At 72.7% G+C, this 56992-nt stretch carries 48 protein-coding genes and 1 pseudogene (1 of these 49 running past the window's edge); 33 read left to right on the forward strand and 16 right to left on the reverse strand.

The window, feature by feature from the left end:
- Positions 1-210 precede the first annotated feature (210 nt).
- The 5 genes from ACH5A8_RS26820 to ACH5A8_RS26840 all read right to left on the reverse strand — a co-directional run bounded on the left by ACH5A8_RS26820 (position 211) and on the right by ACH5A8_RS26840 (position 7322).
- Positions 211-663: a DUF2690 domain-containing protein gene (locus ACH5A8_RS26820; RefSeq protein ID WP_399006093.1), complete on the reverse strand. Its 453-nt coding sequence runs from the start codon at positions 661-663 to the stop codon at positions 211-213.
- A gap of 245 nt (positions 664-908) precedes the next feature.
- The gene (locus ACH5A8_RS26825; protein WP_399006095.1) at positions 909-3089 is read right to left on the reverse strand and encodes a SpoIIE family protein phosphatase; all 2181 of its coding nucleotides are present in this window, start codon (positions 3087-3089) and stop codon (positions 909-911) included.
- A 293-nt stretch (positions 3090-3382) separates the two neighbouring features.
- On the reverse strand, positions 3383-4078 hold the full coding sequence (locus ACH5A8_RS26830) for a DUF402 domain-containing protein (protein ID WP_399006096.1): 696 nt from the start codon (positions 4076-4078) through the stop codon (positions 3383-3385).
- 72 nt (positions 4079-4150) lie between these two features.
- Positions 4151-5536 (reverse strand): class II fumarate hydratase, encoded by a 1386-nt coding sequence (locus tag ACH5A8_RS26835; protein WP_399006098.1) that lies wholly within the window; start codon positions 5534-5536, stop codon positions 4151-4153.
- A 115-nt stretch (positions 5537-5651) separates the two neighbouring features.
- Entirely contained in the window at positions 5652-7322 is a 1671-nt protein-coding gene (locus ACH5A8_RS26840; protein WP_399006100.1) for a fumarate hydratase, read from the reverse strand.
- Between the two features lie 192 nt (positions 7323-7514).
- Here ACH5A8_RS26840 and ACH5A8_RS26845 point away from each other — a divergent pair, with 192 nt between their 5' ends.
- A complete protein-coding gene (locus ACH5A8_RS26845) occupies positions 7515-8234 on the forward strand; it encodes a DUF1707 domain-containing protein (protein ID WP_399006102.1) in 720 nt (239 codons plus the stop codon).
- A gap of 131 nt (positions 8235-8365) precedes the next feature.
- Positions 8366-8740, forward strand: coding sequence for a WhiB family transcriptional regulator (locus ACH5A8_RS26850; RefSeq protein WP_399006104.1), 375 nt, complete (start codon positions 8366-8368; stop codon positions 8738-8740).
- Between the two features lie 106 nt (positions 8741-8846).
- On the opposite strand, the gene glpX is transcribed toward ACH5A8_RS26850, so the two are convergent.
- Positions 8847-9881, reverse strand: coding sequence for a class II fructose-bisphosphatase (glpX, locus tag ACH5A8_RS26855; protein ID WP_399006106.1), 1035 nt, complete (start codon positions 9879-9881; stop codon positions 8847-8849).
- A gap of 127 nt (positions 9882-10008) precedes the next feature.
- On the opposite strand from glpX, the gene ACH5A8_RS26860 reads away from it, so the two are divergent.
- The gene (locus ACH5A8_RS26860; RefSeq protein WP_399006108.1) at positions 10009-10542 is read left to right on the forward strand and encodes a DUF4245 domain-containing protein; all 534 of its coding nucleotides are present in this window, start codon (positions 10009-10011) and stop codon (positions 10540-10542) included.
- A 324-nt stretch (positions 10543-10866) separates the two neighbouring features.
- On the opposite strand, the gene ACH5A8_RS26865 is transcribed toward ACH5A8_RS26860, so the two are convergent.
- Together ACH5A8_RS26865 and xseA are read right to left on the reverse strand one after the other, a co-directional pair.
- On the reverse strand, positions 10867-11109 hold the full coding sequence (locus ACH5A8_RS26865; protein WP_399006110.1) for an exodeoxyribonuclease VII small subunit: 243 nt from the start codon (positions 11107-11109) through the stop codon (positions 10867-10869).
- Between the two features lie 9 nt (positions 11110-11118).
- The gene (gene xseA / locus ACH5A8_RS26870; protein WP_399006112.1) at positions 11119-12327 is read right to left on the reverse strand and encodes an exodeoxyribonuclease VII large subunit; all 1209 of its coding nucleotides are present in this window, start codon (positions 12325-12327) and stop codon (positions 11119-11121) included.
- 163 nt (positions 12328-12490) lie between these two features.
- Between xseA and ACH5A8_RS26875 the strand changes: the two genes are divergently transcribed.
- Together ACH5A8_RS26875 and ppgK are read left to right on the forward strand one after the other, a co-directional pair.
- Positions 12491-13507 (forward strand): 4-hydroxy-3-methylbut-2-enyl diphosphate reductase, encoded by a 1017-nt coding sequence (locus ACH5A8_RS26875; protein WP_399006570.1) that lies wholly within the window; start codon positions 12491-12493, stop codon positions 13505-13507.
- A 127-nt stretch (positions 13508-13634) separates the two neighbouring features.
- Complete coding sequence (ppgK, locus tag ACH5A8_RS26880) at positions 13635-14381, forward strand: polyphosphate--glucose phosphotransferase (protein WP_399006114.1); 747 nt, start codon at positions 13635-13637, stop codon at positions 14379-14381.
- 88 nt (positions 14382-14469) lie between these two features.
- On the opposite strand, the gene ACH5A8_RS26885 is transcribed toward ppgK, so the two are convergent.
- Positions 14470-14880 (reverse strand): DUF6542 domain-containing protein, encoded by a 411-nt coding sequence (locus ACH5A8_RS26885; protein WP_399006116.1) that lies wholly within the window; start codon positions 14878-14880, stop codon positions 14470-14472.
- A gap of 383 nt (positions 14881-15263) precedes the next feature.
- Between ACH5A8_RS26885 and ychF the strand changes: the two genes are divergently transcribed.
- On the forward strand, positions 15264-16352 hold the full coding sequence (gene ychF / locus ACH5A8_RS26890) for a redox-regulated ATPase YchF (protein ID WP_399006118.1): 1089 nt from the start codon (positions 15264-15266) through the stop codon (positions 16350-16352).
- Between the two features lie 235 nt (positions 16353-16587).
- On the opposite strand, the gene ACH5A8_RS26895 is transcribed toward ychF, so the two are convergent.
- Positions 16588-16854 carry a hypothetical protein gene (locus tag ACH5A8_RS26895; RefSeq protein ID WP_399006120.1) on the reverse strand — a complete coding sequence of 89 codons (267 nt, stop codon included), beginning with the start codon at positions 16852-16854 and terminating at the stop codon, positions 16588-16590.
- Positions 16855-17067: 213 nt separating this feature from the next.
- Between ACH5A8_RS26895 and ACH5A8_RS26900 the strand changes: the two genes are divergently transcribed.
- Complete coding sequence (locus ACH5A8_RS26900) at positions 17068-19740, forward strand: AfsR/SARP family transcriptional regulator (RefSeq protein WP_399006122.1); 2673 nt, start codon at positions 17068-17070, stop codon at positions 19738-19740.
- A 104-nt stretch (positions 19741-19844) separates the two neighbouring features.
- The gene (locus ACH5A8_RS26905) at positions 19845-20585 is read left to right on the forward strand and encodes a DUF4232 domain-containing protein (RefSeq protein WP_399006124.1); all 741 of its coding nucleotides are present in this window, start codon (positions 19845-19847) and stop codon (positions 20583-20585) included.
- 215 nt (positions 20586-20800) lie between these two features.
- On the opposite strand, the gene ACH5A8_RS26910 is transcribed toward ACH5A8_RS26905, so the two are convergent.
- On the reverse strand, positions 20801-21712 hold the full coding sequence (locus tag ACH5A8_RS26910; RefSeq protein ID WP_399006126.1) for a LysR family transcriptional regulator: 912 nt from the start codon (positions 21710-21712) through the stop codon (positions 20801-20803).
- Between the two features lie 89 nt (positions 21713-21801).
- On the opposite strand from ACH5A8_RS26910, the gene ACH5A8_RS26915 reads away from it, so the two are divergent.
- On the forward strand, positions 21802-22632 hold the full coding sequence (locus tag ACH5A8_RS26915; RefSeq protein WP_399006128.1) for an oxidoreductase: 831 nt from the start codon (positions 21802-21804) through the stop codon (positions 22630-22632).
- 34 nt (positions 22633-22666) lie between these two features.
- Here ACH5A8_RS26915 and ACH5A8_RS26920 read toward each other — a convergent pair whose 3' ends face one another.
- Positions 22667-23773, reverse strand: a complete 1107-nt coding sequence (locus ACH5A8_RS26920) for a pyridoxal-phosphate dependent enzyme (protein ID WP_399006130.1) — start codon at positions 23771-23773, stop codon at positions 22667-22669.
- A 327-nt stretch (positions 23774-24100) separates the two neighbouring features.
- Here ACH5A8_RS26920 and ACH5A8_RS26925 point away from each other — a divergent pair, with 327 nt between their 5' ends.
- The 5 genes from ACH5A8_RS26925 to ACH5A8_RS26945 all read left to right on the forward strand — a co-directional run bounded on the left by ACH5A8_RS26925 (position 24101) and on the right by ACH5A8_RS26945 (position 29955).
- Complete coding sequence (locus ACH5A8_RS26925) at positions 24101-24853, forward strand: GntR family transcriptional regulator (protein ID WP_399006132.1); 753 nt, start codon at positions 24101-24103, stop codon at positions 24851-24853.
- A 421-nt stretch (positions 24854-25274) separates the two neighbouring features.
- Positions 25275-25472, forward strand: a complete 198-nt coding sequence (locus ACH5A8_RS26930; RefSeq protein ID WP_399006134.1) for an SPOR domain-containing protein — start codon at positions 25275-25277, stop codon at positions 25470-25472.
- A 296-nt stretch (positions 25473-25768) separates the two neighbouring features.
- Positions 25769-26188, forward strand: a complete 420-nt coding sequence (locus tag ACH5A8_RS26935) for a (deoxy)nucleoside triphosphate pyrophosphohydrolase (RefSeq protein WP_399006136.1) — start codon at positions 25769-25771, stop codon at positions 26186-26188.
- A gap of 251 nt (positions 26189-26439) precedes the next feature.
- On the forward strand, positions 26440-26886 hold the full coding sequence (locus tag ACH5A8_RS26940; RefSeq protein ID WP_399006572.1) for an ATP-binding protein: 447 nt from the start codon (positions 26440-26442) through the stop codon (positions 26884-26886).
- A 306-nt stretch (positions 26887-27192) separates the two neighbouring features.
- Positions 27193-29955 carry a SpoIIE family protein phosphatase gene (locus tag ACH5A8_RS26945; RefSeq protein WP_399006137.1) on the forward strand — a complete coding sequence of 921 codons (2763 nt, stop codon included), beginning with the start codon at positions 27193-27195 and terminating at the stop codon, positions 29953-29955.
- A gap of 28 nt (positions 29956-29983) precedes the next feature.
- Here ACH5A8_RS26945 and ACH5A8_RS26950 read toward each other — a convergent pair whose 3' ends face one another.
- Positions 29984-31453, reverse strand: coding sequence for a hypothetical protein (locus ACH5A8_RS26950; RefSeq protein WP_399006574.1), 1470 nt, complete (start codon positions 31451-31453; stop codon positions 29984-29986).
- A gap of 362 nt (positions 31454-31815) precedes the next feature.
- Here ACH5A8_RS26950 and ACH5A8_RS26955 point away from each other — a divergent pair, with 362 nt between their 5' ends.
- From ACH5A8_RS26955 to ACH5A8_RS26965, 3 genes are all read left to right on the forward strand, one after another.
- Positions 31816-33156 (forward strand): glycoside hydrolase family 18 protein, encoded by a 1341-nt coding sequence (locus tag ACH5A8_RS26955; protein ID WP_399006576.1) that lies wholly within the window; start codon positions 31816-31818, stop codon positions 33154-33156.
- 33 nt (positions 33157-33189) lie between these two features.
- Positions 33190-33507 (forward strand): hypothetical protein, encoded by a 318-nt coding sequence (locus ACH5A8_RS26960; RefSeq protein WP_399006139.1) that lies wholly within the window; start codon positions 33190-33192, stop codon positions 33505-33507.
- A 482-nt stretch (positions 33508-33989) separates the two neighbouring features.
- The gene (locus tag ACH5A8_RS26965; RefSeq protein ID WP_399006141.1) at positions 33990-36227 is read left to right on the forward strand and encodes an ABC transporter family substrate-binding protein; all 2238 of its coding nucleotides are present in this window, start codon (positions 33990-33992) and stop codon (positions 36225-36227) included.
- Positions 36228-36367: 140 nt separating this feature from the next.
- Here ACH5A8_RS26965 and typA read toward each other — a convergent pair whose 3' ends face one another.
- The gene (gene typA, locus ACH5A8_RS26970) at positions 36368-38275 is read right to left on the reverse strand and encodes a translational GTPase TypA (protein ID WP_399006142.1); all 1908 of its coding nucleotides are present in this window, start codon (positions 38273-38275) and stop codon (positions 36368-36370) included.
- 893 nt (positions 38276-39168) lie between these two features.
- Here typA and ACH5A8_RS26975 point away from each other — a divergent pair.
- From ACH5A8_RS26975 to ACH5A8_RS27025, 11 genes are all read left to right on the forward strand, one after another.
- Complete coding sequence (locus ACH5A8_RS26975; RefSeq protein WP_399006144.1) at positions 39169-40815, forward strand: ABC transporter substrate-binding protein; 1647 nt, start codon at positions 39169-39171, stop codon at positions 40813-40815.
- Positions 40816-41000: 185 nt separating this feature from the next.
- On the forward strand, positions 41001-41927 hold the full coding sequence (locus tag ACH5A8_RS26980; RefSeq protein ID WP_399006146.1) for an ABC transporter permease: 927 nt from the start codon (positions 41001-41003) through the stop codon (positions 41925-41927).
- A gap of 33 nt (positions 41928-41960) precedes the next feature.
- Positions 41961-42884, forward strand: a complete 924-nt coding sequence (locus ACH5A8_RS26985; RefSeq protein WP_399006148.1) for an ABC transporter permease — start codon at positions 41961-41963, stop codon at positions 42882-42884.
- A 51-nt stretch (positions 42885-42935) separates the two neighbouring features.
- Positions 42936-43982, forward strand: coding sequence for an ABC transporter ATP-binding protein (locus tag ACH5A8_RS26990; protein WP_399006150.1), 1047 nt, complete (start codon positions 42936-42938; stop codon positions 43980-43982).
- Positions 43975-45135 carry an ABC transporter ATP-binding protein gene (locus ACH5A8_RS26995; RefSeq protein WP_396318923.1) on the forward strand — a complete coding sequence of 387 codons (1161 nt, stop codon included), beginning with the start codon at positions 43975-43977 and terminating at the stop codon, positions 45133-45135. The genes ACH5A8_RS26990 and ACH5A8_RS26995 overlap by 8 nt, the downstream gene beginning before the upstream one ends.
- An 87-nt stretch (positions 45136-45222) precedes the next feature.
- Complete coding sequence (locus ACH5A8_RS27000) at positions 45223-45636, forward strand: VOC family protein (RefSeq protein ID WP_399006153.1); 414 nt, start codon at positions 45223-45225, stop codon at positions 45634-45636.
- A 115-nt stretch (positions 45637-45751) separates the two neighbouring features.
- Positions 45752-47374, forward strand: coding sequence for an ABC transporter substrate-binding protein (locus ACH5A8_RS27005; protein ID WP_399006155.1), 1623 nt, complete (start codon positions 45752-45754; stop codon positions 47372-47374).
- A gap of 6 nt (positions 47375-47380) precedes the next feature.
- Positions 47381-48304 (forward strand): ABC transporter permease, encoded by a 924-nt coding sequence (locus tag ACH5A8_RS27010; protein WP_399006157.1) that lies wholly within the window; start codon positions 47381-47383, stop codon positions 48302-48304.
- Positions 48297-49283, forward strand: a complete 987-nt coding sequence (locus tag ACH5A8_RS27015; protein WP_399006159.1) for an ABC transporter permease — start codon at positions 48297-48299, stop codon at positions 49281-49283. The genes ACH5A8_RS27010 and ACH5A8_RS27015 overlap by 8 nt, the downstream gene beginning before the upstream one ends.
- 7 nt (positions 49284-49290) lie before the next feature.
- Complete coding sequence (locus ACH5A8_RS27020; RefSeq protein WP_399006161.1) at positions 49291-50265, forward strand: ABC transporter ATP-binding protein; 975 nt, start codon at positions 49291-49293, stop codon at positions 50263-50265.
- Positions 50258-51289 carry an ABC transporter ATP-binding protein gene (locus tag ACH5A8_RS27025; protein ID WP_399006163.1) on the forward strand — a complete coding sequence of 344 codons (1032 nt, stop codon included), beginning with the start codon at positions 50258-50260 and terminating at the stop codon, positions 51287-51289. Before ACH5A8_RS27020 ends, ACH5A8_RS27025 begins: the two co-directional genes overlap by 8 nt.
- A 195-nt stretch (positions 51290-51484) precedes the next feature.
- Here ACH5A8_RS27025 and ACH5A8_RS27030 read toward each other — a convergent pair whose 3' ends face one another.
- Positions 51485-53620: an alpha/beta fold hydrolase gene (locus tag ACH5A8_RS27030; protein WP_399006165.1), complete on the reverse strand. Its 2136-nt coding sequence runs from the start codon at positions 53618-53620 to the stop codon at positions 51485-51487.
- Positions 53621-53814: 194 nt separating this feature from the next.
- Between ACH5A8_RS27030 and ACH5A8_RS27035 the strand changes: the two genes are divergently transcribed.
- Positions 53815-54009: a hypothetical protein gene (locus ACH5A8_RS27035; RefSeq protein WP_009190440.1), complete on the forward strand. Its 195-nt coding sequence runs from the start codon at positions 53815-53817 to the stop codon at positions 54007-54009.
- 152 nt (positions 54010-54161) lie between these two features.
- The gene (locus tag ACH5A8_RS27040; protein WP_399006168.1) at positions 54162-54512 is read left to right on the forward strand and encodes a hypothetical protein; all 351 of its coding nucleotides are present in this window, start codon (positions 54162-54164) and stop codon (positions 54510-54512) included.
- A 28-nt stretch (positions 54513-54540) separates the two neighbouring features.
- Here ACH5A8_RS27040 and ACH5A8_RS27045 read toward each other — a convergent pair whose 3' ends face one another.
- The gene (locus ACH5A8_RS27045; RefSeq protein ID WP_399006170.1) at positions 54541-54933 is read right to left on the reverse strand and encodes a hypothetical protein; all 393 of its coding nucleotides are present in this window, start codon (positions 54931-54933) and stop codon (positions 54541-54543) included.
- A gap of 344 nt (positions 54934-55277) precedes the next feature.
- Here ACH5A8_RS27045 and ACH5A8_RS27050 point away from each other — a divergent pair.
- The 3 genes and pseudogenes from ACH5A8_RS27050 to ACH5A8_RS27060 form a co-directional block, all read left to right on the forward strand.
- A pseudogene (locus tag ACH5A8_RS27050) lies at positions 55278-55550 on the forward strand (helix-turn-helix domain-containing protein); the annotation flags it as partial.
- Between the two features lie 163 nt (positions 55551-55713).
- Entirely contained in the window at positions 55714-56604 is an 891-nt protein-coding gene (mshB, locus tag ACH5A8_RS27055; protein ID WP_399006172.1) for an N-acetyl-1-D-myo-inositol-2-amino-2-deoxy-alpha-D-glucopyranoside deacetylase, read from the forward strand.
- Positions 56601-56992, forward strand: the 5' portion of a protein-coding gene (locus tag ACH5A8_RS27060) for a DUF6113 family protein (RefSeq protein ID WP_399006173.1). It continues 4 nt past the right edge of the window; only the first 392 of its 396 coding nucleotides appear in the window; its start codon is at positions 56601-56603; the stop codon falls past the right edge of the window. Before mshB ends, ACH5A8_RS27060 begins: the two co-directional genes overlap by 4 nt.

Genomic DNA, 56992 nt, shown 5'->3' on the forward strand with positions numbered 1-56992 from the left:
CGGGGGGGGGGGGGGGGCTGGCGGCGGGGGGGGGGGCCCCCCCCCCGCCCCCCGCCCGGGGGGGGGGGGGCCGGGGCCCGGGGGGGGGGCGGGGCCCGCCCCCCCCCCCCCCCCCCCGTGCTGTGCGCGCGCCGGAAAGGGCCCGCGCCGCGTCTGAATTCCCCTCGCGTGAATTCAGACACCGCGCTCAGGCCGTTCAGCGGTGCGTTCCTACCACTTCGCGCTGCACTCCAGCGGGTAGAGGTCGCTGTCGAAACGGATGCAGACGCGGTACTTGTACTCGCCGCCGCCGAGCATGTTCGACCAGTCGCTCTGGTTGTAGCCGACGGGGGTCCGGACGGCCAGCGACTTCAGGAGCTTGCCGTCGAGGTTGTACTTCTCGATCGTCGCGGTCGAGTCGTAGATCGCCGGATCGGCCTTGTTGGTGATCCGTACCCAGCCCGCCAGGCAGTTGGCGGACCAGCGCAGCTCCGCCACCCGCCCGTTGCTGTTGAGCGTCTTCTTCGTCGAGGCCTCGGAGTCGCAGCCATAGGTGACGGGACCCTTGTTGTCGCAGCCGGCCGCGGTACAGCCCGCCGCGTACGAGGTCCCGGCGAGCGGGATCATCGTCGCGGCCGTCGCCGCAGCGGAAACGAGAGCCAGTCTCGCCCAGTTCTTCCCCATGACATGACCTACCTGTCTTTTCGAAGTGCTCCGGTTCGGCCGAAGCCGACCACGGAGCGTGACAAGCCTTCACCTGTCGACGCGAGACAGCTTGATCGATTGCGGTCACGTGAAGCAACCGGATATCGGCCGGATAATGTCCGAAAACAATCCTGGCCGTAACCCGTGAATTCATGGCGAAGAACCCAGATTCCGGGCGTCTCACCCGCTGTCCGTAGCTCCGCCGCCAGAGGTGCTTTCCGCCGTCAGCCGCGGTGCAGTTCGAACCAGACAACCTTCCCGGTGCTCAGCCGGGTCGCGCCCCAGCGACGGGCCAGCCTGTTGACCAGGTACAGGCCCCGGCCGCCCTCGTCGGTGGCGCGGGCCTGGCGCAGGCGCGGCAGCTGCGGGACGTCGTCGCCGACCTCGCAGCGCAGCACGTCCGTGCGCAGCAGCCGCAACGTCACCGGCCGGGAGGCGTAGCGCACGGCATTGGTGACGACCTCGCTGACCAGCAGCTCCACCGAGTCGGACAGCTCCTCCAGGCCCCAGCGGGCCAGGGCACGGCGGGCCAGCCGGCGCGCCTGGCCGGGAGCGGTCTCCTCCGGGTCCAGGACCCAGTACGCCACGTCGCTCGGCGCGATCCCGTCGAAGCGGGCCGCCAGCAGCGCGATGTCGTCGTCGCGGTCGCCCGGGCCGAGCATGTCGAGGACCTCGTCGCACAGCGCTTCCAGCGGCGGCGGATGGTCCGGCCCGGTGAGCTGCGCGGTGGCCGCCAGCTTCTCGCGCAACTGCTCGATCCCGGTCCACACGTCGCGCAGGCGCGACTCGACCAGACCGTCGGTGTAGAGCAGCAGCGTGCCGCCGGCCGGCGCCTCCAGCTCCACCGCCTCGAAGTCCACCCCGCCGACGCCGATCGGCGCGCCCGGCGGCACCCGCAGCACCTCGGCCCGGCCGCCCAGGTGCAGCAGCACCGGCGGCGGGTGGCCGGCGTTGGCGATGGTGATGCGGTGCGAGACCGGGTCGTAGACGGCGTACAGGCAGGTCGCCATGCGGTCGGTGCCCAGGCGCTGCGCCTGCTCGTCGAGGTGGTGCAGCACCTCCTGCGGCGGCAGGTCCAGCCCGGCGAGGGTCTGCGCGGTGGTGCGCAGCTGGCCCATGATCGCCGCCGAGGTCATGGAGTGGCCCATCACGTCGCCGACGACGAGGGCGACCCGGCTGCCGGGCAGCGGGATCGCGTCGTACCAGTCGCCGCCCACCCGTGCCGTCTCGGCGGCGGGCAGGTAGCGGGAGGCCAGCCGCACCCCGGTGGGGCGGGGCAGCGTCTCGGGCAGCATGGTGCGCTGCAACTCGTCGGCGATGTACGCCTCACGGCCGTACAGCATCGCCTTGTCGATGCCGAGCGCGCTGTGCGTGGCGAGCTGGGCGGCGACCAGCAGGTCGTCGTTCTCGAACGCCGGCCGCTCGGGACGGCGCAGGAAGAGCGCGGCGCCGATCACCCGGCGCCGCCCGCGCAGCGGGGCGAGGACGGCCCGCTGCCCGCTCGGCACCGCCGACTCGGACTCCTCGCCGAGCAGTTCGCCGAGCGCGGCCCGCGCGGAGGGGGCGTCGGTGAACACCGGCCGGACGCCGCGCAGCACCTCGCCGAGCGCGCTGCCGGGGCGCACCTCGCACAGCTCGCTGGTGACCACGGACAGCTCCGACGGCTGCTCGGGCGCCGGCGCCGGCATGAAACCGACCTCCGCGTCGCGCTCGGCCGGTATCCGGTCGGTGCGGCGCAGCCGCAGCACGAGCGGGCCCACGGGCCGCTCGTCGCCAACCGGCAGCGGCTCGCGCAGATACACGAGGATGGCGTCGGAGAAGGTCGGCACGGTCGCCCGGCACAGCCCCATGACGATCTCGTCGAGGTCCATGCCGCGGGCGATGCGCCGCGTCGCCGCGCCCACGAACCGCAGCCGGTCCCCGTCGCGCCGCATGGGCAGCGGGCGCCCGGGCGTCGGCGTCTGACCGCTGCGCCGCTCCTGCCCGCCGGGTCCGCGCCGCTCCGTGCCGCCGCCGGCGACCGGCCCGGCCGCCGCGGACGGCGTGGCGGGAGCGCTCCCCGCGCTCGCCGAACGGCCCTGCGCGTCCGGCTGGGCCGGGATGCCCTCGGGAACGGGCCGCGGACGGTGCGGGTCGGGCTCGGCGGCCACCGGCTGGGTGTGCTCGCACCCGGCCGGCGGGCCGGCCTCACCCACGCGCGCCCCGTCCGTCCCGGCCGCACGCCCCGGTTCGCCCGCGGCGCCCTGGGCGGCGGCCCGGGGCGCGCCGTCCGGGCGGGGCTGCAGCGGTAACGCCTGCGGCGGCTCGGGGGTACGCAGAAGTGCCCCGCGGGCGTCCGCGGGGTCGGCGCCCGGCTGGGGGCGTTCGAAGGAGGTCGGCTGCTCCGTCACGCGTGTCGAATCCATCCGTCCGGGGCTGCGCGCCGGGCGCGCAGTTGGTCCCGCCGAAGACCCGATACCCGGAATACCTGCCCCAGGAACGGATTTCCGGCGTGGTCAGAGGCTGTTCCTGTGCCACCGGCGAGCCGATCACGGCCCGCACGGGTCATGCCCTCGTACCCCTCGCTCACGTCCTGCCGCCCCTCGGTGACGTACGGTCAGACTCGGCGTGCGCGCCGGGAGTTGCCCCTGCCGCGCGCCTCCCTGCGCCCTTGCGGAGGACGATCCTACGTTTCCTGCCCGGGGGCGCATCAAGGGTCTCATGAGGACACATGCGCGGGCGTACGGTCCCAGTCCTCCGGGAGCGACGGTACAGCCCAGGACGGGTCGGGGCGCCAGTGCTGCCAGTTCTCGCTGAACGGCGGCCCCCACGCGCGGATCGTCTCCACCGCGCGGTGGCCCGCCGCCCGCACCCGCTCGGCCAGCGCCGCGTCCACCAGCCCGTCCTGCTGTGCCTGGGCGAACTCGTCCTCGTCGCGCCAGTCCCAACCGCGGTCCGGCTGCACGGTGATGTCCAGGAAGTGGTCCACCGAGTCCACCCCGCCCGCCCAGCGGGCCAGCGGCTCCTCCAGGTTCACGTACCAGTTCTTGAACCGCCAGCCCGGCTCCCAGAACAGCCACACCGACCACGGCTCGCCCGGCCGGGCCAGCTTCAGCACGCCCGTGCCGAACCAGCGGTCGCGCTGCACGGCGCGCGGCTTGGTGTAGCGCGAGGCGAGCGGTTCGAGGTGGACGGGCGTGCCGTCGGCGAGCACGGGCTTCACGCACTCCGTGCCGGGCGCCATCCACGCGGCGAGCACCTCCGCGTCGTCGCGCACGACGGTCATGGGACGGGCGATGTGGAAGCCGGCGCCGCCGTTCTCCCGGTACCGCCACAGGATCTGGGTCCCGGGGGCCCAGTGGGCCGTCGTCGCACCGCCCGCCGTCACGCGTCTCACCGCTCCGTCGTCTGCCATGCACAGATATTAGGTGTCATGGCCATACGACGCTGCGGTGAACGTCATGGTTCGCGCCGGGGCGCACACGCCTCAGGGGTGCGTCATCCGCAGCACGTCCAGGGCCTCGTCCAGTTGGGCGGCCGTCAGGTCGCCCCGCTCCACGTACCCGCTCTCCTCAACGACCTGACGGATCGTCTTCTGCTCGGCGAGCGCCTTCTTGGCGACCTTCGCGGCCTCCTCGTACCCGATGTACTTGTTGAGCGGGGTGACGACGGAGGGCGAGGACTCGGCGTACTCGCGCGCCCGCTCGCGGTGGGCGACGATCCCGTCGACGGTCCGGTCGGCCAGCAGCCGGGAGACGTTGGCGAGCAGCCGGACCGACTCCAGGACGTTCTTGGCGATGACCGGCAGCATGACGTTCAGTTCGAAGTTGCCGGCCGCGCCGGCGGTGGCGACCGTGGCGTCGTTGCCGATCACCTGGGCGGCGACCATCAGGACCGCCTCGGGGATCACCGGGTTGACCTTGCCCGGCATGATCGAGGACCCGGGCTGGAGGTCGGGCAGGGAGATCTCGGCGAGTCCGGTCCGCGGCCCGGACGACATCCACCGCAGATCGTTGGCGATCTTCGTCAGCCCGACGGCGATGGTCCGCAGCTGGCCGCTGGTCTCCACGACGCCGTCCCGGGCGCCCTGTGCCTCGAAGTGGTCGCGCGCCTCGGTGAGCGGCAGCCCGGTGGTGCGGGCGACCTCCTCGATGACGGCGGCGGAGAAGCCGGGCGGGGTGTTGATGCCGGTGCCCACCGCGGTGCCGCCCAGCGGCAGTTCGGCGAGCCTCGGCAGCGAGGCGTTCAGCCGCTCGACGCCGTACCGCACCTGCGCCGCGTACCCGCCGAACTCCTGGCCCAGGGTGACGGGCGTGGCGTCCATCAGGTGCGTCCGCCCGGACTTCACCACGTCCTTGAACTCCTCGGCCTTGCGGGCGAGGGCGGCGGCCAGGTGGTCCAGGGCGGGGATCAGGTCGCGCGTGACGGCGGCGGTGGCGGCGATGTGGAGGGAGGACGGGAAGACGTCGTTGGAGGACTGGGAGGCGTTGACGTGGTCGTTGGGGTGCACGGCGCGCCCGAGCCGCTCGCCGGCGAGGGTGGCGATGACCTCGTTGGCGTTCATGTTCGACGACGTGCCGGAGCCGGTCTGGAACACGTCGACGGGGAAGTGCTCGTCCCACGCGCCCTCGGCGACCTCGTCCGCCGCCGCCCGGATCGCCTCGGCGACGTCCTCGTCGAGCACGCCGAGCTTCGCGTTGACCTTCGCGGCGGCGCCCTTGATGCGGGCCAGCGCCTCGATGTGGGCGCGCTCGATGCGCTGCCCGGAGACGGGGAAGTTCTCCACGGCACGCTGGGTCTGCGCCCGCCACTTGGCGCCGGCGGGGACCTTCACCTCGCCCATGGAGTCGTGCTCGATGCGGTATTCGGTCATACCCGGTACAGCGTGCGGGAGGGTGCCGTTGTTCCGGGACTGCGCCGAACGAGTGATCTTCCGGCACACGCCGGACGGCGCGGCGGGGGCGAGGGACCCCGCCGCGCCCGGAGGGCTACGCCAGCCCCGGACCGCGCACCGGGATGCTGGTGAACGTCGGCGCGGGAGCGGGGTCCTGGAAGAAGTCGTTGCCCTTGTCGTCGACGACGATGAAGGCCGGGAAGTCCTCCACCTCGATCTTCCAGACGGCCTCCATGCCCAGCTCCTCGTACTCCAGGACCTCGACCTTCTTGATGCAGTCCTGGGCGAGGCGGGCCGCCGGGCCGCCGATGGAACCGAGGTAGAAGCCGCCGTGCGCGTCGCACGCGTCCGTCACCTGCTTGCTGCGGTTGCCCTTGGCCAGCATCACCTTGGAGCCGCCCGCCGCCTGGAACTGCGCCACGTAGGAGTCCATGCGGCCGGCCGTGGTCGGGCCGAAGGAGCCGGAGGCGTAGCCCTCGGGGGTCTTGGCCGGGCCGGCGTAGTAGACCGGGTGGTCCTTCAGGTACTGGGGCATGCCCTCGCCCGCGTCCAGCCGCTCCTTGATCTTGGCGTGGGCGATGTCGCGGGCCACGACCAGCGGGCCGGTCAGCGAGAGCCGGGTCTTGACCGGGTACTTGGTCAGCTCGGCGAGGATGTCGTCCATCGGCTGGTTGAGATCGATCTCGACGACGTCGCCGGACTCGTCCAGGTGCTCGTCGGTCGTCTCCGGCAGGAAGCGCGCCGGGTCGGTCTCCAGCTGCTCCAGGAACACGCCCTCCGCCGTGATCTTGGCGACCGCCTGGCGGTCCGCCGAGCAGGAGACGGCGATCGCGACCGGGCAGGACGCGCCGTGCCGGGGCAGCCGGACCACGCGCACGTCGTGGCAGAAGTACTTGCCGCCGAACTGCGCGCCGATGCCGATCTTCTGGGTCAGCTCGAAGACCTTCTCCTCCAGCTCCTTGTCCCGGAAGCCGTGGCCGAGCGGCGAGCCCTCGGCCGGGATCTCGTCCAGGTAGTGCGCCGAGGCGTACTTCGCGGTCTTCAGCGCGAACTCGGCGGAGGTGCCGCCCACCACGATGGCCAGGTGGTACGGCGGGCAGGCGGCGGTGCCCAGCGAACGGATCTTCTCCTCCAGGAACTTCATCATGGAGGACTCGTTCAGGACGGCCTTCGTCTCCTGGTAGAGGAACGACTTGTTGGCGCTGCCGCCGCCCTTGGCCATGAAGAGGAACTTGTACGCGCCGCCGTCGGTGGCGTACAGCTCGATCTGCGCGGGGAGGTTGGAGCCGGTGTTCTTCTCCTCCCACATGGTCAGCGGGGCCATCTGCGAGTAGCGCAGGTTCAGCTTGGTGTACGCGTCGAAGACGCCGTGCGAGAGGGCCTTCTCGTCCTCGCCCTCGGTCAGCACGTTCTGCCCGCGCTTGCCCATGACGATCGCCGTGCCGGTGTCCTGGCACATGGGCAGCACGCCGGCCGCGGCGATGTTGGCGTTCTTCAGCAGGTCCAGGGCGACGAACTTGTCGTTCGAGCTCGCCTCCGGGTCGTCGATGATGCGGCGGAGCTGGGCCAGGTGGGCCGGGCGCAGGTAGTGCTGGATGTCGTGGACGGCCTCCTCGGCCAGCTTGCGCAGCGCCTCCGGCTCGACCTTGAGGAACGTACGCCCGTCGGGCCCCTCGACGGTGGAGACGCCCTCGGACGTCACCAGCCGGTACGGGGTGTGGTCCTCACCCATGGGGAGCAGATCGGTGTACGCGAACTCAGGCATCGCAGCCCATTCCTCACTCGGCAGACAACTGCCCGTCGACGTCGGCGGGCACCGACCAGCGTAGAACCTGCCGCCGGCGGCGGGCTTGTGAGGTAGGGCTCAGTTGCCGGGGCGCCGGTGACCGCGGCGGTTCTCCACAGGGTCGCGCCCGGGGGGTAGTCGCGATCTATCGCGTTTCGGTACGCTGCTGCCGTGGACCTTCAGAAGCAGCAGAGCGAACCGCGCCGGCAGACCGCACCGCGTACGGCGGCCACCGCCCGTGGCGCCGAGCTGCGCGCCTCGGACGCCGACCGTGACCGCATCGCCGACATCCTGCGCGACGCCCTCGCCGAGGGCCGGCTGACCGCCGACGAGCACGCCGAGCGCGTCGAGGGGGTGCTCAGCGCCAAGACGGTCGGCGAGCTGGAGGTCTTCATCCAGGACCTGCCCGCCGCCCACGAGGGCCGCACCGGCCCGGCCTACGCCTCGGCGCCGCACCGCCCGGCCGACGGCGAGATACCCCCGCAGGCCGACGACAACGTGGTGGCGGTGTTCAGCTCCGCGGTGCGCAAGGGCCGCTGGCGCGCCGGGCGCCGGCTGCACGCGTACTCGGTCTTCGGCAGCGTCGAGATCGACCTCAGCGAGGCGATGTTCGAGTACCAGCAGGTCGTCATCAAGGCCGTCTCCGTCTTCGGCGACATCCAGATCCGCGTCCCGGAGAACGTGTCGCTGCGTGGCACCGGCGGCGGAGTCCTCGGCAACTTCGAGGTGGCGGCGCTGGATTCGCCCGACTCCCAGGCGCCCGTGGTCTACGTCGACGGCTGGGCGGTCCTGGGCAACGTCGAGGCGCGCCCCAAGCGGGGCAAGCTCGTCGCGGACATCCTCGACCGCGTGCAGCGCAAGGTGGACAGGCAGTTGCGCAAGCACCTCTGACCGACGGCACGGTTCACAACTGAGTGCATAGGCGCGCGTACAGCGGGTAGGCCTTGCTGCATCGTCTCTCGGAGGGTCCCGTGGGACTCACGGCACCCTCGAGCTCGCGAAGCCGTCGTCAGGAGAAGACCGTGCTGCAACCGCCGCATTCGTCCCTGCAGGTCGCTGCCGTCCCGGCCCAGCGGGTGCCAGTGCGGGACAGGGACCAAGACGCACCCTGGCACACCGAGGCGGTGTGCCGGCGTGACGAGGCCGGCCTGTTCTTCGCACCCTCGAAGGAGCCCACCGCCGCCCGGCTCTCGCGCGAGGAGGCGGCCAAGCGGGTCTGCGCGCGGTGCCCGGTGATGGTCGAGTGCCGTGAGCACGCACTGCTGCAGCCCGAGCCCTACGGCGTCTGGGGCGGCCTCACCGCCGCCGAGCGCCGCGTCGTCCTGGCCCGGCGCCGCCGCCGCGAGATGGAGCTGAAGAAGACGGCCCGCACCGACCGCATAGCCGCGGCCGGCTGACCGGCCCCCCGCCGGTCCGGTCCGCTCCGGGCAGAGCGGTGGGGCGCTCCTCCGCACCGGAGCGCCCCACCGTCGTCCGGGTCCGGTCCGGGGACCGGACGTCCGGCTACTTCGCCCGGTCGAAGTCGATCGCGCTGTACGCGCGCAGCTTGCTCAGCCGGTGCTCGGAGTCGATCCGCCGGACCGTTCCGGACTTGGAGCGCATGACGATCGAGTCGGTGATCGCCGTCTCCGAGCGGTAGCGCACCCCGCGCAGCAGCTCGCCGTCGGTGATGCCGGTGGCGACGAAGAAGACGTTCTCGCCGGAGACCAGGTCGTTCGTGGTCAGCACGCGGTCGAGGTCGTGCCCGGCGTCGATCGCCCGCTGCCGCTCCTCGTCGTCCTTGGGCCACAGCTTGCCCTGGATGGTGCCGCCCAGGCACTTCACGGCACAGGCCGAGATGATGCCCTCGGGGGTGCCGCCGATGCCCAGCAGCATGTCGACGCCCGTGCCGTCGCGCAGCGCCAGGATGGAGCCGGCCACGTCGCCGTCGGAGATCAGCTTGATGCGCGCGCCGGTCTCCCGGATCTCCTGGATGACGCCGTCGTGCCGGGGCCGGTCCAGGATGACGACGGTGACGTCCTCGGGGGTGGCCCGCTTGGCCTTGGCGACCCGCCGGATGTTCACGGACACCGGCGCGTCGATGTCGACGAAGTCCGCCGCGTCGGGGCCGGTGACCAGCTTGTCCATGTAGAACACGGCGGACGGGTCGAACATGGCGCCGCGCTCGGCGGCGGCCAGCACCGCGATCGCGTTCGGCATGCCCTTGGCGGTCAGGGTGGTGCCGTCGATGGGGTCGACGGCGATGTCGACCTCCGGCCCGGTCCCGTCGCCCACGCGCTCTCCGTTGAAGAGCATCGGGGCTTCGTCCTTCTCGCCCTCGCCGATGACGACGACGCCGTTCATCGAGACGGTGGACACGAGGGTCCGCATGGCGCGGACCGCGGCGCCGTCGGCGCCGTTCTTGTCACCTCGGCCGACCCAGCGGCCCGCGGCCATCGCCGCGGCCTCGGTCACCCGGACGAGTTCCAGGGCGATATTGCGGTCGGGGGCCTCTTCGGGGACTTCGAGTTCGGACGGCAAGTGATGATGCTCGGTCATCGGAGCGCACCTTTCTGATACGACGACGGCCGGATGAGGGTTCTGGCCTCGACTCTATCGCCGGGCGGACAGAATGAGCAGGGGACCCCACGGATGAGCGGCCCGGGCACCTGCGACCATAGGGGGCGTGGCAGGTTCCAACCGCAAGCAGAAGACAGTCCGGGGCACCATCGCCTCCCTGGGCGTGACCGTGTTGGCGGCGGGGGTCGTCTACCTCTTCGTCCCGCACGACGATCACGCTCCTGACATCAAGCCGGTCGACTACCGCGTCGAGCTGCTCACGGCACGCCGCGCCGCCTCCTACCCGGTGGCCGCGCCCGAGGGGCTCCCCGCGGGCTGGAAGGCCACCTCGGTCCGCTACAACGCCGTCCAGGGCGATCGGTGGCACCTGGGTTTCCAGGACCCCGACGGTCAGTACGTGCAGGTCGAGCAGTCCACCCAGAAGCGCGCGGACTTCATCGACGACGCCAGCCAGGGCGGCCATGCCACCAAGGTGACCCAGGAGATCGGGGGCCGCACCTGGACGCGGTACACCGGCGGCCGCTACGACGCCCTCGTGTACGAGGACGCCAAGGGCTCCACGACGGTGGTCGCGGGAACGGCCGGCTTCGACCCCCTCACGTCGATGGCGCGGGCGCTGGAGCTGAAGAAGACCTCCTGACGCGACCGGGCCGCCCGCGCGTCCGGCCCGATCCGCTCCGAGCGGTTCCGGTCGCGGCCCGGCCGCCCGGGGCGCCGCTGTCCCGGCCCGGTCGCCGCGAGCCGCCGCTGTCCTGGGCCGGACACTGAGAGTCGTCCTGGGTCCTTGGACACCGCGAGCCGCCGCTGTCCTGGGCCGGACACCGCGAGTCGTCCCGAGCTCTCGGCCGGCGTGAGTGGTTCCGCCGTGGGCCGGTCACCGTGAGCCGTGTCCTGCCGCGGGCCGGTCCACGTGAGTCGTCCTGCCGCAGGCGGGTCACCGCGGGTCGCTCCCGGCCCGGCCCGGTCACTCCGAGTCGTCCCCGTCCTGGGCCGCCTCCTCGGCCAGCGCCGCGTCCAGCCGGGCGCGGGCGCCCTCCAGCCACCGCCGGCACACCCGGGCGAGCTCCTCGCCCCGCTCCCACAGTGCCAGGGACTCCTCCAGGCTGGTGCCGCCCGCCTCCAGCCGCCGTACGACCTCGATCAGCTCGTCGCGCGCCTGCTCGTAACCGAGTGTCTCCCGCGCCGCCGGTTCCGCCTTGCTCGTCATCCGTCCACCCTATGTGTCGACTCGAACCGTGAACTCGCCCTCGGCGACCCGCGCCCGCAGCGCCTCGTCCGCCGCCACCTCGGCCGGATCGCGGACCACATGGCCGTCCCCCCGCTGGAGCACGGCGTAGCCGCGCCGCAGGGTCGCGGCGGGGGAGAGGGCCACCACGCGCGCGTGTGTGTGCGCCAGCTCGGAGTCGGCGCGGTCCAGCAGGTGCCGCAGCGTGCGCCGGCTCCGGTCGAGCAGCGCGGCGACATGGTCCGCCCGCTCGTCGATCATGCGGTGCGGATCCTCCATGCAGGGCCGCGAGAGCGCGTGGGCGAGCCCGCGCTCCTCCCGCTCCACGTGCGCCCGCGCGCATCTGCGGGCGCGGTCGCGCAGCTGCCGTACCCGCTCGAACTCCTCGCCCACGTCCGGCACGACCCTCTTGGCGGCGTCGGTGGGGGTGGAGGCGCGCAGGTCGGCGACGTAGTCCAGCAGCGGGGTGTCCGGCTCGTGCCCGATCGCCGAGACCACGGGCGTACGGCAGGCGGCGACCGCGCGGACCAGCTGTTCGTCGGAGAACGGCAGCAGGTCCTCCACGCTGCCGCCGCCGCGCGCCACCACGATCACGTCCACGTCGGCGATCTCGTCGAGCTCCTTGACCGCCTGCACGACCTGCGGGACGGCGTGGACGCCCTGCACGGCGACGTTGCGCACCTCGAAGCGGACGGCGGGCCAGCGGTGCCGGGCGTTCTCCAGGACGTCCCGCTCCGCCGCGGAGGCGCGTCCGCACACCAGGCCGATGAGCTGCGGCAGGAAGGGCAGCGCCTTCTTCCGCTCGGATGCGAACAGACCCTCGGCGGCCAGGTTCTTCTTCAGCTGCTCCAGCCGGGCCAGCAGTTCGCCGACGCCCACCGGCCTTATCTCGGCGGCCCGCAGCGAGAGCTGCCCGCGCGGGGCGTACCACTCCGGCTTGGCGTGCACCACGACGCGGGCGCCCTCGCCGACGACGTCGGCCACGGCGTCGAACACCTCGCGGTAGCAGGTCACGCCGACCGAGATGTTGTGCGAGGGGTCCCTGAGCGTCAGGAACACCACGCCCGCGCCCGGCCGCCTCGACAACTGCGTGATCTGGCCCTCGACCCAGACCGCGCCGAGCCGGTCGATCCAGCCGCCGATGAGCCGCGAGACCTCGCCGACGGGCAGGGGAGCTTCGGGGGACGTGGAGATGGCCATGCCCGCGAGCGTAACCGCCGCCACCGACAACGCGGCCGCCACCGACAAGGCGGCCGGCACCGACAGGGGCCGCGCCGCCGGGCGGACCGGAGCACCCCGCACCCGTGCGCCGTGCGGACCGCGCGATCTCCGGGGCGCCCGGCGCGTCCGGGGCACCCTTACGATGGGTGCCATGACCGCTACGTCTGGCCGCCGTGTCCTGCTCGCCGCCCCCCGGGGCTACTGCGCGGGTGTGGACCGCGCCGTGATCGCCGTCGAGAAAGCCCTGGAGCAGTACGGGGCTCCGGTGTACGTCCGGCACGAGATCGTCCATAACAAGTACGTCGTCCAGACCCTGGAGAAGAAGGGCGCCGTCTTCGTCGAGCGGACGGAGGAGGTGCCGCCGGGCAACATCGTGATGTTCTCGGCGCACGGCGTGGCGCCCGTGGTGCACGAGGAGGCCGCGCGCGGCCGGCTCGCCACCATCGACGCCACCTGCCCGCTGGTCACCAAGGTCCACAAGGAGGCCGTCCGCTTCGCCGACGAGGACTACGACATCCTCCTGATCGGGCACGAGGGCCACGAGGAGGTCATCGGCACCTCCGGCGAGGCCCCCGACCACATCCAGCTCGTCGACGGACCCGAGGACGTGGCGAAGGTCGAGGTGCGCGACCCGTCGAAGGTCGTGTGGCTCTCGCAGACCACGCTCTCGGTCGACGAGACCATGGAGACGGTCGACGCGCTGAAGGACAAGTTCCCGCAGCTCATCTCGCCGCCCAGCGACGACATCTGCTACGCCACGCAGAACCGCCAGCTCGCCGTCAAGCAGATGGGCGCCGACGCGGACCTGGTCATCGTGGTCGGCTCCCGCAACTCCTCGAACTCCAAGCGGCTGGTGGAGGTCGCCAAGCTCGCGGGCGCGGCCCAGGCCTACCTGGTCGACTTCGCCGACGAGATCGACGAGGCCTGGCTGGAGGGCGTCACCACGGTCGGCGTGACCTCGGGCGCCTCGGTGCCGGAGGTCCTGGTCGAGCAGGTGCTCGAATGGCTCGCGGGGCGAGGCTTCGAGGACGTGGAGATCGTCAAGGCGGCCGAGGAGTCCATCACCTTCTCCCTGCCGAAGGAGCTCCGCCGCGACCTGCGCGACGAGGCGGCGGCGCTGGTCGCCGAGCGCGGCGGTTCGGGCACGGCGGAAGCCTGACCGCCTCCGCCCGAGGCCTCCGAGGCCGCTCCGAGCCGCTACGACCGTCCGGCCCCGTCCACGGACAGGGCCGACCACCGCCCCCGTCCCGGACGTGACTGTCGGTGGTACGCCGTAACGTGGAGCCATGCAGATCTTCGGTGTGGACATCGGCGGTTCGGGGATCAAGGGCGCCCCTGTGGACCTGGAGCGGGGTGACCTGGCCCAGGAGCGGTGCAAGGTGCTCACCCCGCACCCGGCGACGCCCGACGGGGTCGCCGACGGCGTCCGGCAGGTCGTGGACCACTTCGGCTGGACGGGACCGGTCGGGCTGACGTTCCCCGGCGTGGTCACCGGCGGCGCCACGGTCCGCACCGCGGCCAATGTCGACAAGAGCTGGATCGACACCGACGCCCGCGCCCTGTTCGGCGAGCGGCTGGGCGGCCTGCCGGTGACCGTGGTGAACGACGCGGACGCGGCGGGCGTCGCCGAGATGCACTTCGGCGCCGGCCGGGACCGCGGGGGCACGGTGATCCTGCTGACCTTCGGCACCGGCATCGGCAGCGCCGTCTTCATCGACGGCGCGCTCGTGCCCAACACCGAGCTGGGCCACCTGGAACTCGACGGCCACGAGGCGGAGAAGCGCGCCTCCAGCAAGGTCAAGGACGACCGGGACCTGTCCTGGGAGCAGTGGGCGCGCCGCGTCCAGAAGTACCTCGCCCACGTCGAGATGCTCTTCTCGCCCGAACTGTTCATCATCGGCGGTGGCGTCAGCCGCAAGTCCCACAAGTTCCTGCCCCTGATCGAGGGCGTCCGGGCGGAGGTCGTCCCCGCCCAGCTCCAGAACAACGCGGGGATCGTGGGCGCGGCGATGCGGGCGGCTCAGGGCGCCTGACCGGCCGCGGGACGCGTCCGCACCCCCGGGGCGAGAACCTCCGGGGCAACGACCCCCGGGGCGACGACCTCCGGGCGAGGACGCGCCCTCACCCGGGCCGGCGGTCGCGTGCCGTCGGCCGGGCGGTGGCCAGGGCGGCTCGCCGCATCAGCGCCGTCACCCCCGCGACCAGCGTCCCGGCGTACAGCCACACCGCCTGGGTGGCGAGGGCGGTCACCAGGCCCATCAGGGTGCCGAGGACGCCGTCTCCGTCGGCCACGGGCAGCAGCCCCACCGTGAAGCCGATGGGCACCACGACGGGCGCGGTCAGCAGGTCGCCCTTGCGCACCCACACCGCGGTCAGCGCGCACACCGGCAGGAACAGCACGCCGTACGGGGCCTGCGCGCCACCGAGGAGCAGCGCGTCGAGACAGCCCAGCGCGAACATCAGCGCGCCGCAGAACAGTCCGCCCCCGAGCCCGGTCAGCCGCGGGTTGGGCAGCCGCCGCAGCCGCCGCACGACGGCGGCCGGAGCGGAGACGGGCGCCGCGGCCCCCGCCCGTCGCGCCGCGGGCCCCTCGCGCCCGGCGCCCCGCCCTCTCCCGGCGGCCGGCTGGGGACGGGCCCGCGCCGGCCGCCCCGTATCCCGCCGTACTTGCTGCTGCACCCCCTGCGGAGGCACCGGAGGCCCGCCGCGTCGCGGTCCGTGCTGCTGAGGTCGCGTCCTGTGTTGCTCCACCGGACCAACCTAGGTCTGTTTATGTGCTGAATAGGCCGTTTGACACGCCGCGCGGCGTGGCGCGGCCAAGCGTTCGAACCGTCGCCGTACCGGGGCGGCGCACGCCGTAGACTGGTGGATCGGCCGCCTGGCCGCCAGTCTCCTCACGTACGGGAAGTCGCAACGTGTCGCTCACGATCGGAATCGTCGGTCTGCCGAACGTCGGCAAGTCGACCCTGTTCAACGCCCTGACCAAGAACGACGTGCTCGCGGCCAACTACCCGTTCGCCACGATCGAGCCCAACGTCGGTGTCGTGGGCGTCCCGGACGGTCGCCTCGCCCAGCTCGCCTCGATCTTCAAGTCGGAGCGGATCCTCCCGGCCACCGTCGACTTCGTCGACATCGCCGGCATCGTGCGCGGCGCCAGCGAGGGCGAGGGCCTGGGCAACAAGTTCCTCGCGAACATCCGCGAGTCGGACGCGATCTGCCAGGTCATCCGCGCCTTCAAGGACGAGAACGTCGTCCACGTCGACGGCAAGGTCTCGCCCAAGGACGACATCGAGACGATCAACACCGAGCTGATCCTCGCCGACCTCCAGACCATCGAGAAGGTCCTGCCCCGGCTCCAGAAGGAGTCCCGGATCAAGAAGGACGTGGCTCCCAAGGTCAAGGCCGTCGAGGAGGCCAAGGAGATCCTGGAGAAGGGCGACACGCTCTTCGCGCACGGCATCGTCCAGGGCACCGAGCGCAACGAGCTCCTGCACGACCTGCACCTGCTCACCACCAAGCCCTTCCTCTACGTCTTCAACGTCGACGAGGACGAACTGGTCGACGAGGACTTCAAGAACGAGCAGCGAGCCCTGGTCGCCCCCGCCGAGGCGATCTTCCTCAACGCCAAGCTGGAGGCGGACCTCGCCGAGCTCGACGAGGAGGACGCCCTGGAACTGCTGGAGTCGGTGGGCGCCGACGAGCCGGGCCTGGCCACCCTCGCCCGCGTCGGCTTCGACACCCTGGGCCTGCAGACCTATCTGACGGCCGGCCCCAAGGAGTCCCGCGCCTGGACCATCAAGAAGGGCGCCACCGCCCCCGAGGCGGCCGGTGTGATCCACACCGACTTCCAGAAGGGCTTCATCAAGGCCGAGGTCATCTCCTTCGCCGACCTGGTCGAGACCGGCTCGGTCGCCGAGGCCCGCGCCAAGGGCAAGGCCCGTATGGAGGGCAAGGACTACGTCATGCAGGACGGCGACGTGGTGGAGTTCCGCTTCAACGTCTAGTACGTCCGGCCAAAGGCCGTCTGACCTGCGGCGGAGCGGGTCGGGCGGCCTTTGCGGTCCGCCCGGAGTCGGCAGCGTGCCGGAAGCGGTCCGCCAGGCTGCCATGCTGGTGACCGCCCCTCCAGAGCTTCTCCACGATGCGGCCCTCGGTGCGGCGTTCTTGGTGGTGTGGCCCAGTCGAGTTGCCCGTCCAGGCCGGTGCCGGAGATGTCGTACGCGCGGCCGGCGTCCCCCGTCAGAACTGGGAGCGGAGGATCACCTGGGCGTGGTCGGCGAGATCGGTGATGATCTCGGTGAAGCGGGCCGAGGGCCGGCCGGGGGCGTCGTCCGCCGCGATGGCGCGTAGGCCCGTCGTGAGGGGCGGGACGACCGGGACGCGGACGCCGAGGTCCGTCAAGACCCAGCGGGTGCCGCCCGGCTCGGTCCGGTCGGGCGGAGGCGCCCGTTCCCGGTAGGCGCGGCGCAGGGGTGCGATCGCGCCGTCGGTCTCCAGTCTCGCCATGGCGATGGCTGCCCGTTCGCGGACGGTCGGGTTGTCGTGCCGATCGGCCCCGGCGCGGCGGATCCTGCGGAAAGCGAGGACCGGGCCGCTTCCCGCGGTGGGTCTGTCGGCGGGGTGTCCACCGGCTGGTTCCGGGCGGTGGGTGGGGCGGCGGGGTGATTACTCCGCGTATCCTCTGGTCGGGACTGGGACGCTCATCGGGGGAGGCAGGACGTGGAGTTCCGGTTGCTCGGATCCGTCGCCATGGTCACGGAGAGCGGCGATGTGGCGCTCGGGCCCGCCAAACGGACGAGTCTGCTGGCCATGCTGCTGCTGCGGCCCAACAGCCCGGTCAGCGTCGACCGTCTGACCGAGGCGCTGTGGGAGAACGAGCCGCCTCTCCACTTCAAGACGGTCGTGCAGGGCCACGTCTCCCGGCTGCGCGCCCTGCTCGCCGGGCACGGTGCGGACGAGTACGGCGTCGAGCTGGCCACCCACGGGTCGGCGTACGAGCTGCAGATGCCCGAGTCCCTGGTGGACGCGCACCGGTTCGAGGAGCTGGTCGGGCTCGCCCGGGTGCAGCGGCAGCCCGCCGACACCGTGCGGATGCTGCGCGAGGCGCTGGCCTGCTGGCAGGGGCCCGCCCTCACCGGGACCGTGCGCAGCGGGCCGCTGGAGGCGGCGGCGGCCGGCCTGGAGGACCTGCGGCTCTCCACGGTGGAGGCGCTCGCCGAGGCGTACGGGCAACTCGGCGAGCACGGCCGGGCGGCCGCCGTGCTGCGCACCGAGGCCGTCGCGCACCCCCTGCGCGAGTCGCTGGCCGCCGCGCTGATGCTGGCACTGGGCCGCTCCGGGCGGCAGTCGGACGCCATCAACTGGTACCACCGCACCCGCCGGCTGCTCACCGAAGAACTCGGCGTCGACCCCGGCGACACCCTGACCGACGCCTACGCCACGCTGCTGAGAGCCGCCGAGCCCGCCCCGGCTCCCGCCCCGCAGGCGCCGTCGCCCGCCGCGCAGCCCCTGCCGCACGCCGAGGCGTCCGTCCCCGAACTGCTGCCCCGCCCGCCGCGCGGCTTCACCGGGCGGCAGGCCGAACTCGCCGCGCTCAGCGCCGCCGTGGACGCCGCCGACGCGCCCGTCTGTCTGGTCACCGGGCCGGCCGGCGTCGGCAAGACCGCGTTCGCCCTGCACTGGGCCTACCAGCGGCGCGCCGACTTCCCCGACGGCTGGCTCTTCGCCGACCTGCGCGGCTTCAGCGACACCCCGGCGCCCGACGCCGGAGCCGTGCTGCGGGAGTTCCTGCTCGCCCTCGGCACCCCGGCGCAGCGGGTCCCGGAGACCGCCGCCGCGCGCGGGGCGCTGTTCCGGTCGCTGACCGAGGGGCGACGGCTGCTCGTCGTCCTCGACAACGCCCGCTCCTCCGAGCAGGTCCGGCCCCTGCTGCCCGGCGGCGACCACTGCGCCACGCTGGTCACCAGCCGGGACCGGCTCGGCGGGCTCGTCGCCTCCGACGCCGCCCGGCCGGTGCCCCTCGGGCACCTCCCGGCCGCCGACTCGGCGGTACTGCTCGCCAGCGTGCTGGGCGAGGACCGTGTCGCCGCCGAACCGGAGGCCGCCGAGCGGCTGGCCGGGCTGTGCGACGGGCTGCCGCTCGCGCTGCGGGTGAGTGCCGCCCGCCTCGCCGGGCGCCCGCAGTGGACCCTGGACGCGATGGTCCACGAACTCGCCGACGAGCACGGCCGGCTGGCGCTGCTGAACGTCGAGGACACCGGCGTCTCCGCCGCCCTCCATCTCACCGTGCAGCAACTGCCCGAGCCCGCCGCCCGGATGTTCCGCGCGCTCGGTCTGCACACCGGCTCCGACCTGGACCGGTTCACGGCGAGCGCGCTCGCCGGCACCACGCCCGCGCAGGCCTCCGCCGACCTGGACCGGCTGGCCGCCGCCCATCTGCTCACCGAGTCCGTGCCCGGCCGCTGGACGCCGCACGACCTGGTCCGCCTCTACGCCCGTCACCTCGCCCCGCAGGCGGACCCCGAGGGCCTGCGCAGGCTCCTCGACCACTACCTCTACACCGGGCTCGCCGCCGACGCGGCGGCCGAACCCGGCTCCCAGCCCTGCTACTCGCTGCCCGTCGACGCCCACCGCCCCGCGTCGACGAGGGAGTTCGAGGACCGGACCGCCGCGCTCGCCTGGTACGAGGCGGAGCGGCCCGCACTGGAGGGCGCGGTCGCCGCCGCCGCGGCCCTGGGCCTGCACGACCGGGCCTGGCGGCTCGCCCTGGTGCTGTGGCCGCTGATGCTCCGGCGGATCACCGACGGCTGGGCCCCGCTCCTGGAGGCCGGACTCGCCTCGGCCGAACACGAGGGCGATCTCGACGCGCAGTCGCGCACCCGGGCGCTGCTCGGCTGGATCCTGCACGAGCAGGGCCGCGACACCGAGGCCCTGATCCACCTGGAGCTGGCGCCCGAGCTGGCGGCCGCCGCCGGCGACACGATCAGCGAGGCGATCGCCTACGTCAATCTCGGCGCCGTTCTCCATGGGGTGGGGCGGAGCGGGCGGGCCGGGGAGCTGATGTCCCGGGCGGTCGAGCTGGCCGACCGGACCGGTCACCCCGCCACCCAGGTGCTGACCCTCGGGCACCTGGCCCGGCACTGCCTGACCACCGGCCGGTACGCGGCGGCGCTCGCCCACACCGTGCGCGCCACCGGGCTGGTCTCGCCGTACGCCGCGATCGGCCGGGCCGAGTTGCAGATCGTCCGCGGTGAGGCGCTGGCCGGACTCGGCCGGGTCGCGGAGGCGGCCGACCAGTTCCGGTCGGCGACGCGCGCCGCCGACGCGGCCGGTTTCAGGGAGGGCTCGGAGCGGGCGGCGGAGCTGCTGTCGAGGCTGGCGGCGGGGCGTTAGCGGTACGTGAGCGGAACGGCAGCGCGGCCCCGGAAGCTGATGTCAGGCACCGGGTCCCGGTGCCGGACATGACCGCTTCACCACTGTCACGGGGGAGAACCACCATGCGCATCTACCGCGAGAAGACCGTCCTGGCCGCCGTCGTGGGCATCGCCGCCCTCTCGCTGAGCCTGACCGCCTGCGGCGGCGACGGCACCGGCGCCAAGGACGAGGGCGCCGCCCCGTCGCCGCGGGCCACCGTGGCGAAGGCCGACGTCACGTCGAAGGCCGACGCCTCCGGTCCGGACGCCTCCGGCTCCGGTGCGGGGAAGACCGGGACGGGCGCTCAGGCCGCGGCCAGGACCGGCTCGGCGTCCGGCGGCAGCGGCTCGGCCGCGGGCGGTTCGGCGGGCTCCGGCAAGTCCTCCGCGAGCGCCCCCGCCTGCACCAGCGCCGACGTGCGCGTCACGGTGGGGAAGGCCGACGAGACGCCCACCGAGCACATCGTGCTGACCGCCAAGAACATCTCCGGCCACTCCTGCAGCCTGCTCCAGTACCCGTTGATCGCCTTCGGCCCCATCCAGACCGCCAAGGACATCCCGGCGGTCGCCAAGAGCAAGCCCGGGGTCCCGGTCGTCCTGGCGGCCGGCGCCCCGGCGTACGCCAACGTCCGGATCGCGAACGGCGGCGCGCACGAGGACGACAAGGTCGTCACCTCGTTCACCGTCAACCTCTTCGCCGCCGACGGCCCGGCCGAGGGCAGCGTCGACGTGAAGGCCCCGGCGGGCGGCCTCGCGGTCGACGAGGCCGTCGCCAGGACCGGCTACTGGACGAACGAACTGCGCAACGGCGCCGACGAGTTCTGACCACCCCGCGCGTACGGGGCCGGTTCCCCCGACCGGTCCTCGGCGCGAGGCGGAGGGGAGGGTCCCGTCGGTCCCCGGCGGGGCCCTCCGTGTTCTCCGGGTACTTCCTCGTGCACTTCTTCGCGTGCATCTCCGAGGCTCTTGGGGCCCGCCGGGCGGGGAAGGGCGCGAGGAGGCGGGCGGCCGTCCGGTCCTCACGGCCCGGCCGGTCCCCGTCACCGGCCGTCCGCGACCTGCCGGCAGGCCTCCGCGTACGCCCGCACCAGCGGCCGCCCCGCGTCCTCGCGGCGCCAGGCCAGCGCGTACCGGCTCGGCCCGATGCCGCGCACCGGACGGGCGGTCACTCCGCCCAGGCTGACCAGGGGGACGTTGCCGGCCGCGACCAGGCACACGCCGAGGCCCGCGACCAGCGCCTCGTACGTCTCCTCGGTGCTCGCCACCTCGGCGCCGACCACGGGTTCGGCGCCGCCGCGCGCGTCCAGGGCGAGCCAGTGGTCGCGCAGCGGGCCGGCGGCCCGGGGCAGCGCGAGGAACGGCTCGCCGGCCAGGTCGGCGAAGTCGATCTCCGCCCGGCAGGCGAGCGGATGGGTCTCGGGCAGCGCCACCAGCCGCGGCTCCTCGGCGACCACCGTCCAGCCGTAGTCCCCGGCGCCGGGCAGCGGCAGCCACACGAACGCGACGTCCACCGTGCCGTCCGCCAGGCCCGCCGTCGGATCGTCCCAGCCGGCCTGACGCAACCGCACGGCCGCCCGCGGCTCGGCGGCCGTGAACCGGGACCGGATCGCGGGCAGCAGTCCGCCGCGTCCCGGACTGGTGCTCATGCCCACCACCAGGGTCGCGCGCCGCGCGGCCCGCACCTCGGCGACCGCCGCCGCGCCCCGGTCCCAGTCGGCCAGCACCCTCCGCGCGTGCGGCACCAGCTCCCCGCCCGCCTCGGTGAGCACCGTCCCCTGGGGAGTCCTCCGGAACAGCTCCACGCCCAACTGCCGTTCCAGCGCGCGGATCTGCTTGCTCAACGCGGGCTGGGACACGTACAGCCGTTCGGCCGCGCGCGTGAAGTGCAGTTCCTCGGCGACCGTCACGAAGTAGCGCAGATCCCGTACGTGCACGTCCGTCGTCATAGCCATCAGTTATCACGGCGGGTCTTGGACGGACCACCCTCTTCGGCCGCAGTCTTGAGTCCTGCGAGGAACTCACGGCGAACCCTGGAGGGGTCATGAACAAGGTGTGGCTGGTGACCGGCGCGAGCAGCGGTTTCGGACGGGCGATCACGGAGGCGGCGCTCGCCGCGGGCGACGTGGTCGTGGGCACCGCCCGGCGTACCGAGGCCCTGGACGACCTGGTGGCCGCCCGCCCCGACCAGCTGGAGGCGCTGCGCCTGGACGTGACCGACACGGCCGCCGCCGAAGCCGCCGTACGGGACGTGGTGGCCCGGTACGGACGGATCGACGTCCTGGTCAACAACGCCGGCCGGACCCATGTCGGGGCCTTCGAGGAGACGACCGACCAGGAGCTGCGCGACCTGTTCGACGTGCACGTGTTCGGTCCCGCGGCGCTGACCCGCGCGGTGCTGCCGCACATGCGCGCGCGGCGCTCGGGCGCGATCGTGCAGATGAGCAGCATGGGCGGCCAGATGTCGTTCGCCGGCTTCGCGGCCTACAGCGCGACGAAGTTCGCCCTGGAGGGCCTGTCAGAGGCGCTCGCGGACGAGGCCGCCGAGTACGGCGTCAAGGTGCTGATCGTCGAGCCGGGGGCCTTCCGCACCTCCCTCTTCGGCGCGGGCCGGGCCGGGGTCAGCGCGGACAGCGGCGTGTACGCGAAGGTGGCCGATACCCGCGCCCTGATCGAGGGCGGCGACGGCGCCCAGCCCGGCGACCCCGCGAAGGCGGCGGCGGTCGTCCTCGCCGCCCTCGACGCCGAGGACACCCCGCTGCGGCTCCCGCTGGGCGACGACGCGGTCACCGCCGTCCTCGGCCATCTCGACCAGGTGCGCGACGACGTCACCGGCTGGGAGAAGCGCAGCCGCGCCACCGCCTTCGACGACTGAGCCGGACCGGGCGCGATCCGCGGGGCGACGGGCCCTACGGCCGGGCGAGTCCCGACTTCAGTCCCGCCCCGCACAGCGGCACCACCGCCGACTTCCCGGCCGGCGTGCCCTCCCGTACGGCGGCCCAGCAGGCCACGCCGGTCGACTCGACGAACAGTCCCCGGGAGGCGAGGTCCAGCTGGGCGTGGCGGATCTGGTCCTCGGTGACGGTCAGGAAGGTGCCGCCCGAGTCCCGTACCGCGCGCAGGATCTGACGGGCGCGGGGCGGGCGGGGGATGGCGATGCCCTCGGCGAGGGTGGGGGCGATCGTGGTCGTCCCGGTGAGTTCGTCGGCGCCCCGGGCGAAGGCCTCGGCCAGCGGCGCCACCGCCGCCGCCTGCACCGCCCACAGCGCCGGGCGCCGGTCCAGCAGCCCGGCCCCGTACAGTTCGGCGACCGCGAGTGCCGCGCCGAGCAGCAGGGTGCCGTTGCCCACCGGCAGGACCAGCACGTCGGGCAGGCGACCGCCGAGGTCCTCCCACAGTTCGTGCACGTAGGTCTTGGTGCCGTGCAGGAAGTACGGGTTGTAGACGTGCGAGGCGTAGAAGGTGTCCGGCTCGTCGGCCGCCCGGCGGGCCGCGGCGCCCGCCGCCTCCCGGCCGCCGTCGACCACCTCCACCCGCGCGCCGTGCGCCTCGATCTGCTCCAGCTTCTTCGCGGAGGTGCCCAGCGGGACGTACACCGTGCAGGGCAGCCGGGCGCGGGCGCAGTACGCGGCCACCGCCGTGCCCGCGTTACCGCTGCTGTCGGCGACCACCCGGCGCGGCTCGGCGCGCAGCGCCAGTTCGGCCAGCATCACCGCGCCCCGGTCCTTGAACGACAGCGTCGGCATCAGGTAGTCCAGCTTCGCCGAGACCTCGTCCGTCAGCGTCACCAAAGGGGTGCGGCCCTCGCCCAGCGAGACCGTGGGCGCCGCCAGCGGCAGCGTCTCGGCGTACCGCCACAGGGAGTTGACACGCCCGGTGAGGGACTTCAGCGGCGCGGGGGTGGGCGCGAAGTCGAGGTCCAGGGGGCCGTGGCAGGACGGGCAGCACCAGGCGAGGGAGGCGCCGGGGATGCGGACGCCGTCGGTGGGGCAGTAGCGGTCCGGCAGTGGTGTCATGATCGCAGGTTAAGCCCCTGGGCGGCGTCCGGCCCGGGGTAACGGGGCCGTGGTGCGGGCCGGTCCGGCCGCGCCGGTCACGGGACGAGCGGCTCTGGGGCCGGAAGGCGCGCCGGCGGTCACGGGCGACGGCGGGGGCGTGCGGAGGGCCTGGAAGGCGGCGGCCGAACCCAGGTGTGACGGTCGTCATAGCGGGGAGAAACCGCCTGGGTAAAGCCCTCCGGCGGCGGACGTCATCACATCGAGTGATTCTCTGGCCTTTGCTTGCAAGTTACAACCTACGGTTGTCAGGCTGTTGCTGTCTGTAGAACCTGATGGGAGTGGCCAGTGACTTTCGGTGAGCAGCCGGCGTATCTGCGTGTCGCGGGCGACCTCCGCAAGAAGATCGTCGACGGTCTGCTGCCGCCGCACACCCGGCTGCCCTCCCAGGCGAGGATCCGCGAGGAGTACGGCGTCTCGGACACCGTCGCCCTGGAGGCGCGCAAGGTGCTGATGGCGGAGGGGCTGGTCGAGGGCCGCTCCGGCTCGGGGACGTATGTGCGCGAGCGGCCCGTGCCGCGCCGGGTGGCCCGCTCCGGCTTCCGGCCGGCCGGCGGTGCCACGCCGTTCCGGCAGGAGCAGGCGTCGGCCGAGGCGCGCGGCACCTGGGAGTCCCGCAGCGCGCAGACCGAGGCGAGCGGCGCCATCGCCGAGCGGCTCGGTGTCAAGCCGGGCGACCGCGTGATGTGCACCAAGTACGTCTACCGGGACGCCGGCGAGGCGATGATGCTCTCCACCTCCTGGGAGCCGCTCGCCCTCACCGGACGCACCCCGGTGATGCTCCCCGAGGAGGGGCCGTTGGGCGGGATGGGCGTCGTGGAGCGCATGCGCGCCATCGACGTCATCGTGGACAACGTCACCGAGGAGGTCGGCGCCCGCCCCGGCCTCGCCGAGGAGCTGCACACCCTCGGCGGCGTCCCCGGCCATGTCGTCCTGGTCGTCCAGCGCACCTTCTACGCCTCCGGCCGGCCTGTGGAGACGGCCGACGTGGTGATCCCCGCCGACCGCTACCGGGTCGCGTACCACCTGCCCGTGAAGTAGCCGCGACCCGCGCGCGGAGCGGTCCACGGCGGGCGCGGATCATCACCGTCGGCACGGTCCGCGCGCTGGTGCGCGCCCTCGGGCGCCGGCGCCCGCGCGCCGCCGCCCGAGGCCGTGTCCCCGGGCCGCTGGATTCCGGCCGTTCTCGCAGGTCGCCCCTGTCCTCGGTGGTCCGCGTCCGATGGCGCACCCCCACGCCAGGGGCGGCGCGTTCGCCTGCGCGCGCCCCCGCGTGCTGGCCGGTTGCCTACCTCTTTGTGAAAAGCCGTATTCGCTGCGTAAAGGTTGGGCGTAGGCTCGGGCATATGCGGACTGCGGTTTCCTCGGCGTACGGGGCGCGACAGAGGGGGCGGACGCCGGTCGCGGGCGCTGGCTCCGGCGCGAAAAGGCGCGCGGGGGCGGGAAGGAGCAGTGGGGCGGGATGAACGACAGCACGATCACTCTTCCCTGGCTCGTCGTCCGGGAGGACGACAACGGCAATCGCTACCGCGTGGGCAGGTACGCCACCCGTGCCGAGGCCGAGAAGATCGCCGACAGCCTGGACAGCCGCGGCCACAAACAGCTGTATTGGGTCGAGCGCGTCGGGCGGAACGCCGGCGAGGCGGGCGACACCGGCTGACGCGCGGCCGGTCGGCCGACCGCCCGGCCGCGGCCCCGCGGCGACCGGCGCCCGCCCGTCGCTGTGACCGGCGCCCGCCCGCCGCGGTGACCGGCGCCCGCCCGCCGCGGTGACCGGCGCCCGCCCGCCGCGGTGACCGGCGCCCGCCCCCCGCGGCGACCGGCCTCTGCCCGGCCGCGGTGACCGGCGCCCGCCCGCCGCGGTGACCGGCGCCCGCCCCCCGCGGCGACCGGCCTCTGCCCGGCCGCGGTGACCGGCTTCGCCGATGCCCGGCGGGCTGCCGTAGGCTCCGGCGCATGACCGAACGGACCGTGGTGGTGGGCGCCGCCCTGATCGACGACGGCCGCCTGCTCGCCGCGCGCCGCAGCGCGCCCCCGGAGCTGGCCGGCCGCTGGGAGCTGCCCGGCGGCAAGGTCGAGCCCGGCGAGCGGCCCGAGGCCGCGCTCGTCCGCGAACTGCGCGAGGAACTCGGCGTCGACGCCGAGGCCGCCGAGCCGGTCCCGGGCAGCTGGCCGCTGCGACCGCCCTACGAACTCCGGGTGTGGACCGCGCGTCTGCGCCCGGGCTCCGCCGCCCCGAAGCCGCTCCAGGACCACGACGAGCTGCGCTGGCTGACGCCGGCCGAGATCTGGACCGTCCCCTGGCTGGACCAGGACGTCCCCGCGGTGCGGGCCGCCCTCGCCCACCTGCCCGCGGCCGCGGCCGACGAGGCCTGAGCCCTCCTCACCGACACGACGCCAACGGGCCCCGCCACGTCGCCGAGGGCTCCGCCGTACCGCGCCGTACCCGCGGCGGCCCCGCGCTCCCCGTGCCAGGCCGGCGCTTCCCCTGCCGCGCCCGTGGTCGCCGCACCGCTGTGCGCCGTTCGCAGCACACCGGGACAGTCGCAGGCGGGAGAGACGGCGGGGGACGGTACTACGAGGTGAATATCGGGTATGGGCCCATTAATCGTATGAAACAGGACGTGATGGGCTCGTTGGCCTGGGAAGTGATCGGCGTGATCGACACCGAAGGCGACTGCGCCGAGTGGACCTTTCCCGCGGATCCCGGCGCGGTGCGCACGGCGCGTGCCGCCGTCCGCGGCCAGTTGCGCACCTGGGAGCTGGACAGCGTCGGCGACACCGCCGCCCTGCTGGTGAGCGAACTGGTCACCAACTCCCTGCGGCACGCCACCGGCCCCATCGGCCTTCGCCTGGTCCGGCCCGCGGGCCTGCCGGACGTGCTCCTGGTCGAGGTCTCCGACCCGCTCCCGGATCCGCCCCGCGAACGCGCCGCCCACCCCGACGACGAGAGCGGACGCGGTCTGCAGCTGGTCGCGTCCTCCTCCCGCCGCTGGGGCACCCGGCCGGCCGCGGCCGGCAAGACGGTCTGGTTCGAACTGGCGGTGCCCGCCGTACGCGGCGGCCGTACGTGACGGTCCGTGGTGACCGTTGCCGCCCGCGCCGTGGTCGTCCGCGACCGGTCGGTGGCCGACCTTGCCCGTGACGGCCTTCCGTGACCGCCGTCGGTGACGGTCGGCGACGACGGTTGGCCGTCGAGGGATTCGACGGGGTGTCGCCTGGTTAGAAGACTGGTGTGTTGTCGCAGGCCGGACCGAAACACATCGGGATGGTCCTGTGATCGTGAACACCGTGTCGCGCGGCGCCGTAGTGCTGGATACTGCGGGCAGCCGCCCCCGGTGACCGGTGCCGGATGCGGTGAGCTGGAGGGGACGGTTCGCGTGAGCGAGATACCAGCGAAGGCCACGGAGTCCGAGGACCCGTCGGACGGCGCGAGGACGGGGTCCACGGGCGGCGGTGTCGCCGACGGGGCGCCGCCCGTGGACGCGATGTGGCAGAGCAATCCGCCCGGCTCCATCTACGACTACATCAAGGTCGCGTCCTTCTCCATCGGGCCCGACGGCCTCGTCGACCAGTGGAGCCTGCGCGCCGAGCAGTTGTTCGGCATCTCCGCCGAGCGTGCCGTCGGCATGGATCCCATCGAGGCGTTCATCGACTCCGACCTGCGGGCGCAGGGTCAGCGCAAGATGGCCGAGATCCTCGACGGCCGGGAGTGGACCGGCGTGGTCCCCTTCCGCCTGCCGGCCCCGGAGGACCGCGAACACGGCGACGGCGCACCGGACCACGGCCGCGCCGGAGCCGGCCACGACCGCACCAAAACGGCCCTCGACGCCGCCGGAACCGGCCTCGACCGCGCTACGACGGGCCTCGACCGCACCGGAACGGGCCGTGACCGCGTGGGCCCCGGCCCGCGCGTCGTGCGCGGACTCGCCGAGGTGTACGTCATGCCGACCCGCACCGTCGAGGGCGACAAGGCCGCCGTCTGCATCGTCGTCGACGTCCGCACCCTGCGCAGCATCGAGACCGACCTCGCCGCCTCGCAGGCGATTTTCGGCCAATCCCCTTTCGGTTTCCTGCTCCTGGACCCCGACCTCAGGATCCGCCGCGCCAACCAGCGGTTCGCCTCCATCTTCGGCGGCGCCCCCGACGACCACCGCGGCAAGAGCGTGCACGACTACCTGCCCCGTGCCGAGGCCGAACGGGTCACGGCCATCCTGCGCCGGGTCCTGCGCAACGGCGAGTCCATCACGGACATGCACGTCACCGGCTTCGTGCCCGGCTCCGACGAACGCCGCCACTGGTCCATCAACCTCTACCGCGTGCACAGCGGCAGCGGCCGGCCCATCGGCATCGCCTGGCTCGGCACCGACGTCACCGCCCGCCGCGCGGCCGCCCGCGAGGCCGCTGCCGCCCGCCGCAACCTCGCCCTGCTCAACGAGGCCGGCGCCCGCATCGGCAACTCCCTGGACCTGGAGACCACCGCCCGCGAACTGCTCGACGTCGTGGTCCCCGGCTTCTGCGACCTCGCCACCGTCGACCTCTACCAGGGCCTGCTGGCCGGCGACGAGCCCCCGCCCGGACTCGCCGACGGCAGCGCCGAACTGCGCCGCGTCGCCTTCGCCAGCGCCGTCTCCGGAGCGCCCTTCCCCGGCTCCGGCGCGCACGTCGAGGTCGGCGCCGTCCACCATTTCGCCTTCAACTCCCGCTGCGCCGACGCCCTGCGCACCGCCCGCCCGCAGCTCGTGCCCGGCGAGGAGGGCGGCCTCGTGCAGTCCACGCTGGCCGTGCCGATGGTCGCCCACGACACCGTCGTAGGACTGGCGCAGTTCGCGCGGGCCAAGGGCAGCGAACCGTTCGGCGACCGCGACCGCGACCTCGCCGTGGAACTCGCCGCACGCGCGGCCGTCTGCATCGACAACGCCCGCCTCTACCGGCGCGAGCACGAACGGGCGTTGATACTGCAACGGTCCCTGCTGCCGCCCGGCGACCCGGAGGCCTCCGGACTCGACATCGCCTGCCGCTACCTGCCCGGCAACGCGGCCACCGGCCGGCCCAGCGAGGTCGGCGGCGACTGGTTCGACGTCATCGAACTGCCCGGCCACCGCACCGCGCTGGTCGTCGGCGACGTCATGGGCCGCGGTCTGCGCGCCGCCGTGGCCATGGGTGAACTGCGCACCGCCGTGCGCACGCTGGCCCTGCTCGACCTCGAACCGGCCGAAGTGCTGTCCCAGTTGGACGAGATCGCCCGCGGCCTCGGCGCGCCCGGGGGTGTCCAGCAGGCCACCCGGGCGGCCCGTCGCCCCCGCGAGGCCGACCTCTCCGAGGTCTACCTCGCCACCTGCATCTACGCCGTCTACGACTCCGTCACCCGCAGGTGTACGTTCGCCAACGCCGGCCACCTCCCGCCGGTGCTGGTGGAACCCGGCGAGTCCGCGCTCATGCTGGACGTGCCGCCCGGCATGCCGCTCGGCGTCGGCGGCGAGCCCTTCGAGGAGGTGGAGGTCGAACTCCCCGAGGGAGCGCTGCTCGCCCTCTACACCGACGGCCTGGTCGAGTCCCGCGACCACCCCCTGGACGAGGGGCTGCAGGCGTTCGTCGGGGCGCTCGCCGACCAGAACCGGCCCCTGGAGGACGTGTGCGACCACGTCCTCAACACCCTCGGCAGCCACCACGGCGAGGACGACATCGCGCTGCTGATGGCCCGGGTGCAGGGGCTGCCCGCCGAGTCCGTCGGCGACTGGACGCTGCCGCGTGAGCCGCGCAGTGTCGGCCGCGCCCGCGAGTACGCCCGCTCCCAGCTGCTCGCCTGGGACCTGGAACCGCTGGTCGACACCACCGAACTGCTCGTCAGCGAACTCGTCACTAACGCCCTGCGCTACGGCGAGGGCGAGATCAGGCTCCGGCTGCTGCTCGACCGCACCCTGGTCTGCGAGGTGTGGGACTCCGGCCTGGTGCAGCCGCGCCGCCGCCGCGCCCGCGACACCGACGAAGGCGGCCGGGGCCTCCAGCTCGTCGGCCTGCTCAGCGCCGCCTGGGGCTCCCGCCGCACCCCGCGCGGCAAGACCGTCTGGTTCGAACTGCCGCTGCCCGACGGCGGGAGCGGCCTGATGGACCCGGCGGAGGCGCTGCTGAGCCTGTTCTGACCCGGCGGCTGCCACGCCCGGGGCGGCCTCAGGGGGCGGGGGCGGCGCGACGTGCCCGGGTGCGGGGTCCGCCGAAGCCCACCGGGACGCCGGCGGGCAGGCCGACGGGGAGCAGGACGCCGCCGAGCACGGCCCCGGCGGTACCGCTCACCAGGGCGTCGGCCTCGGCGTACGGGTTCCCGCGGGCGCGGACGTCCTGCTCGGCGAGTTCCCGGGCCTCCCGGGCGAGGGAATCGGCGTGCAGGTGGTCGGTGGGGGAGGCAGAGGCGAGGAGGCGCTCCGCCTCGGCGAGCAGGGTGCGGGCCGCGGCGCCCACCGCGCCCCGGTGCGTGGTGACGAAGCCGGCCGCGGCGGTAACGGTGCCGCGGGCGACGAGCAGGGCGGCGGCGGACAGCACACCGGTGCGTCCCGCGGCGAGCGGCGCCGCCGCCCGGACGACGCGGCGCAGGGCGTCCACCGGGTCGTGGGGTCGCCGTGCGGTCAGCTCCCCGCGCACGGAGGCCAGTACCGCGTCGGCGTGCAGGAGCCGTGCGCGCACCTCGCCGGCCGGCGCGTCCAAGACCTGGTCCCGCGCCCCTCCCCGCTCCGTCTCCGCCCCGGTGAGCGCGGCGGGCAATAGCGCGGCGGCCTCGTCCAGCCCGGCGGCGAGCCGCTCGACGCCGTCGAGGAACACGGCCGCCTGCGCCACCGCGCCCTCGGCGGCGCGCAGATGGAGTGCGGCGGCGGGCGTCCCGCCCGAGTCGGCCGACTGGCGTGCCTGGTTCAGGCGGACCGTGGCGAACACCAGCCGGTCCTTGGCCTGTTCCGCGTGGCCGGTGGCGTGCTCCGAGGCGGAGGGGGCGTACCGCCGGGCGAGGCCGCTCAGCAGCGTCTCGGCCGCCGTCGTCCGGCCGGCCAGCTCGCGAAAACGCGCCTCCGCCACCTCCAGCGCCTCACGCACGTCCCGGTCCAGGCCGCGCAGCGTGTCGAACCCGCCGGCCGCCGCGTCCAGCAGCCGACCCGTCTCCTCGCACCGCCCGGTCATGCCGGCCAGCGCCTGCCGCCGGGCCGCCGGGTCTCCGGGGAGACCGTGGTCGTAGCGGCGGCGCAGGGCGAAGGCCGCGGCCAGCTCCGCCTCCGCCTGCCGCAGGACCCGCGCGTACGGGGCCGCGGCCGTGGCGCCGAGACCGGCCTCGACGAAGCCGAGTTCCTCGCGGGAGGCGCGTACGCAGTCGTCGGCCAGGACGAGCGAGGCCCGTGCCCGCTCGTCGAGCGCGGTGTCCGGAGCGGGCTCGGGCGGCGGGGCCGGCCCGCCGCCCGGGGTGGTACGGGTCCTCGCCCGGCGGGTGCGGCGCACGTACCCGTAACCGGCGAGCACGCCCGCCGCGCCCACCGCGACGAGCGGCAGGACGAGGTCGGCGCCCGACGTCTCGTCCTGCGGCGGTGCGGCGGCCCTGGTGGCCGGGCCGGCCCGGGGGACGGCGGCGGCTGCAACCGCGGTGCCGTCGGTGATCGTCATCAACGGGAGCGTCGGCCACACGAACCCCGCCGTGCCGCCCAGCACGGCGCACGTCACCCGCACGGACCAGTGCGGGACCGCGCGCCGCTGCCGGGCCGTCCGGGGCGGGGATGACGTCACATTCGGGAGCGTATGACCGCCCGGTCGGGCACGCGACCGGTGCTGCGTCAGTGGTGGGGCGGGCGGGACACGGCAACGCGGAAGGGAACACCGGGATGGAACGCAGGACACACGGAGGACCGACCCCGCCTGAACGGACCCCGGGGCCCGGCTCCGGTCCGCCTCCGGGGCCCGGTTCCGGCCCGGCCCCGGAGCCCGGTCCCGGTCCGGCCGCGGAACCCGATTCGGCCTCGGAAGCCGGTCTGGACCCGGAACCTGATCCGGCCTCGGATCCCGGTCCGGCCTCGGATCCCGGTCCGGCTTCGGGCGGACGACCGGCCGCCGCCCCTGATGCGGAGCCGGCCCCTGCCGCCGGGCCCGCCCCCGCTCCCGGCCCGACGCCGGTCCCCGACGCGGAACCGGCCCCGGCCCCGGAGCCGGCCACCGATAGGGAGACGGGGTCGGCCCGAGATCCGGATTCGGCCCCGAAGTCCGCCCGGGACGGGGAACCGGCGCGGGAGTCGGCCCCGGACGCGGAACCGGCTCCGGAGGCGGAGGCGGAACCGGCCGGTCCGGCGGATCCCGCGCCCCGGAGGCGGCGGTTTCGGTGGTTGCGGTGGGGGATTCTGGCGGTCGTCCTCGTGCTGGTGCTCCCCCTGCTCGCCGCCGAGACCGCGCTCCGCGTCAACTACGCGGGCGACCCGGCCGACGGGACGTACACGAGGGGACAGGACGCGATCTGGCTGGGGCACGCCTGGGTGGACGGGCGGAAGAAGGACGCCGACATGACCGCCCTGGCCGAGCGGCTGCGCGGGACCGGCATCCGGGACCTGTATGTGCACTCGGGCCCGCTGGAGCACGACGGTACGCTTCCGAAGTCGGACTACAGCAAGGCGAGTTGGCTGATACCCGCCGTGCACCGGGCGCTGCCCGGGGTGCGGGTGCAGGCCTGGCTGGGTGACACGCTCGCCACCGAGAGCCCGGACGGGCTCCACCTGGAGCGGGCGCGGACGCGGGCGGCCGTGGTGGACTCCGCCCGCGACGTGCTGGCCGCCGGCTTCGACGGCGTCCACTTCGACCTGGAGCCGCTGCACTCCGGCGACCAGGACTACCTCGCCCTCCTCGACGACCTGCGCACCGTCACCCGCGGGCAGGGCGCCCTCCTGTCCGTCGCCGCGCACCAGATCGACCCGCTGCCGGGGTTCCACTCCCTGTGGGGCACGCTCACCAACCACCCCAAGTGGTGGTCGCAGGCGTACTTCGGCCAGGTCGCCCGCCGCGTCGACCAGATCGCCGTGATGTCCTACGACACCATGCAGCCGCTGCAGAGCCTGTACGGCGGTTACGTCGCCCAGCAGACCTCGCTCGCCCTGGAGGTCACCCCGCCCGGCACCCACTTGCTGATGGGCCTGCCCTTCTACCACGAGAACCGGTTCGGCCACTGGGCGCACGCCGAGACCGTCCCGGCCGCCGTCCGGGGCGTCCGCCTCGGCCTGTCCCGCACCGACGCCCGGCGTGCCCGGTTCGGGGTCGCCCTGTACGTCGACTTCGCGGCCACCGAGGACGACTGGAGCGCGTACCGAGACGACTGGGTGCACCGGTAGGCCCCTGGAAGCCGATCTGGCATCCTGCTCGTCATGCACATGTTCCTGGTGGCCCTGGCCGTGTCGGCTGTGGCCCTGATGGCGGTGTCCGGCGTCCTCGGGGTCACGACCGGCTGGGTGCCGCGGCCGGCCCGACGGCGCATCGCCCGGCCGAGGCTGTGGGGGTACGGCCAGCTGATCGGCGCGGCCGGCGCCGCCCTGTGGCTGTTCCTCGGGGTGCTCCCCGCGAGGTTCGACGTGCTGCCGCTCGTGGGCTGGTGCGTGTTCATGGCGAGCCTGGGCGTCCAGACACTGGCCCGGCGCCCCGCCGCCCGCATCCACCGGCCGGCCCCCGCCGACTCCGCCTCCTGATCCACGGGGCTCCCCGCGAACTCCGCGAACTCCGCGAACTCCGCGAACTCCGCGAACTCCGCGAACTCCGCGAACTCCGTGGTCCCCGCGGTCCTCGTGATCCGCGCGCGACCCGCGATCTGTGTGACGGGCCGTCCGGTGCGCGCCGGGCGAATCCGAGCTCGCCCCGCACGGGCCGTCCGGTGCGCGCCGGGCGGGTCCGAGCCCGCCCCGCCCGCCCTGCCCGGCCCCCGCACCCCGCCGCCCCCGAGGGCCGAGGCGGCGCGCGCGTTCTTCCCGCGCGCCCCTCCCGTGCGCCCCGCATTGCTCCGCACGGGTGACCTTGCGGCTCCCCGCCGCCGTGTCGCCCCCGGGCGGCGAACCCTTTCCTCTTCAGTGGGCCGTGAACTGCGTAGATCTGATCAGCAGCAAAATACCGCCAAACGTGAACGAAACCCACCCAAGTCCACCGGCGGGGGAGCGGGTCCTCGGAGGTAGCACGGATGTCGTACGACGGTGTCGGACCACGGGCGGTCATCCGCTCGGTCGCCTTCCTGACCGCGGGCGCCCTCGCCGTGCCCCTGCTGGCCGGCTGCGGCTCCGACGACGAGGGCAGCAAGCCGCTCGCCGCGCAGGACATCGCGTCCGCCAAGCGGGAACAGATCGGCGACGGAGGCACGCTGCGCTGGGCCGTGGACGCGATGCCGCAGACGCTGAACACCTTCCAGGCGGACGCCGACGCCGGCACCACCCGTATCGCCCAGGCCGTCCTGCCCGCCATGTTCCGCATCGACGCCGAGGGCCGGCCGCAGCGCGACGCCGACTACCTCGACTCCGCCCGGGTGGTGGAGACCGAGCCCAAGCAGGTCGTCGTCTACCGGCTCAACCAGCAGGCCGTCTGGAGCGACGGCCGCGAGATCGGCGCGGCCGACTTCGCCGCCCAGTGGCGGGCCCTGTCCGGCAAGGACTCCGCGTACTGGACCGCGCGCAACGCCGGCTACGACCGCATCGAGAAGGTCGAGCGCGGCGCGAACGACCTGGAGGTGCGCGTCACCTTCGCCCGCCCCTACGCCGACTGGAAGTCGCTGTTCTCCCCGCTGTACCCCAAGGACGTCACCGGCACCGCGAACTCCTTCAACGACGGCGCCCGCAAGAAGCTCAAGGTCAGCGCCGGCCCGTTCACCGTGCAGAAGATCGACACCGAGGAGAAGGACGTCGTCCTCGCCCGCAACCCGCGCTGGTGGGGCCACCCGGCCAAGCTGTCCGAGATCGTGCTGCACGAGGTGCCGCGCGACAAGCGGGCCGCCGCCCTCGCCGACGGCACCGTGGACGTGGCCGACGTCGACCCGGGCGACGCCGACCGGATCACCCAGGCCGCCGGAGCCCAGGGCAGCTCCCCGTTCAAGGGACCGGCCGGCGGGCGCACCGCCGCCAAGGCGCTGCGTTCGTGGGCACTGGTCCACGGCTCCGACGAGAAGGCCGCCGACCGGGAGCGCCGTGCGCTGGAGGCGGGACACGGCACGCTCACCACCTATCTCGATCAGCAGGACGGACTGCGCGGGATCCAGGTCCGCAAGTCGCTGGAGCCCGTCTACACCCAGCTCGCCCTGAACGGCGCCGGCGGCCCCCTCGCCGACGAGCGCGTCCGGCACGCCGTGGCGCACGCCTTGAACCGCCAGGAACTCGCCGACCTCGTCCTGAAGCCGCTCGGTCTGCCCGCCGTCCCGGTCGGCAGCCACCTCGCCCTGTCCGGCCAGGACGCCTACGCCGACAACAGCGACGCGCTCGGCGGCCAGGACGCCGCCCAGGCCCAGGCGCTGCTCACGGACGCCGGCTGGGTGCGCGGACCGGTCAAGGACCAGAAGAAGGGCGACAAGGCGGCGGGCGCCGAACGCGACAAGGGCGAGGACGGGCCGGACAGCGCGGCCGGCGACGGCACCTACATCGTCGGCGTCGACGACGACGTGGAGCACAACGGGGACGGCAAGGGGCACGCCGAGAGCAGCGACCGGGACAAGCCGGGCGGACGGGAGAGCGCCCACGACCACGCGGGGGACGGCAGCGGAGCCCAGCGGTTCGCCCAGGACGGCAAGCAGTACGCGCGCGAGCACCTCACCCAGGGCGGCGCTCCCGGCGCGTACGCCCCCAAGGGCACCGCCGCGCCGGCCGGCACCATGACCGGGCCGCTGGCCAAGGACGGCAAGCCGCTCACGCTCCGCTTCGTCCTGCCCTCGGGCCCGGGCTCGGACATGCTGCGCAAGGTCGCCGACCGGGTCACGGCCATGCTGGCGAAGGTCGGCATCACCACGGAGATCACCAAGGTCTCGGAGGACAGCTACTTCCGCGACCACATCGCCTCCGGGCAGTACGACCTCGCCCTGTACTCCTGGCCCTCCTCCGCCTATCCGGCCACCGACGCCCGCCCCGTCTACGCCAAGCCCGTCCCGGCCGCCGACGGCTCCCTCAACGTCCAGCAGAACTACACGCGGGTCGGCACCGACCGGATCGACCAGCTCTTCGACCAGGCCGTCGCCACCCTGGACGAGGACGAGGAGCGCGACCTGATCCGCAAGGCCGACGCCCGGATCTGGGCCACGGCCGGCTCCATCCCCCTGTACCAGCGCCCCCAGCTCGTCGCCACCCGCGCGGGCCTGGCCAACGTGGGCGCCTTCGGCTTCCAGACACCGGTCTACGAGGACATGGGCTTCCTGAAGAAGGGCGCGAAGCCGGCACCGAGGTAGAACCGTCGCCGAAGCGGGCGCCCCCGCGGGGGACGCGGACGCGAGAACGCCGCCCGTGAGGACTAGGAAGTCCTCACGGGCGGCGTTCTCGTCACAGCGGCGGCTGCGTGTCAGCGCACGGCGTCCGCCGTGCCCCGGCCTCAGCCGTGCTTGGCGCGGCTCGCGGCGCGGGCGCGCTCGCGGGCGTCCAGGTTCACCTTGCGGATGCGGACCGCCTCCGGGGTCACCTCGACGCACTCGTCGTCGCGGCAGAACTCCAGGGACTGCTCCAGGGAGAGCTTGCGCGGCGGGACGATCGACTCGGCCACGTCGGCGGTCGAGGACCGCATGTTGGTGAGCTTCTTCTCCTTGGTGATGTTGACGTCCATGTCGTCGGCGCGGGAGTTCTCGCCGACGATCATGCCCTCGTACACCTCGGTGCCCGGCTCCACGAAGAGCACGCCGCGCTCCTGGAGGTTGGTCATCGCGAAGGCGGTGACCGTGCCGGCGCGGTCGGCGACCAGGGAGCCGTTGTTACGGGTCTGCAGGGTGCCGAACCAAGGCTCGTGGCCCTCGTGGATGGAGTGGCCGATGCCGGTGCCGCGGGTCTGGGTCAGGAACTCGGTGCGGAAGCCGATCAGACCGCGGGAGGGCACGACGAACTCCATGCGGACCCAGCCCGAGCCGTGGTTGGACATGTTGTCCATCCGGCCCTTGCGCACGCCCATGAGCTGCGTGACCGCGCCCATGTGCTCCTCGGGCACGTCGACCGTCATGCGCTCGACCGGCTCGTGGACCTTGCCGTCGATCTCCTTGGTGACCACCTGCGGCTTGCCGACGGTCAGCTCGTAGCCCTCCCGGCGCATGGTCTCGACCAGGATGGCCAGCGCCAGCTCACCGCGGCCCTGGACCTCCCAGGCGTCGGGACGCTCGGTCTCCAGCACGCGCAGCGAGACGTTGCCGATCAGCTCGCGGTCCAGACGGTCCTTGACCTGGCGGGCGGTGACCTTGCGGTCCTTGACCGCCGCCTTGGCGTCGGCGCCCTTGCCGGAGCCGCCGCGGCCGACCAGCGGAGAGGTGTTGGTGCCGATGACCATGGAGATCGCGGGCTCGTCCACCGTGATCAGCGGCAGCGGGACCGGGTTCTCCGGGTCGGCCAGCGTCTCGCCGATCATGATGTCCGGGATGCCGGCGACGGCGCAGATGTCACCGGGGCCGGCCTTCTCGGCGGGCTTGCGGGTGAGCGCCTCGGTCATCATCAGCTCGGAGATGCGCACGTTCTGCACGGAGCCGTCGCGCTTGATCCACGCGACGGTCTGGCCCTTGCGCAGCTCGCCCTGCTCCACGCGCAGCAGCGCGATACGGCCGAGGAAGTTGTCCGCGTCGAGGTTGGTGACGTGGGCCTGGAGCGGCAGCTCCTCGTCGTAGGTGGGGGCCGGGATGTGCTCCAGGATCGTGGAGAAGAACGGCTCCAGGCTGTCGGAGTCGGCCGGCACCGTGCCGTTGTCCGGCTTGGTGAGGGAGGCCACACCGTCACGGCCGCAGGCGTAGACGATCGGGAACTCGATCTGCTCCTCGTCGGCGTCCAGGTCGAGGAAGAGGTCGTACGTCTCGTTGACGACCTCGTCGATCCGGGCGTCGGGACGGTCCGTCTTGTTGATGCAGAGGATGACGGGGAGGCGGGCCTGGAGGGCCTTGCGCAGCACGAAGCGGGTCTGCGGCAGCGGGCCCTCGGAGGCGTCGACGAGCAGCACGACACCGTCGACCATCGACAGACCGCGCTCGACCTCGCCGCCGAAGTCGGCGTGGCCGGGGGTGTCGATGATGTTGATCGTGATCGGGTCCCCGCCGTCCTTGGGGTGGTACTTCACCGCCGTGTTCTTGGCGAGGATCGTGATGCCCTTCTCACGCTCCAGATCGTTCGAGTCCATCATGCGGTCGTCGACCGAGTCGAGCTGGTGCGCGGCGAAGGCGCCGGCCTGCTTCAGCATCCCGTCGACGATGGTCGTCTTGCCGTGGTCGACGTGGGCGACGATGGCTACGTTTCGAATGTCGTGGCGCGTGGCCATAATGAGGCGTACTCCCGGAGTGTGCGGACGGCTGCGCGTACGTCCTCGGTACACGCGCCCTGCCGGGCTGAACACGCCACGGCCTCACCCCATGGTACGGGGTGGCCTCACGGTGCCGTCCGCGCGCGCCCCGACCAGGCCTTCCGCCCCCGGCGCGGGCCCCCGCCCCGATCTTCCGGCCCTCTCCGGCGGCACCGGCGCACCCCTCTCGCCCCCCGCCCCCGCCGGCGGACGCGGAGCGTCTCTTTCACGCCGTGCTTTCCCGTCCCCTTTTACGGGCCGTGCCCGTCCGCTCCTTTCCCGCGCTCCTCCCGTCCCCCGCGCTCCCTGCGCGCGGGCAGCCTTCCGTGCTCGCGCGGGTGTGTCCGCGGCGATCACGGGCGTGGGGGAGACAGGGGCATAGAGGGTTTTCCCTAGGGAACGGGTGTGAGCCCCACGTATGAGCGCGCACGCCACCGCGCGGCGGTACGGTTGGCCGGATATGGGCGCCCTCCGGGCGGAGTGTGCCCCGGTTTGCCTGCTCACCACGTCGAGGATGCACTCTCCGTCGCCGAGCGCAACTGATATCTCGTCAGTCTGTCCGCTATCCGGACACCGGACTCCGATACTTGTGTAACAAGTCCGTTTCGCAGGCATCTTTCGCGAAACCGTTTGTCCGGATTTTGGAAGAAGTAGACGACAGGTGTGATCGAAACGAGACCAAATGACTGTGGTCTGTCAGTGAGGCGATGGCAGATAGTTAGGCGCGTAGAGCTCGGGTCGACGAGTCACGCGCTGCAGGAGGCGCCGACTCACGAGCGTTGCGGGTGCACTTGACCTTCCCCGTTCTTCATGTCCGCGGGATGTCGCGTGTTCCCTCTTGTGGTGAACATAAGGACTCAGAGGAGGAACCCATGCGTGGTGCCAGCAGCGCCAAGTGGGTCGCGGGTGCGATCGTCATAGCCCTGGCGGCGACCGCCTGCGGAGGCGGCGACGACGATGGCGGCAGCAAGGGATCCGGCAAGGCCGGTGGCACCTTCCGGATGGGCATCACGGAGCCGGTTGCCATCGACCCCTACAACGCCCAGGAGTCCGAGGGCACCCTGGTCACGGACAACCTCTTCACGGGGCTGTACGAGCCGACCGCCGACGGCAAGGTCAACCCGGCGCTGGCCACGTCGAAGAAGGTCAGCAAGGACGGCAAGACCTGGACCTTCACCATCAAGAAGGGCACCAAGTTCTCCAACGGCGAGGCCGTTGACGCCGAGTCCTTCATCCGCGGCTGGAACCGTGTGGTGCAGAAGTCGGCCGCGTCCGACGTCGCCTACCACATGGCCGGCATCGAGGGCTTCGCCGACGCCCAGTCCGGCAAGGCGAAGACCATGACCGGTCTGAGCGCCCCGGACCCGTACACCCTCCAGGTGAAGCTGTCCGCCCCGGACTTCGAGTTCTACATCAAGACCACGCACACGGTCTTCAGCCCCGTCCCGAAGGTCGCGGGCGACGCCAAGAACAAGGCGTACAACGAAGCCCCCATCGGCAACGGCCCGTTCAAGATGCAGGGCAAGTGGGAGCACAACAAGTCGATCACGCTCGTCCGCAACGACGACTACGGCCTGACCAAGGCCCACCTGGACAAGGTGCAGATCGACATCCTGAACTCCGCCAACGGCGTCACGCTGGAGTACCAGGGCTTCGAGTCGGGCCAGTACGACTGGGCCCGCATGCCCACCCCGCAGCTGCCGGCCGCCAAGGCCAAGTACGAGCCGCAGGGTGAGTGGATCGACGAGGACACCAACGGTATGAACTACCTCCTCCCGATCACCGACAACGGTCCGCTGAAGAACGCCAAGGCCCGCGAGGCGGTGTCCTACGCGATCGACCGCGACGCCATCATCAAGGGCGTCTTCCAGAACATGCAGACCAAGTCGACCACGATCCTTCCGCCCGTCTTCACCGACGTGTACCAGAAGGACCTGTGCGCCTCCTGCGTCAAGCAGGACAAGGCCAAGGCCAAGCAGCTCGCCGAGGAAGGCGGCCTGAAGCCGGGCACCACGATCGAGCTCGGCTACAACACCGGCGCCGGCCACGAGGAGTGGATCCAGGCCGTCAAGCAGCAGCTCGAGAGCGTCCTCGGCGTGAAGGTCAAGGCGACCGGCAAGCCGTTCGCCGAGCTGCTGTCCGACCAGCAGAAGCCGAACGCCACGGGCGCGTACCGCTTCGCCTGGGGCGCCGACTACCCGACGCCGGACAACTTCCTGTACCCGCTGCTGGACACCGCGTCCATCAACAAGGACTCCTCCGGCAAGGTCACCGGCGACAACCGCGGCCGCTACAGCAACAAGAAGTTCGACGACCTGCTCTCCCAGGCCCGCGCCACGGAGGACCAGGCCGGCCGCAACGCGATCTACAAGCAGGCCGAGAAGGTCGCCCTGGACGACATGGCCCTGATCCCGCTGTGGAACCGCACCCAGCTGCGTCTCGCCAACACCAAGAAGTTCGCCGACATGAAGATGGACTTCCACGAGGACCCGAACCTCGCTGAGATCCGCCTGAAGTAACAGGTCGCCGCGCCAGGCGCGGAACCAGGCAACCGGGGGTCGTGGTGTCCGAGCAGTCGCTCGGAGGCCACGACCCTCGACGACCGTCGGGAGCGGTGTGATCCACGGCTCCCGCCCCCACCCCACCCCCACAGATCGGGGCGAGGGAGCTGCTGTGGAAGAGGCAGCGAGGCAGAGAGGCAGTCATGGGAAGGTATGTGGTCCGCAGGCTGGGCCAGTTGGTCGTCGTCGTGCTCGGCGCGACGATGATTCTGTTCGCCTGCCTGTTCGTGCTCCCCGGCGACCCGGTGGGCCAGATCGCCGGTAGCGACAAGGCGCGCGACCCGGCGGTCATCGAACAGCTGCACAAGCAGTACGGGCTCGACAAGCCGCTGGTCGTCCAGTACGGCAACTACGTCGGCAAGCTGGTCACCGGTGACCTCGGCACGGACTACACGCAGAGCCGGCCGGTCACCGAGATCCTCGGCCCGAAACTGGAGAACACCGCCAAGCTGGCGGTCGCGGCGATCGTCATCGACATCGTCATCGGCATCTCGGTCGGTGTCCTCGCCGCCATGCGCAGATATTCGATCTGGGACGTGTCGGCGACCTTCATCACGACCCTGGCCATCGGTGTTCCCTCGATCGTGCTCGGCATGATCATGCAGCGTGTGTTCGTCATCGAGCTGGACTGGTTCCCGCTCATCGCGGGCGACAGTCTCGAGGGCATCGTCCTGCCGGCCTTCACCCTCGCCATCATCGACGCGGCGCTCGTCGCCCAGCTCGCCCGCAGCACGATGCTGGAGGTGCTGCGCGCCGACTACGTCAAGACGGCGGTCGCCAAGGGCCTCCCGCGCCGTACGGTCCTGACCCGGCACATCCTGCGGAACTCGGTCATCCCGGTGATCACCTACCTGGGCATCTCCTTCGGCAGCCTGCTCGGCGGCGCGATCATCACAGAGACGATCTTCAACTGGAACGGCATCGGTCTCGCGCTCATCCAGGCGATCCAGCAGAACAACAACCCCATCATCGTGGGTGTGGTGACGATCGGCGTGGCGGTCTTCGTCGTGCTGAACCTCATCGTCGACCTGCTGTACGCCGCCCTCGACCCGCGTATCCGCCTTGCCTGACCCGCAGGGTCGTTCCCCTCTAGGAGTCACACAATGACCGAACTCGTCTCGGGCACGGGCGAGCCGACGGCGGCCGGTCCCGTCCCGGCGGCCCCGGGCGCTGAACCCAGCGTCGCCAGGGTGAGCCAGTGGACCGACATCCGGCACCGCTTCTTCGCCAACAAGCTGGCCGTGGTGGGCCTGGTGATCATCACCGTGCTCATCCTGGTGGCGATCTTCGCCCCGCTTCTCGCGCCGCACGACCCGCTCAAGCAGGACCTCACCCAGACCCTGCAGTCCCCGGGCGGCGCGCACTGGCTGGGCACGGACGCACTCGGCCGTGACCAGCTCTCCCGCCTCATCTACGGCAGCCGCATCGCGGTGATCGTGGGTATGGCCTCGATCCTGGTCGCCCTGGTCATCGGTGTCACGCTGGGCGCCCTGGCCGGTTACTACGGCCGCTGGGTCGACACGGTGATCATGCGTATCGCCGACGTCTTCTTCGCCTTCCCGCTGCTGATCGGCGCCATCGTCATCATCCTGCTGATGGGCCGCGGCGTGCTGCCCGTCGTGCTCTCGCTGGGCATCTTCACCTGGGCGACCTTCGCCCGACTGCTGCGCAGCCAGGTCCTGTCGGTGCGTGAGATGGACTACGTCCACGCCGCCAAGGCGCTCGGCGCCGGCCAGGGCCGGATCATCCGCAAGCACATCCTGCCCAACTCGCTGACCTCGGTGCTGGTGTACGGCACCAGCAACGTCGGCATCGCGATCGTGGCCGAGGCCTCGCTGTCGTACCTGGGCGTCGGTGTCGACCCGGAGGTCGCCGAGTGGGGGAACATGATCTCCGCGGGCCGCAACTTCATGGGCGTCAAGGACTTCATGTGGACCTACCCGAGCCTCGCGATCGTCATCACCGCGCTCGGCTTCATCCTGCTGGGCAACGGCCTGCGCGACGCGCTCGACCCGAAGATGCGGTGAGGCGCCGCCATGAGTCGAACCCCAGTGACCAAGCACGATGAAGGTGACGGCATGACCAGCCTGGAGACGGCACCCACCAACGCCGGGGCGGACGGGGCCGCGCCGCTCCTCGAAGTCCGCGACCTGCACGTGGAGTTCGCGGTCCGCGACTCCGTGACCAAGGCGGTCAACGGCGTCAACTACAGCGTCAACGCGGGCGAGACGCTCGCCGTGCTCGGTGAGTCGGGCTCCGGCAAGTCCGTCACCGCGCAGGCGATCATGGGCATCCTCGACAGCCCGCCCGGACGCATCTCCAAGGGCGAGATCCTCTTCCAGGGCCAGGACATCCTGCGCCTGTCGGAGGGCGAGCGGCGCAAGCTGCGCGGCGCCAAGATGGCGATGATCTTCCAGGACGCGCTGTCCTCGCTCAACCCGGTGCTCTCCGTGGGCTTCCAGCTCGGCGAGATGTTCCGCGTGCACCAGGGCATGTCCCGCAAGGACGCCAAGGCCAAGGCGATCGAGCTGATGGACCGGGTGCGCATCCCGGCCGCGGCCCAGCGTGTGGGCGACTACCCGCACCAGTTCTCCGGCGGCATGCGCCAGCGCATCATGATCGCCATGGCGCTGGCCCTGGAGCCGGACCTGATCATCGCCGACGAGCCGACCACGGCCCTCGACGTGACGGTGCAGGCGCAGGTCATGGACCTGCTCGCGGAACTCCAGCGCGAGTACAACATGGGCCTGATCCTGATCACCCACGACCTCGGCGTCGTCGCCGACGTGGCCGACAAGATCGCGGTCATGTACGCCGGCCGGATCGTCGAGACGGCGCCCGTGCACGAGCTGTACAAGCGTCCCGCGCACCCCTACACCAAGGGCCTGCTGGACTCGATCCCGCGCCTGGACCACAAGGGCCAGGAGCTGTACGCGATCAAGGGTCTGCCGCCCAACCTGCAGGCGATCCCGCCGGGCTGCGCGTTCAACCCCCGCTGCGGCATGGCGCAGGACATCTGCCGCACCGACGTACCGCCGCTGGTGCCGGTGACCGAGCGCGACGGCACGGAGCTGGCCGGCCGCCACTCCGCATGCCACTTCTGGAAGGAGACGATCCATGGCTGAGCCCACGAAGCTCGCGAAGGACGACGAGCCCAAGGACGACGCCACGCCGAACGTCTCCAAGGTAAAAACCGTCGACGCGGCCTCCGAGACGGAGGCGGTCAAGGCGATCGACGCCCCGGCCGAGCGCGGCGAGCCGATCCTTCAGGTGCGCAACCTGGTGAAGCACTTCCCGCTCACCCAGGGCATCCTGTTCAAGAAGCAGATCGGCGCGGTCAAGGCCGTCGACGGCATCTCCTTCGACCTGTACCAGGGCGAGACCCTGGGCATCGTGGGCGAGTCCGGCTGCGGCAAGTCCACGGTGGCCAAGCTCCTGATGAACCTGGAGCAGGCGACCGCCGGCGAGATCTTCTACAAGGGCCAGGACATCACCAAGCTGTCCGGACGCGCCCTGAAGGCCGTGCGCCGCAACATCCAGATGGTGTTCCAGGACCCGTACACCTCGCTGAACCCGCGCATGACGGTGGGCGACATCATCGGCGAGCCCTTCGACATCCACCCCGAGGTGGCCCCGAAGGGCGACCGGCGCCGCAAGGTGCAGGAGCTGCTGGACGTCGTCGGCCTCAACCCGGAGTACATCAACCGCTACCCGCACCAGTTCTCCGGCGGTCAGCGCCAGCGCATCGGCATCGCCCGCGGCCTCGCGCTCAACCCCGAGATCATCATCTGCGACGAGCCCGTCTCCGCGCTGGACGTGTCGGTCCAGGCCCAGGTCATCAACCTGATGGAGCGGCTGCAGGACGAGTTCAACCTGTCCTACCTCTTCATCGCGCACGACCTGTCGATCGTCCGGCACATCTCCGACCGGGTCGGCGTGATGTACCTCGGCAAGATGGCCGAGATCGGCACGGACCAGCAGATCTACGACCACCCGACGCACCCCTACACCCAGGCGCTGCTGTCGGCGGTCCCGGTGCCGGACCCGGACGCCCGCGAGCACCGCGAGCGGATCATCCTCACCGGCGACGTGCCCTCCCCGGCCAACCCGCCCTCGGGCTGCCGCTTCCGCACCCGCTGCTGGAAGGCCCAGGACAAGTGCGCCAAGGAGATCCCCCTCCTCGCGGTGCCCGAGCGCTTCCAGGGCTCGGACACCCCGGCGGCCCACGAGTCGGCCTGCCACTTCGCCGAGGAGAAGGACGTCGTCGGCGCGGCGTGAGCTTTCCGGTTCCCCGTTCCGGTCCCGGCGTCTTCACGAAGGCGCCGGGAACCGGCGTTTCTGGGCGGTCGCGAGAAGGGCGGGCGGATGCTGCACCACGTCGAACTCTGGGTCCCCGACCTGCCCCGGGCGGTCCGCTCCTGGGGATGGCTGCTCGGCCGCCTGGGCTGCCTGCCGTACCAGGAGTGGGAGCACGGCCGCAGCTGGCGGCACGGCTCCGTCTACGTCGTGCTCGAACAGTCCCCGGCGATGCGCGGCGGCGGCCACGACCGGACGCGGCCGGGCCTGAACCACCTGGCCTTCCACGCGGGCGGCCGGGCCGACGTCGACGCGCTGATGCGCGAGGCGCCCGCGCACGGCTGGTCGCCCCTCTTCGCCGACCGCTACCCGCACGCCGGAGGACCGGCGCACTACGCGGGCTACCTCACCGACGCCGACGGCTTCGAGGTCGAGCTGGTGGCCGCCGAACGCCACGACGGGACGGCGGCCGAAGGCGGCTGAGCGGCCGCTGCGCCGTACGGCGCAAGCGGCGGCCGGGCACGGTGCGGCACGCGTGCGACATGCGACTTGTCTGTTGATATGAGGACAGGTCTGTCACCGCACCGAGGAGGCGCCCATGCGTGGCCGTACGCGCGTGCGGTGGGCCCTGGGCGCGCTGGTGGCCGCCGTGCTGCCGCTCGCCGCCTGCACGAGCGGCGCGGGCGCCGCCGGAGCGGGCGTCCTCAGCTCCTCCTGGGGCGACCCGCAGAACCCGCTGGAGCCGTCCAACACCAACGAGGTGCAGGGCGGCAAGGTGCTCGACATGATCTTCCGCGGGCTCAAGCGGTACGACCCGCGCACCGGCCGCGCCGAGAACATGCTCGCCGAGCGCATCGACACCACCGACTCGCGCACCTACACGATCACCGTCAAGGGCGGCTGGAGGTTCAGCAACGGCGAACCCGTCACCGCCCGCTCCTTCGTCGACGCCTGGAACTACGGCGCGAGCCTGAGGAACAACCAGAAGAACGCGTACTTCTTCGGCTACATCGAGGGCTACGACAAGGTCCACCCCGACAGCGGGAAGCAGACCGCCGACACCCTCTCCGGCCTGAAGGTCACCGGCCCGCGGACCTTCACCGTCACCCTCGGCCAGAAGTTCTCCACCTTCCCCGACACCCTCGGCTACGCCGCCTTCGCCCCGCTGCCCCGGGCGTTCTTCACCCACCACGAGGCCTGGCTGGACAAGCCGGTCGGCAACGGCCCCTACACGGTGGAGTCCTACACCAAGGGCGCCCAGATGTACCTGAGGAAGTGGGACGGCTACCCCGGCCCCGACAAGGCGCGCAACGCCGGCGTCACGCTCATGGTCTACACCGACAGCAACACCGCCTACACCGACGTGCTGGCCGGCAACCTCGACCTGGCCGACGACATCCCCGCGGGCCAGCTCAAGAACGTCGCCTCCGACCTGGACGGCCGCTACATCAACACCCCGGCCGGCATCCTCCAGACCCTGGCCTTCCCGTACTACGACAAGGCGTGGAACACCGACGGCGCCCGCAAGGTCCGCACCGGACTGTCGATGGCGATCGACCGCGCCCAGATCACCAAAACCCTCTTCCGCGACACCCGTACTCCCGCCACCGACTGGACCTCGCCCGTGCTCGGCACCGCCGGCGGCTACCAGGCCGGCCTGTGCGGCACCGCCTGCGAGTACCGGCCCGCCGAGGCCAAGAAGCTGATCCAGGAGGGCGGCGGACTGCCCGGCGGACAGGTGCGGATCACGTACAACGCGGACACCGGGTCGCACAAGGAGTGGGTGGACGCCGTGTGCAACTCCATCAACAACGCCCTCGGCGACGACCGGGCGTGCGTCGGCAACCCGGTCGGCACCTTCGCCGACTTCCGCGGCCAGATCTCCCGGCACAGGATGCCCGGGCCGTTCCGGGCCGGCTGGCAGATGGACTACCCGCTCATCCAGAACTTCCTCCAGCCGCTGTACTACACCGACGCCTCCTCCAACGACGGCAAGTGGTCGAACAAGCGGTTCGACCAGCTCGTCGACCGGGCCAACGCGGAGACCGACCGCAAGACGGCGATCCGTCTGTTCCAGCAGGCCGAGGGAGTGGTCCGGGACAACATGGCCGCCGTCCCGCTCTGGTACCAGAACGGCAGCGCCGGCTACTCCGACCGGCTGCACCACGTGGCGCTCAACCCGTTCAGCGTCCCCGTCTACGACGAGATCGAGGTGGGCTGACCGGCCATGGGACGCTACCTCGTCAGACGGCTCCTGCAGATGATCCCGGTGTTCGTCGGGGCCACCCTGCTGATCTTTTTGATGGTCAACGTGATGGGCGACCCCGTCGCCGGACTGTGCGGCGAACGCGCCTGCGACTCCGCCACCGCCGCGCAGCTGAAAAGGGAGTTCGGCCTCGACAAGCCCGTGTGGCAGCAGTACGCGACCTACATGGGCAACGTCTTCACCGGCGACTTCGGCACCGCCTTCAACGGCCAGCCGGTCACCGAGCTGATGGCCACCGCCTTCCCCGTCACCATCCGGCTCACCCTCGTCGCGATCGTCTTCGAGATCGTCATCGGCATCACCCTCGGCGTCGTCACCGGACTGCGCCGCGGACGGCCCGTCGACACCGCCGTCCTGCTCGGCACCCTCGTCGTCATCTCCGTGCCCACCTTCGTCACCGGCCTGCTGCTGCAACTGCTGCTCGGCGTGAAGTGGGGCTGGGTCAGGCCCTCGGTCTCCCCCGAGGCGCCGCTCGACGAACTGATCCTGCCCGGCCTCGTCCTCGCCTCCGTCTCCCTCGCCTACGTCACCCGGCTCACCCGCACCTCCATCGCCGAGAACCGCCGCGCCGACTACGTCCGCACCGCCGTCGCCAAGGGGCTGCCCCGCCGCCGCGTCGTCGTCCGGCACCTGCTGCGCAACTCGCTCATCCCCGTGGTCACCTTCATCGGCACCGACATCGGCGCGCTCATGGGCGGCGCCATCGTCACCGAGCGCATCTTCAACATCCACGGCGTCGGCTACCAGCTCTACCAGGGCATCCTGCGCCAGAACACCCAGACCGTCGTCGGCTTCGTCACCGTCCTCGTCCTGGTCTTCCTGGTCGCCAACCTGCTCGTGGACCTGCTGTACGCCGTACTCGACCCGAGGATCCGCTATGCCTGACCAGCAGGAGCCCCACGAGAGCGAACGCGCCGTCGCGGGCACCGGCATGGGAGGCGGAATGGACCTCGCCGCGAGCGAGGCCGCCACCCTGGAACGGGAACCCGACCGGCCGGACGGCGCCGGACCCGAGGACCGGCCCCGCTCCCTGTGGTCGGACGCCTGGCGCGACCTGCGCCGCAACCCCGTCTTCCTCCTCTCCGCGCTGGTCATCTGCTTCCTGGTCCTCATCGCGATCTGGCCCTCCCTGATCGCCCCCGGCAACCCCCTCGCGTGCGACCTGGCAAGGGCTCAGGACGGGCCGAGCCCCGGCCACCCCTTCGGCTTCGACGGCCAGGGCTGCGACGTCTACACCCGCACCGTCCACGGCGCCCGCGCCTCCGTCACCGTCGGCGTCTGCGCCACCCTCGGCGTCGCGGTCCTCGGATCCGTCCTCGGCGCCCTCGCCGGGTTCTTCGGCGGCGGCTGGGACGCGGTGCTGTCCCGGATCACCGACGTCTTCTTCGCCATCCCGGTCGTCCTCGGCGGACTGGTCCTGCTCTCGGTGGTCACCAGCAACACCGTCTGGCCGGTCGTCGGGTTCATCGTGCTGCTGGGCTGGCCGCAGATCTACCGCATCGCCCGCGGCTCGGTCATCACCGCCAAACAGCACGACTACGTCCAGGCCGCCCGCGCCCTGGGCGCCTCGAACACGCGCATCCTGCTGCGCCACATCGCGCCCAACGCCGTCGCCCCCGTGATCGTCGTCGCCACCATCGCGCTCGGCACGTACATCTCCCTGGAGGCGACCCTGTCCTACCTCGGCGTCGGACTGAAACCGCCGAGCGTGTCCTGGGGCATCGAGATCTCCGCCGCCTCGCCCTACGTCCGCAACGCCCCGCACGCGCTGCTGTGGCCGGCCGGCGCCCTCGCGATCACCGTGCTGGCCTTCATCATGCTCGGCGACGCGGTGCGCGACGCCCTCGACCCGAAGCTGAGGTGAGCGCGCCGTGCTCCTCGAAGTCCGCGACCTGCACGTGGAGTTCCGCACCCGCGACGGTGTCGCCCACGCAGTCAACGGGGTCACCTACGGCGTGGACGCGGGCGAGACGCTCGCCGTGCTCGGCGAGTCGGGATCCGGCAAGTCCGTCACCGCGCAGGCGGTCATGGGCATCCTCGACGCGCCGCCCGGCCGGATCACCGCCGGCGAGATCCGCTTCCGCGACGAGGAACTGCTCACGCTCAAGGAGGAGGAGCGCCGGCGGGTCCGGGGCGCCGGGATGGCCATGATCTTCCAGGACGCGCTGTCGGCCCTCAATCCGGTGCTGACCGTCGGCGACCAGCTCGGCGAGATGTTCACCGTGCACCGCGGCATGTCCCGGGGCAAGGCGCGGGCCGAGGCGGTGCGGCTGATGGACCGGGTGCGCATCCCGGCCGCGGCCCAGCGTGTGGGCGACTACCCGCACCAGTTCTCCGGCGGCATGCGCCAGCGCATCATGATCGCCATGGCGCTGGCCCTGGGACCGGACCTGATCATCGCCGACGAGCCGACCACGGCCCTCGACGTGACGGTGCAGGCGCAGGTCATGGACCTGCTCGCGGAGCTCCAGCGCGAGTACGACATGGGGCTCGTGCTCATCACCCACGACCTCGGCGTCGTCGCCGACGTCGCCGACAGGATCGCGGTCATGTACGCGGGACGGATCGTGGAGTCCGCGCCCGTCCACGACATCTACAAGCACCCCGCGCACCCGTACACCAAGGGCCTGCTGGACTCCATTCCGCGCCTGGACCGCAAGGGCCGCGAGCTGTACGCGATCAAGGGCCTGCCGCCCGGCCTCACACGGATCCCGCCCGGCTGCGCCTTCCACCCGCGCTGCCCGATGGCCCGCGACGTGTGCCGCACCGACGTGCCGCCGCTGTACGAGGTCTCCGGGGACCGGGGGAGCGCCTGCCACTTCTGGAGGGAGTGCCTGGATGGCTGAGCCGGCCGAGCCCGTCCTGGAGGTCACCGGGCTCGTCAAGCACTATCCGCTCACCCGGGGCGTCCTGTTCAGGAAGCAGGTCGGCGCCGTCCGGGCGGTGGACGGGGTCGACCTCGCCCTCGGCCGGGGCGAGACCCTCGGCGTCGTCGGCGAGTCCGGCTGCGGCAAGTCCACGGTCGCCAAGCTGCTGTGCCACCTGGAACGGCCGACGGCCGGCGCCATCCGCTACCGCGGCGAGGACGTCACCAGACTGTCCGGACGGGCGCTCAAGGCCGTGCGCCGCAACATCCAGATGGTGTTCCAGGACCCGTACACCTCGCTGAACCCGCGCATGACGGTGGGCGACATCATCGGCGAGCCCTTCGACATCCACCCCGAGGTGGCCCCGAAGGGCGACCGCCGCCGCCGGGTGCGGGAACTGCTGGACGTCGTCGGCCTCGACCCGGAGTACGTCAACCGCTACCCGCACCAGTTCTCCGGCGGTCAGCGCCAGCGCATCGGCATCGCCCGCGGCCTCGCGCTGCGCCCGGAGGTCATCGTCGCCGACGAGCCGGTCTCCGCGCTGGACGTGTCGGTCCAGGCCCAGGTCATCAACCTGATGGAGCGGCTCCAGCGGGAGTTCGAGCTGTCGTACGTCTTCATCGCGCACGACCTGTCGATCGTGCGGCACATCTCCGACCGGGTGGCGGTCATGTACCTCGGCCGGATCGTCGAGACCGGCACCGACGCGCAGATCTACGACCACCCGACGCACCCCTACACCCAGGCGCTGCTGTCCGCCGTCCCGGTGCCCGACCCGGACGCCCGCGAGCACCGCGACCGCATCATCCTTTCGGGCGACGTGCCGTCCCCGGCCGCCATCCCCTCCGGGTGCCGCTTCCGCACTCGCTGCTTCAAGGCCCGCGAACGCTGCGCCCTGGAGGTGCCGGCGCTGGCGGTGCCCGCGGAGTTCCGTCACGCGGGCGGCCCGGCGGCCCACGACTCGGCCTGCCTCTTCGCCGCGGAGCGGCAGGCGGAGCGTTAACACGCGGGCAACCTCGCCGAAGCGGCACCGATATACGGACGCGGCAGGCTCAGGAACGTACGGCCGTGCGGGTGCCGTGGACGGGCCGGGGCGCGCCATGCCGCCCCGGCCCGTCGGCACGCGGGTCCGGCGGGAACCGCGAACGTCCCGCCGGGAAGCGCCCGACGGCCCCGCCGGGAAGCGCCCGACGGCCCCTCAGCCCAGGCCCAGGGAGCGCTTGAGGAAGTCCACCTGGAGCAGCAGCAGGTTCTCCGCGACCTGTTCCTGCGGCGTCATGTGGGTGACTCCGGACAGCGGCAGCACCTCGTGCGGCCGGCCCGCGGCGAGCAGCGCGGAGGACAGCCTCAGGGCGTGGGCGACCACCACGTTGTCGTCGGCGAGGCCGTGCACGATCATCAGCGGCCGGTGCGGTGCGGCCGCCTCCGCCAGGCCGTCGTCGGTGACCAGCGAACTCCTCGCGTACGCCGCCGGGTCCGCGGCCGGGTCGCCCAGGTACCGCTCGGTGTAGTGGGTGTCGTAGAGGCGCCAGTCGGCGACCGGGGCGCCGGCGATGCCCGCACGGAAGACGTCCGGGCGGCGCAGCACGGCCAGCGCGGAGAGGTAACCGCCGTAGGACCACCCGCGGACGGCGACCCGGTCGAGGTCGAGCGGGTAGCGCTCGGCCAGGTCGCGCAGGGCGTCGATCTGGTCGTCGAGGGTGACCGTGAAGTCGTGGTGGACGGCCTTCTCCCAGGCGGGGGAGCGGCCCGGGGTGCCGCGGCCGTCGGCGACGACCACCGCGAAGCCCTGGTCGGCGAACCACTGGGAGGTGAGGTGCGCGTTGTGCGCGGCGACCACGCGCGCGCCGTGCGGGCCACCGTACGGGTCGAGGAGGACCGGCAAGGGCCGTTCGGCCCCGTTGCCCGTGTCACGGGGGTAGTCCGTAGGCATAAGCACGGCGCACGGGATTTTGCGTGCGCCCCCTTGGGTGAGGGTCACCCGCGGGGTCAGTCCCGGGTCCTGGGCGCGGGAGGCGACGGTCGCCACCCGCTTGCCGTCCCGCAGCACCCGGACCCGGGCGCCCGGCCGGTCCAGGGCGGCGGAGACCAGCACCGTGACACCTCCGGCGCGCACGGCCGAGTGCACGCCGGCCTCCTCGCTCACGCGCTCCACCCCGAGCTCGTTGACGCGGTAGACGTGCACCTCGCCGGTCTCCGCGGCGGCGGCCTCCGCCCCGGCGGAGGCGGAGACCAGCACGTCGTCGGCGGAGACGTCGAGGACCGCCCGGACGTGCAACTGGGCTCCGGTGAGCGGCCGTTCGCCGACCGCGAGGACCCGGGCGCCTCCTTCGTCCACGATCCGCACCAGCTGCCCGGACGGGCTCCAGCAGGGCGCGCCGGGGAAAAGATCAAGCCAACTTGGATCTTCGTCGGCGTGCACCATGCGGGTCTGGCCGGTACCCGGGTCCACGGCCAGGTAGAGCTGGCCGCGCTGGTCGCGCGCCTGCACCAGCAGCAGCGGCGCACCCGCCGCTGACCAGTGCACACGCGCCAGATACGGGTAACGGGACCGGTCCCAGACCACCTCCGTCCGGGTCCCGTCCAGGCCGATCACGAACAGCCGCACGTCCGCGTTCGCGGTGCCCGCGGCCGGGTAGCGGACCTGGTGGGGCGCCTGGTCCGGCCGCGCGGGATCGGAGATCCACCAGCGTCGCACCGGCGAGTCGTCCACCCGTGCCACGAGCAGCCGGTCCGACCCGGGCGCCCACCAGAAGCCCCGTGAGCGGTCCATCTCCTCGGCCGCGACGAACTCGGCGAGCCCGTACGTCACCGACTCCGACTCCGGCTGCGCCAGCGCCCGGTCGCCGTCCCCCTCGGCGCCCACCACGCGCAGGGCGCCGCCGCGGACGTAGGCGACGTGACGGCCGTCGGGGGACGGGCGGGGGTCGATCACCGGCCCGGCGACGGGCAGTTCACGCGTGGTCGCGGTCCGCAACCCGGCGGTGAAAAGCCGCCCCGACAAGGCGAAAGACGCCAACTCGACGGCCGCGTCGGTGGCGTAGCCCACGATGCCGGCGCCGCCCTCACGGGTGCGCTCCCGGCGTGCCCGCTCCTCGGGCGGCAGGTCCTCCGAGGCGCCGCCGAGCAGGGCCCGCGGATCGGCGGCCAGGTGTTCTCGGAGGTCGGCCAGATCGAGGACCCACAGCGAATTGGCCCGGTCCGTACCGGAGTCGGAGCGCAGGAACACCACGCGGGACGCGTCGGGGGCCACCGTGAACGCGCGCGGCGCGCCGAGCGTGAAACGCAGGGTGCGCGCGTGCCGGCGGGGGAAGGAGTCGGGCTCGGTCGTCATCCCCCGACCATATTGGCCATGCGCCCCCTTGTACGACTGTGCGCTGGCTGGTGCGCGCGTGCGGATAGTTATGATCAGTTGCGCATAGTGGGTATGACCGTGGTGTAGGCCGTGCCTGTTGTGTGGATCCATCTGCCCCCATAGTTCGACCCCCGACACCCCCCGCGTCCTGGGATCTTTGGAGGTGAGCCGCCGTGGCACTCTCGATTTCGGCGGTGGTGCTGCTGGCGATCATCGTCTTCCTGCTGATCAAGAAGTCCGGGCTGAAGGCCGGGCATGCGATCGTGTGCATGCTGCTCGGCTTCTACCTGGCCTCCTCGACGATCGCTCCCACGATCAGCGACCTGACGACGAACATCGCGGGGATGATCGGCAGCATCAAGTTCTAGGCCGTGAACCCGCGTTGAGGTGAGCCCCGAGTCCGGGACGGGTTGAGTACCGGTCCCTGGACGGGGTGAGTACCGGCGCCCATGCCGGAGCGGTGGTCGCGCGGTCAGGATCCTTCCGACGGGAACTACGGAAGGACGCCACGGTGGGCCCCATGACCTACGCACGGCTGTACGGCCCCTACGTGCCGGTGCGTCCCGCCCCGCGGCCGGCCGTCGTGGTCCTGGCCGCGGTGCTGTGGGGCATCGCCCTGGTCTCGCTCGTCTGGCTGGCGTTCCTGGTCGGCATGGCGAGCCTGTGGGCCGCGGCGGACGGCGCCCAGGTCGGCGGCTTCCTCCTGTGGTGTCTCCTCCTCGTGGCCGGCGGCGCGGGCGCGCTGACCGGCCTCGCCTTAGTCCCGGCCGTCCGCCGCATGGCACCGGACGCCCGCGCACTCCTCCTGGGCGCGCTGGCCTGCCCGGCGCCCGCGGTGCTCGCGGGGTGCCTGTGGGTGATCGGAGGGTGAAGGGGCCGGGAACCGGCGGCCGGGGGGCTCAGGCCTCGCAGCCCTCGATGTCGTCGCCGCAGTCGGACACGTCGTCGGAGCCGACGGTCTCCACGCGCCACAGGACCATGACGTCGGCGTCCCGCCGGTCGGGGACGACACGGACGGTGAAGGGGGAGCCGGCGGGGACCTCGAACCGGTCCGCCTCGCGGTCGCCGCACGTCACCTCGTAGTCGCTCCCCTCCTCGCCCCGTTCGAGCGTCAACGTGACCGAGCGGCCGGCGGCGGGGCTGCGGCAGACGACGACGAAGGCGTGGGGACGGCCGCCCTTCGTCGGGAACGTCCGCTCCAGCGCCCGCGCGAGGGTCGTCTCCATGCCCTCGTCGACGCGCACCGCGCTCTCGGGCTCCACGGCGTTCAGGGCGTGCTCGGCGCTCGTCATCGCGTCCTCCTGGTCCGCCTTCCCCTGCCACCGCGCCGCATCCGCGGAGGGCTCCGGACGCCCTTCCTCCGGGCGCGCGCAACCTGACGTCAAGGCCGTCAGCGCCGTCACGGCCGTCATGGCCGTCGCGGACAGGAGCAGGGCCGAGGTGCGGGCGGGGCGGGTGCGCATGGAACTCCGATCGAGACGGGCCCGGGGCGAGGGGCCGCATGCGGGGGGCTCGGTGATGCGATCGTGCCAGCCGGTGCCGGTGCGGTCCCAGTACCGGTGCCGTGGTGGTGCCGTTGCCGTGGCAAGCGCCTCGCCGCGCCCCGGCCGGGCCCCGGGACCTTCGGACCGCCACCGTGGCGGCCTGGCTGGAGCGGGAGGTCGGTACGGCGGGGGTACGCCGGGCGCTGACGGCGGACCTGCCGCCCGAGGGCCTGCGCCGCCCGGCGGCCCTGCTGGCCCACCGCCTCACCGCCCAGCTGCCGCCCCCGCCCCCGTTCCGCGCCCCGGCCGCCCCACCGCCCGTGCGGCACCCCCTCCAGACCTGCGACCGCTGCGACCGCGCCTTCCGCGCGCCACACCCCGGCCACTGCCGCGACTGCCGAACCGATGACCTGGAGGCCGCCTAGCATGAACGTGACGATCCTGGCCCCTGGGCACAGACGAGGAGCGAGCAGCATGACCACCGCCTTCGGCCGCGCGCCGCACACTCCCTCCCACTGGATCGGTCCCGTACGGGTGGTCCGCGGGAGCGGGGGCGGGCGGCGGGTCCGCTCCTCGTAGGGTGGGGGCATGACGGAACTGCCTGCTCGGCGTCTGCTCCTGGTGCACGCGCACCCGGACGACGAGTCGATCAACAACGGCGTGACCATGGCCCGCTACGCGGCCGAGGGCGCGCTGGTGACCCTGGTGACCTGCACCCTGGGGGAGCGGGGGGAGGTCATCCCCGCCGAGCTGGGGCATCTGACCGGGCCGGCGCTCGGCGCCCACCGGCGGCGGGAACTGGCCGCCGCGATGCGGGAGCTGGGCGTCACGGACTTCCGGCTGCTCGGCGGCGCCGGGCGGTACCGGGACTCCGGGATGATGGGGCTCGCGGACAACGAGGACCCGGACTGCTTCTGGCAGGCCGACCTCGACGAGGCCGCCGGACACCTCGTCGCCGTGATCCGCGAGGTGCGTCCGCAGGTCCTCGTCACCTACGACGACAACGGCGGCTACGGTCACCCCGACCACATCCAGGCCCACCGCGTCGCCATGCGCGCCGTCGACCTCGCCGCCGATCCGGCCGTACGGCCCGACCTCGGCGAGCCCTGGCGGATCGAGCGGGTGTACTGGAACCGGATGCCGCGGCCTGTCGCCGAGGAGGCCTTCGCGCGGCTCCAGGACGCCCTGCCCGGCCTGCCCTTCGACAAGTCGGCCGCCGTCGACGACGTGCCCGGAGTCGTCGACGAGGAGCGGATCACCGCCCGGATCGAGGGCACCGCCGCCCAGGCCGCCGCCAAGGCCGCCGCGATGCGCGCGCACGCCACCCAGATCGAGGTGGCCGAGCCCTGCTTCGCGCTCTCCAACGAGCTCGCACAGCCCCTGTTCACCACGGAGTACTACGAGTCGGCGCGCGGGGACGGACACACCGGGGACGCGCACCGCGCCGATCTGTTCGCCGGCATCGAGGAGGCGTCATGAGCCCCGCCGGACGCGAGCGGGCGCAGGGCCCCCTGCTCGCACAGCCCCTCAAGCCGCCCTCCGGCGGGCGGATCGCCGCCTACCTGGGCCTGTTCGTGCTCGGCGCCCTCGTCGGCGTCGCCGGGGCGCTGCTGCAGGCCGCGTGGTTCCCGGGCGGACTGCTGCTCGCCCTGGCGGGTTCCGCCGGGCTCTTCCTCGGCGGGGCGCGGGCCGCCCGCAGCCGGGGCGGGGCCGTCGCGGGAGCGGCCGGCTGGCTGATCGCCGTCATGCTGCTCACCGCCAGCCGCCCGGAGGGCGACTTCCTGTTCGCGGCGGGCGGCGGCTCGTACGTCTTCCTGCTCGGGGGCATGGCCGTCGCTGTGATCTGCGCCACCGTGGGGCGCGGGCG

The organism is Streptomyces sp. NPDC018610, from assembly GCF_044391765.1.
GTDB lineage: Bacteria > Actinomycetota > Actinomycetes > Streptomycetales > Streptomycetaceae > Streptomyces.

Coding starts and splice junctions, on each gene's coding strand:
- ACH5A8_RS26820 (WP_399006093.1), bottom strand. CDS start 663: ATGGGGAAGAACTGGGCGAGACTGGCTCTCGTTTCCGCTGCGGCGACG.
- ACH5A8_RS26825 (WP_399006095.1), bottom strand. CDS start 3,089: ATGGATTCGACACGCGTGACGGAGCAGCCGACCTCCTTCGAACGCCCC.
- ACH5A8_RS26830 (WP_399006096.1), bottom strand. CDS start 4,078: ATGGCAGACGACGGAGCGGTGAGACGCGTGACGGCGGGCGGTGCGACG.
- ACH5A8_RS26835 (WP_399006098.1), bottom strand. CDS start 5,536: ATGACCGAATACCGCATCGAGCACGACTCCATGGGCGAGGTGAAGGTC.
- ACH5A8_RS26840 (WP_399006100.1), bottom strand. CDS start 7,322: ATGCCTGAGTTCGCGTACACCGATCTGCTCCCCATGGGTGAGGACCAC.
- glpX (WP_399006106.1), bottom strand. CDS start 9,881: ATGACCGAGCATCATCACTTGCCGTCCGAACTCGAAGTCCCCGAAGAG.
- ACH5A8_RS26865 (WP_399006110.1), bottom strand. CDS start 11,109: ATGACGAGCAAGGCGGAACCGGCGGCGCGGGAGACACTCGGTTACGAG.
- xseA (WP_399006112.1), bottom strand. CDS start 12,327: ATGGCCATCTCCACGTCCCCCGAAGCTCCCCTGCCCGTCGGCGAGGTC.
- ACH5A8_RS26875 (WP_399006570.1), top strand. CDS start 12,491: ATGGGTGCCATGACCGCTACGTCTGGCCGCCGTGTCCTGCTCGCCGCC.
- ppgK (WP_399006114.1), top strand. CDS start 13,635: ATGCAGATCTTCGGTGTGGACATCGGCGGTTCGGGGATCAAGGGCGCC.
- ACH5A8_RS26895 (WP_399006120.1), bottom strand. CDS start 16,854: ATGGCGAGACTGGAGACCGACGGCGCGATCGCACCCCTGCGCCGCGCC.
- ACH5A8_RS26905 (WP_399006124.1), top strand. CDS start 19,845: ATGCGCATCTACCGCGAGAAGACCGTCCTGGCCGCCGTCGTGGGCATC.
- ACH5A8_RS26910 (WP_399006126.1), bottom strand. CDS start 21,712: ATGGCTATGACGACGGACGTGCACGTACGGGATCTGCGCTACTTCGTG.
- ACH5A8_RS26915 (WP_399006128.1), top strand. CDS start 21,802: ATGAACAAGGTGTGGCTGGTGACCGGCGCGAGCAGCGGTTTCGGACGG.
- ACH5A8_RS26920 (WP_399006130.1), bottom strand. CDS start 23,773: ATGACACCACTGCCGGACCGCTACTGCCCCACCGACGGCGTCCGCATC.
- ACH5A8_RS26930 (WP_399006134.1), top strand. CDS start 25,275: ATGAACGACAGCACGATCACTCTTCCCTGGCTCGTCGTCCGGGAGGAC.
- ACH5A8_RS26935 (WP_399006136.1), top strand. CDS start 25,769: ATGACCGAACGGACCGTGGTGGTGGGCGCCGCCCTGATCGACGACGGC.
- ACH5A8_RS26940 (WP_399006572.1), top strand. CDS start 26,440: ATGGGCTCGTTGGCCTGGGAAGTGATCGGCGTGATCGACACCGAAGGC.
- ACH5A8_RS26950 (WP_399006574.1), bottom strand. CDS start 31,453: ATGACGATCACCGACGGCACCGCGGTTGCAGCCGCCGCCGTCCCCCGG.
- ACH5A8_RS26960 (WP_399006139.1), top strand. CDS start 33,190: ATGCACATGTTCCTGGTGGCCCTGGCCGTGTCGGCTGTGGCCCTGATG.
- ACH5A8_RS26965 (WP_399006141.1), top strand. CDS start 33,990: ATGTCGTACGACGGTGTCGGACCACGGGCGGTCATCCGCTCGGTCGCC.
- typA (WP_399006142.1), bottom strand. CDS start 38,275: ATGGCCACGCGCCACGACATTCGAAACGTAGCCATCGTCGCCCACGTC.
- ACH5A8_RS26975 (WP_399006144.1), top strand. CDS start 39,169: ATGCGTGGTGCCAGCAGCGCCAAGTGGGTCGCGGGTGCGATCGTCATA.
- ACH5A8_RS26980 (WP_399006146.1), top strand. CDS start 41,001: ATGGGAAGGTATGTGGTCCGCAGGCTGGGCCAGTTGGTCGTCGTCGTG.
- ACH5A8_RS26985 (WP_399006148.1), top strand. CDS start 41,961: ATGACCGAACTCGTCTCGGGCACGGGCGAGCCGACGGCGGCCGGTCCC.
- ACH5A8_RS26990 (WP_399006150.1), top strand. CDS start 42,936: ATGACCAGCCTGGAGACGGCACCCACCAACGCCGGGGCGGACGGGGCC.
- ACH5A8_RS26995 (WP_396318923.1), top strand. CDS start 43,975: ATGGCTGAGCCCACGAAGCTCGCGAAGGACGACGAGCCCAAGGACGAC.
- ACH5A8_RS27000 (WP_399006153.1), top strand. CDS start 45,223: ATGCTGCACCACGTCGAACTCTGGGTCCCCGACCTGCCCCGGGCGGTC.
- ACH5A8_RS27005 (WP_399006155.1), top strand. CDS start 45,752: ATGCGTGGCCGTACGCGCGTGCGGTGGGCCCTGGGCGCGCTGGTGGCC.
- ACH5A8_RS27010 (WP_399006157.1), top strand. CDS start 47,381: ATGGGACGCTACCTCGTCAGACGGCTCCTGCAGATGATCCCGGTGTTC.
- ACH5A8_RS27015 (WP_399006159.1), top strand. CDS start 48,297: ATGCCTGACCAGCAGGAGCCCCACGAGAGCGAACGCGCCGTCGCGGGC.
- ACH5A8_RS27025 (WP_399006163.1), top strand. CDS start 50,258: ATGGCTGAGCCGGCCGAGCCCGTCCTGGAGGTCACCGGGCTCGTCAAG.
- ACH5A8_RS27030 (WP_399006165.1), bottom strand. CDS start 53,620: ATGACGACCGAGCCCGACTCCTTCCCCCGCCGGCACGCGCGCACCCTG.
- ACH5A8_RS27040 (WP_399006168.1), top strand. CDS start 54,162: ATGACCTACGCACGGCTGTACGGCCCCTACGTGCCGGTGCGTCCCGCC.
- ACH5A8_RS27045 (WP_399006170.1), bottom strand. CDS start 54,933: ATGACGAGCGCCGAGCACGCCCTGAACGCCGTGGAGCCCGAGAGCGCG.
- mshB (WP_399006172.1), top strand. CDS start 55,714: ATGACGGAACTGCCTGCTCGGCGTCTGCTCCTGGTGCACGCGCACCCG.